At 39.6% G+C, this 57,671-nt stretch carries 43 protein-coding genes (2 of these 43 only partly in view); 35 read left to right on the forward strand and 8 right to left on the reverse strand.

Annotation, left to right across the window (positions count from 1 at the left end; translation table 11 throughout):
- The 3 genes in view from ACUN24_RS13580 to ACUN24_RS13590 are tightly spaced (at most 7 nt apart) and all read left to right on the forward strand, a layout consistent with a single transcriptional unit that may run on beyond the window.
- Positions 1-308 carry the end of a hypothetical protein gene (locus ACUN24_RS13580; RefSeq protein WP_445562965.1) on the forward strand. It extends 2,989 nt beyond the left edge of the window, so the window shows 308 of its 3,297 coding nt (coding positions 2,990-3,297); its start codon lies beyond the left edge, outside the window; the stop codon is at positions 306-308.
- Between the two features lie 7 nt (positions 309-315).
- Positions 316-3,858, forward strand: coding sequence for a DUF6443 domain-containing protein (locus ACUN24_RS13585; protein WP_445562966.1), 3,543 nt, complete (start codon positions 316-318; stop codon positions 3,856-3,858).
- A gap of 4 nt (positions 3,859-3,862) precedes the next feature.
- Complete coding sequence (locus ACUN24_RS13590; RefSeq protein WP_445562967.1) at positions 3,863-4,417, forward strand: hypothetical protein; 555 nt, start codon at positions 3,863-3,865, stop codon at positions 4,415-4,417.
- 195 nt (positions 4,418-4,612) lie between these two features.
- Here the strand turns inward: ACUN24_RS13590 and ACUN24_RS13595 are convergent, their stop codons facing one another.
- Positions 4,613-5,251: a hypothetical protein gene (locus ACUN24_RS13595; RefSeq protein ID WP_445562968.1), complete on the reverse strand. Its 639-nt coding sequence runs from the start codon at positions 5,249-5,251 to the stop codon at positions 4,613-4,615.
- 483 nt (positions 5,252-5,734) lie between these two features.
- On the opposite strand from ACUN24_RS13595, the gene ACUN24_RS13600 reads away from it, so the two are divergent.
- The 10 genes from ACUN24_RS13600 (at position 5,735) to ACUN24_RS13645 (ending at position 20,693) form a co-directional block, all read left to right on the forward strand.
- On the forward strand, positions 5,735-6,511 hold the full coding sequence (locus tag ACUN24_RS13600) for a hypothetical protein (protein WP_445562969.1): 777 nt from the start codon (positions 5,735-5,737) through the stop codon (positions 6,509-6,511).
- Between the two features lie 253 nt (positions 6,512-6,764).
- The gene (locus tag ACUN24_RS13605; protein WP_132402736.1) at positions 6,765-7,181 is read left to right on the forward strand and encodes a type IV pilin protein; all 417 of its coding nucleotides are present in this window, start codon (positions 6,765-6,767) and stop codon (positions 7,179-7,181) included.
- Positions 7,181-7,708, forward strand: a complete 528-nt coding sequence (locus ACUN24_RS13610; protein ID WP_445562970.1) for a hypothetical protein — start codon at positions 7,181-7,183, stop codon at positions 7,706-7,708. The genes ACUN24_RS13605 and ACUN24_RS13610 overlap by 1 nt, the downstream gene beginning before the upstream one ends.
- Entirely contained in the window at positions 7,698-9,122 is a 1,425-nt protein-coding gene (locus tag ACUN24_RS13615) for a GspE/PulE family protein (RefSeq protein WP_445562971.1), read from the forward strand. The genes ACUN24_RS13610 and ACUN24_RS13615 overlap by 11 nt, the downstream gene beginning before the upstream one ends.
- Entirely contained in the window at positions 9,123-11,069 is a 1,947-nt protein-coding gene (locus tag ACUN24_RS13620; protein WP_445562972.1) for a type II secretion system protein GspD, read from the forward strand.
- A gap of 3 nt (positions 11,070-11,072) precedes the next feature.
- Entirely contained in the window at positions 11,073-12,260 is a 1,188-nt protein-coding gene (locus ACUN24_RS13625; RefSeq protein ID WP_445562973.1) for a hypothetical protein, read from the forward strand.
- 1 nt (position 12,261) lies between these two features.
- Positions 12,262-12,807, forward strand: coding sequence for a hypothetical protein (locus tag ACUN24_RS13630; RefSeq protein ID WP_445562974.1), 546 nt, complete (start codon positions 12,262-12,264; stop codon positions 12,805-12,807).
- 191 nt (positions 12,808-12,998) lie between these two features.
- The gene (locus tag ACUN24_RS13635) at positions 12,999-16,655 is read left to right on the forward strand and encodes a hypothetical protein (RefSeq protein WP_445562975.1); all 3,657 of its coding nucleotides are present in this window, start codon (positions 12,999-13,001) and stop codon (positions 16,653-16,655) included.
- Positions 16,656-16,663: 8 nt separating this feature from the next.
- Complete coding sequence (locus ACUN24_RS13640; protein WP_445562976.1) at positions 16,664-20,101, forward strand: DUF6443 domain-containing protein; 3,438 nt, start codon at positions 16,664-16,666, stop codon at positions 20,099-20,101.
- Positions 20,082-20,693, forward strand: a complete 612-nt coding sequence (locus tag ACUN24_RS13645; RefSeq protein WP_445562977.1) for a hypothetical protein — start codon at positions 20,082-20,084, stop codon at positions 20,691-20,693. The genes ACUN24_RS13640 and ACUN24_RS13645 overlap by 20 nt, the downstream gene beginning before the upstream one ends.
- Before the next feature lie 224 nt (positions 20,694-20,917).
- Here ACUN24_RS13645 and ACUN24_RS13650 read toward each other — a convergent pair whose 3' ends face one another.
- Positions 20,918-21,124, reverse strand: coding sequence for a hypothetical protein (locus ACUN24_RS13650; protein WP_445562978.1), 207 nt, complete (start codon positions 21,122-21,124; stop codon positions 20,918-20,920).
- 329 nt (positions 21,125-21,453) lie between these two features.
- On the opposite strand from ACUN24_RS13650, the gene ACUN24_RS13655 reads away from it, so the two are divergent.
- The 6 genes from ACUN24_RS13655 to ACUN24_RS13680 all read left to right on the forward strand — a co-directional run bounded on the left by ACUN24_RS13655 (position 21,454) and on the right by ACUN24_RS13680 (position 27,340).
- The gene (locus ACUN24_RS13655) at positions 21,454-23,046 is read left to right on the forward strand and encodes an RHS repeat domain-containing protein (protein WP_445562979.1); all 1,593 of its coding nucleotides are present in this window, start codon (positions 21,454-21,456) and stop codon (positions 23,044-23,046) included.
- A gap of 11 nt (positions 23,047-23,057) precedes the next feature.
- Positions 23,058-23,447: a hypothetical protein gene (locus ACUN24_RS13660; RefSeq protein WP_088301552.1), complete on the forward strand. Its 390-nt coding sequence runs from the start codon at positions 23,058-23,060 to the stop codon at positions 23,445-23,447.
- Between the two features lie 375 nt (positions 23,448-23,822).
- Positions 23,823-23,999: an Imm26 family immunity protein gene (locus tag ACUN24_RS13665; RefSeq protein ID WP_445562980.1), complete on the forward strand. Its 177-nt coding sequence runs from the start codon at positions 23,823-23,825 to the stop codon at positions 23,997-23,999.
- Between the two features lie 630 nt (positions 24,000-24,629).
- Positions 24,630-25,484 (forward strand): hypothetical protein, encoded by an 855-nt coding sequence (locus tag ACUN24_RS13670; protein WP_445562981.1) that lies wholly within the window; start codon positions 24,630-24,632, stop codon positions 25,482-25,484.
- A gap of 7 nt (positions 25,485-25,491) precedes the next feature.
- Positions 25,492-26,235 (forward strand): hypothetical protein, encoded by a 744-nt coding sequence (locus ACUN24_RS13675; protein ID WP_445562982.1) that lies wholly within the window; start codon positions 25,492-25,494, stop codon positions 26,233-26,235.
- Between the two features lie 655 nt (positions 26,236-26,890).
- Positions 26,891-27,340, forward strand: coding sequence for a hypothetical protein (locus ACUN24_RS13680; protein ID WP_445562983.1), 450 nt, complete (start codon positions 26,891-26,893; stop codon positions 27,338-27,340).
- Positions 27,341-27,719: 379 nt separating this feature from the next.
- On the opposite strand, the gene ACUN24_RS13685 is transcribed toward ACUN24_RS13680, so the two are convergent.
- Positions 27,720-28,358 carry a hypothetical protein gene (locus ACUN24_RS13685; protein ID WP_445562984.1) on the reverse strand — a complete coding sequence of 213 codons (639 nt, stop codon included), beginning with the start codon at positions 28,356-28,358 and terminating at the stop codon, positions 27,720-27,722.
- Positions 28,359-29,148: 790 nt separating this feature from the next.
- Between ACUN24_RS13685 and ACUN24_RS13690 the strand changes: the two genes are divergently transcribed.
- The 5 genes from ACUN24_RS13690 (at position 29,149) to ACUN24_RS13710 (ending at position 37,818) form a co-directional block, all read left to right on the forward strand.
- On the forward strand, positions 29,149-32,343 hold the full coding sequence (locus ACUN24_RS13690; RefSeq protein ID WP_445562985.1) for a SusC/RagA family TonB-linked outer membrane protein: 3,195 nt from the start codon (positions 29,149-29,151) through the stop codon (positions 32,341-32,343).
- 11 nt (positions 32,344-32,354) lie between these two features.
- Entirely contained in the window at positions 32,355-34,124 is a 1,770-nt protein-coding gene (locus tag ACUN24_RS13695; RefSeq protein WP_445562986.1) for a RagB/SusD family nutrient uptake outer membrane protein, read from the forward strand.
- An 11-nt stretch (positions 34,125-34,135) separates the two neighbouring features.
- Positions 34,136-35,458, forward strand: a complete 1,323-nt coding sequence (locus ACUN24_RS13700; RefSeq protein ID WP_445562987.1) for a glycan-binding surface protein — start codon at positions 34,136-34,138, stop codon at positions 35,456-35,458.
- A gap of 550 nt (positions 35,459-36,008) precedes the next feature.
- Positions 36,009-36,407 (forward strand): nuclease A inhibitor family protein, encoded by a 399-nt coding sequence (locus ACUN24_RS13705; protein WP_445562988.1) that lies wholly within the window; start codon positions 36,009-36,011, stop codon positions 36,405-36,407.
- A 37-nt stretch (positions 36,408-36,444) separates the two neighbouring features.
- Positions 36,445-37,818, forward strand: a complete 1,374-nt coding sequence (locus tag ACUN24_RS13710) for a DNA/RNA non-specific endonuclease (RefSeq protein ID WP_445562989.1) — start codon at positions 36,445-36,447, stop codon at positions 37,816-37,818.
- 114 nt (positions 37,819-37,932) lie between these two features.
- On the opposite strand, the gene ACUN24_RS13715 is transcribed toward ACUN24_RS13710, so the two are convergent.
- The 3 genes from ACUN24_RS13715 to ACUN24_RS13725 form a co-directional block, all read right to left on the reverse strand.
- Entirely contained in the window at positions 37,933-39,087 is a 1,155-nt protein-coding gene (locus ACUN24_RS13715; protein ID WP_445562990.1) for a M23 family metallopeptidase, read from the reverse strand.
- A 65-nt stretch (positions 39,088-39,152) separates the two neighbouring features.
- Complete coding sequence (locus ACUN24_RS13720; protein WP_445562991.1) at positions 39,153-39,782, reverse strand: response regulator; 630 nt, start codon at positions 39,780-39,782, stop codon at positions 39,153-39,155.
- Positions 39,775-41,778 (reverse strand): tetratricopeptide repeat-containing sensor histidine kinase, encoded by a 2,004-nt coding sequence (locus tag ACUN24_RS13725; RefSeq protein WP_445562992.1) that lies wholly within the window; start codon positions 41,776-41,778, stop codon positions 39,775-39,777. Before ACUN24_RS13725 ends, ACUN24_RS13720 begins: the two co-directional genes overlap by 8 nt.
- A gap of 221 nt (positions 41,779-41,999) precedes the next feature.
- On the opposite strand from ACUN24_RS13725, the gene ACUN24_RS13730 reads away from it, so the two are divergent.
- From ACUN24_RS13730 to ACUN24_RS13780, 11 genes are all read left to right on the forward strand, one after another.
- Positions 42,000-42,590 carry a hypothetical protein gene (locus ACUN24_RS13730; RefSeq protein WP_445562993.1) on the forward strand — a complete coding sequence of 197 codons (591 nt, stop codon included), beginning with the start codon at positions 42,000-42,002 and terminating at the stop codon, positions 42,588-42,590.
- Entirely contained in the window at positions 42,568-43,221 is a 654-nt protein-coding gene (locus ACUN24_RS13735; RefSeq protein WP_445562994.1) for a carboxypeptidase-like regulatory domain-containing protein, read from the forward strand. Before ACUN24_RS13730 ends, ACUN24_RS13735 begins: the two co-directional genes overlap by 23 nt.
- A 25-nt stretch (positions 43,222-43,246) precedes the next feature.
- Positions 43,247-44,038 carry a hypothetical protein gene (locus tag ACUN24_RS13740; RefSeq protein ID WP_445562995.1) on the forward strand — a complete coding sequence of 264 codons (792 nt, stop codon included), beginning with the start codon at positions 43,247-43,249 and terminating at the stop codon, positions 44,036-44,038.
- Between the two features lie 118 nt (positions 44,039-44,156).
- Entirely contained in the window at positions 44,157-45,092 is a 936-nt protein-coding gene (locus ACUN24_RS13745) for a serine hydrolase domain-containing protein (protein WP_445562996.1), read from the forward strand.
- A gap of 289 nt (positions 45,093-45,381) precedes the next feature.
- Positions 45,382-46,533 (forward strand): serine hydrolase domain-containing protein, encoded by a 1,152-nt coding sequence (locus ACUN24_RS13750; protein WP_445562997.1) that lies wholly within the window; start codon positions 45,382-45,384, stop codon positions 46,531-46,533.
- A 23-nt stretch (positions 46,534-46,556) separates the two neighbouring features.
- Positions 46,557-47,063 (forward strand): RidA family protein, encoded by a 507-nt coding sequence (locus ACUN24_RS13755; RefSeq protein ID WP_445562998.1) that lies wholly within the window; start codon positions 46,557-46,559, stop codon positions 47,061-47,063.
- 187 nt (positions 47,064-47,250) lie between these two features.
- Positions 47,251-48,252 carry an alpha/beta hydrolase gene (locus tag ACUN24_RS13760; protein WP_445562999.1) on the forward strand — a complete coding sequence of 334 codons (1,002 nt, stop codon included), beginning with the start codon at positions 47,251-47,253 and terminating at the stop codon, positions 48,250-48,252.
- Between the two features lie 256 nt (positions 48,253-48,508).
- On the forward strand, positions 48,509-49,141 hold the full coding sequence (locus tag ACUN24_RS13765) for a TetR/AcrR family transcriptional regulator (RefSeq protein ID WP_445563000.1): 633 nt from the start codon (positions 48,509-48,511) through the stop codon (positions 49,139-49,141).
- Positions 49,142-49,610: 469 nt separating this feature from the next.
- Positions 49,611-51,140, forward strand: coding sequence for a reverse transcriptase family protein (locus ACUN24_RS13770; protein ID WP_445563001.1), 1,530 nt, complete (start codon positions 49,611-49,613; stop codon positions 51,138-51,140).
- An 11-nt stretch (positions 51,141-51,151) separates the two neighbouring features.
- Positions 51,152-54,493: a DUF7674 family protein gene (locus tag ACUN24_RS13775; protein ID WP_445563002.1), complete on the forward strand. Its 3,342-nt coding sequence runs from the start codon at positions 51,152-51,154 to the stop codon at positions 54,491-54,493.
- Positions 54,477-56,135 carry a hypothetical protein gene (locus tag ACUN24_RS13780; RefSeq protein ID WP_445563003.1) on the forward strand — a complete coding sequence of 553 codons (1,659 nt, stop codon included), beginning with the start codon at positions 54,477-54,479 and terminating at the stop codon, positions 56,133-56,135. Before ACUN24_RS13775 ends, ACUN24_RS13780 begins: the two co-directional genes overlap by 17 nt.
- A 427-nt stretch (positions 56,136-56,562) precedes the next feature.
- Here ACUN24_RS13780 and ACUN24_RS13785 read toward each other — a convergent pair whose 3' ends face one another.
- Both ACUN24_RS13785 and ACUN24_RS13790 read right to left on the reverse strand, forming a co-directional pair.
- Positions 56,563-57,465, reverse strand: a complete 903-nt coding sequence (locus ACUN24_RS13785; protein ID WP_445563004.1) for a DMT family transporter — start codon at positions 57,463-57,465, stop codon at positions 56,563-56,565.
- Positions 57,465-57,671, reverse strand: partial view of a GNAT family N-acetyltransferase gene (locus tag ACUN24_RS13790; RefSeq protein WP_445563005.1) — the final stretch only. The gene runs 339 nt beyond the window's last position; only the last 207 of its 546 coding nucleotides appear in the window; its start codon lies beyond the right edge, outside the window; the stop codon is at positions 57,465-57,467. The genes ACUN24_RS13785 and ACUN24_RS13790 overlap by 1 nt, the downstream gene beginning before the upstream one ends.

Raw genomic sequence — 57,671 nt, forward strand, 5'->3', positions numbered from 1 at the left:
TCAAGAATGTAAACTACCCAACTATTGAATCTCTGTTAGGAGCTCAAGTCATAGAAGCTTTTAGTAATAGGATATCACCTGAAAAAGCAGATGTCGATGCATTTCTTGCTCCTTTAAGATCATCAACTTTACTAAAAGAGTCTCAAATTACCAGCTATACTTATAAACCATTAATTGGCATGACGAGTATGACGGATGCTAAAGGCATGACCACCTTTTACGAATATGATGCCTTTCAGCGCTTAAAAATAGTTAAAGACCAGAACGGCAATATCCTGAAACAAACTGACTACCATTTCAAAAATTAACGCCTCTATGAAACAACATCTAAAGTATTTTTATGCTGCAGCATTTTTGCTGTTCTGCAGCCGCTCTTCTGCCCAAAAGGTAGTCTCGGTTTATAACGGCGAAAGCGAGATCAGTGCGCCATTGAGCGTAACACTGACCGATGGTTTCCATACCACTGGTCCTGTGCGCATTTTTACCACGGGCTTAAGCTACGTAAACTGCGTACCTTTTGTATCGGCGGCGAGCAGTAGCCAGAACTACATCAGTACAAGGGTATTCAAACAGCCCGGCATGGACCCGAACAATCTTTCGGGCCGCAGCATATGTGAGGTAAATGAAACGATCCAGTATTTTGATGGGCTCGGGAGGCCTTTGCAGACGGTACAGTTGCAGGGCAGCCCTTCCTTTAAGGATATCGTGCAGCCGGTTGCTTATGATGCCTTTGGCCGCGAACAATTTAAATACCAGCCTTATGTGGCGCAGACAGGAACCACGGGTAACTACCGTTCAGGTGCCCTTGCCGACCAGCTGGCATTTTACAACAGCCCTACGGCAGGGGTAAAAGCTACCGCCTATCCCTTTGCCGAAACGGTTTTCGAGGCCTCTCCGCTAAACCGTGTACTGCAGCAGGGCGCACCGGGTGAATCCTGGCAGATCAGTGGAGGGCATACCCTAAAAACCGATTATGGAACCAATATACAGAACGAAGTAAAACTGTGGACGATCAACAATAGCGAAAACGGAGCGTCGTCAGGGGTTTACCTGCCGGGCAAACTGTACAAGACGATCAGTAAGGATGAGAACTGGAAACTTACAGACATTAAAGCTGGTACTACCGAAGAATTCAAAGACTTTGAGGGACGTGTAGTATTGAAGCGTATCTGGGAAACCGATGGTAAAAGTTTATCCACTTACTATGTGTACGACGATCTGGGTAACCTGCGTTATGTATTGCCCCCGGCAGTGAATGGAAACGGGCAGGCTGCACTAAGCAGTTTCGACGAAACTCTAGCTGTTTTCGACCAGTTTATCTATGGCTACCGTTATGATGGCCGCAAAAGACTGGTGGAGAAAAAGATCCCTGGCAAGGGCTGGGAGTTTATGGTATATAATAAGCTCGACCAGGTGGTGCTGAGCCAGGATGCGAACCAACGCAACAAAACTCCGCAGGAATGGCTGTACAGTAAATACGATGCCTTCGGCAGGGTAGTGGCTACCGGTTTATACCCACAGGCGGGTACTTCGGCCGACAATGCTACAATTCCCCTGCGGACATCAAAAAATGCCCTCCAGACAACATTGGATAACCAGGCCCAGCTAATCGCCGATGGTGATGTTTCCATCTCGTTATGGGAAAGCCGTCCTGGCGCGGATTATGACGGGAAGTCCTTTCCTCAGACTGGCGGTAATGTGCTGACGGTAAACTATTACGATAATTATGATTTTACAGGCAATAGCTTTGGTCCACCTACAGGCAGCCAGGCACCTGCAACACGTACCAAAAGCCTGCTTACCGGTACAAAGGTGAAGAACCTGGGGAACGGAACGATGCTGCTTACGGTAAACTATTACGACCTTGAAGGACGTGTGGTGCAGCGCAAGAGCGATCACCACCTGAACGGTACCGATGTAGTAGACAATACCTATAACTTTAGCGGTGAGCTTACCGCGAGTACGCGTACACATACGGCAGGTAGTTCAACTACAACGATAGCCAACCGTTTCGAATACGACCACATGGGCCGTAAAATTGCCAGTTTTGAGAACATCAACAACCAGGGCGAGGTGGCATTGAACCACCCGGAATATAACGAGATCGGGCAACTGGCCAAAAAGAACCTGCATAACGATACCCAGGCTACCACCTTTGCCTATAACGAGCGTGGCTGGATGAAGAACAGCATATCCGATCAGTTCAGCATGAAGCTTGATTATGAAGACGGTGCTGCACAGGGTTATAATGGCAACATCACCAAACAGTACTGGGACTGGGGCAATACAGCTAATCCAACGGCAAACATCTTCAACTATGGTTATGATAAACTGAACCGATTGGGATCGGCTGCTACCACAGCAGGTGTTTCGATGAGCGAAGCATTAACCTATGATATAATGGGCAATATTGCGAGCCTCAGCCGTGATGGTGCGGTAGCCAAAGTATATAACTATTACAATTCGGGGAACAGCAACAGGTTGCAGGGCGTAAGTGGGCTAACTACACAAAACTATGAATACGATGCCAATGGCAATGCTATAAAAGATGGATTGAGCGGGATCAGTTTGACCTATAACTACCTTAACCTCCCGGCAACCGCGGTGCGTACCACAGGTGCAGCTGTTAACCTGTCATACACTTATGATGCTACAGGTAAAAAACTGGCCAGGAACAGCAGTGGTACGGTAAGGAATTATGTTAACGGGATAGAATACAAGCCAGATGGTACCACTATTGATATCATCCATACCGAAGAAGGCATTGCTAGGAATAGTGGCGGTACATACAGTTATGAATATAACCTTAGCGACCATCTGGGCAATGTAAGGGCTACTTTTAAGCTAAGTCCTTTGCCACCATATGGACTGGAAGTAATTCAACGTGATGATTACTATGCCTTTGGGTTAAGGAAAACAGGATCTCCAAATTCGAATACAAATAAGTATCTTTACAATGGCAAGGAGTTGCAGGAAGAGTTAGGTCAGTACGATTACGGCGCAAGGTTTTATGATCCGGTTATAGCTAGGTGGAATAGGATAGATAATAAAGCAGAAGCTTATGAAGCTGTAAGTCCATATGTTTATGCAGTTAATGATCCCATAAATGCAATTGATCCTGATGGAAATCTTGTGATTTTTGTAAATGGATTTATACCACTGCATTGGTATAAGCAAGATAATGACAGATATTTCTTAGGGGGTATACCTAATTGGAATTATACTCCATACCCCCCCTCAAGAGATTTAACACAGGGATATCCTTATTTAACATATAAAAACAAAAATAGACCTTATGATTATTGGGGTAATGTAGATAACGCATTTATGCAAGGATATAAGGATAATAATTCCATGTATATAAATGCGTCATCAGATAATACTTCTGATGCAAAAGATCGTTTCACTGAAGGTATTGCCTCTGCAAATAATCTAATTTCTCAACTTGAGAATGGAGACATATCTCTTTCAAAAGGAGAAACAATCAAAATAGTTGGGCATAGTCAGGGGGGGGCTTTTGCAGCAGGTATGGCGTCAGTTTTTTCTAAAAATAAAAAATATGCTTCAATACTCCAAGAAGTGGTATATCTGGAACCCCATCAACCTGCTGATTTTAATCATCCGTCAAACATTAATGGAACTCAGATATCTTCATCAGAAGATAGAGTAGCTTCTGTATGGAATTTTTTATCTCCTTTAAAGGGAAAAACAAGTTTTTCACGTATCCAAGGTGTAAGACAATTTATATCAAATGGTACTCATGATGATGATAGCTTAAAAGGGCATTCAGTTGGAACAAACTTGGATGAGATAATTTCATACTTTAGAGGGAAGGGTGTAACTGTTAACGTAAGATAATAAAATGAAAAAGATTAAATTTATCAGGAACTTTGTTATCGTCTATATCGTGATCTCATTTGGCTGTACCGGTGTTGTTGTCAACAAAATGGCATGTAATGACATAAATCAAATAAGTATTCAGAAAGAAAAAATGTATGAAAGGATATTAAAGTCAGCTTCGGCGGTATTGATCAATTTAAAGAACAAAGACGGTAAGATACCCTATGCGGACAGTTCATTCATTTCTTCATCTAAAATTGATAGTGTGATATTTTTTAATGAAAAAAAGAACAAATGTTTATTACTTCTTTTGCAACAAACAGTAGCCAATTTGAAAACTGATCAGGTACGAATAATACAAGGAACTTTGAAGAATGGCTCATGGCATTTTTCTTATGATCGTATGCCAGAAGTTCCTGAAATTATTTTTTCTGTTGACAAACAAATTCAAGGCAACATCAATATTAATAACTCTTTTCATTTTCTATCCATTTCAGGACAAAAATTTGTCCTAACTGCAGGCACTACTTTTGATAAAGATTGTAAAATTGACATGAAATATTGGTTTGGTGATTAAGGGCATAAATTAAGCTGTATAACCCTTCTAACTGGTCTTAACATCTTGCTAAGACCAAAATTTAACAAAAAAAGCAAAGCACCGCAGTTGAAATGCTGCGCTTTGCTTTTTCTAATAATTCTTAATTCTTATTAAAGGTATTGCAAAGGTTAGCCCTTACCATCTGCAAGGGCTTAAATTTAGTTTACCCGTTTATCACTCAAAAATCCCTTTCCCATCAACACTATAACTGTAAATCACCATGTATTCGATTCCATTTTTTTCAAAATGCCCGATAGGAATATCACCTTTTTCGAAATAGGCCCTTTTGCTTTCGTTGGGAATGCCACAAAGAATAATATTGGGTTCTATATGATGATAAACAACATCATTTCTGCTGCTTGCAATAGCCATTAATGCTGATAAACTTTTGCTCGATCCTTTTTGGCTATACTTTGGATGGTGCGGGTGTTGATTGGCTGATACCCATAAGCCAGGCACCATCGGTTTATAAAATTTGCCCAAAGGGATATCGAACCTGCGGGGCAAAAAACAAGAGGTTATTGTTCCATTGGCGGTAATGGTTCCGGTTTCTATAAAGAAATGGGTAATTTGAATCCAATGCCGGGTGAGCTGATACACGTATTCTCTAATAGCGTTTTGCCCGTCCTCTAAAAACTCTGCCCATCCAGTGTAGCGTGGCATGGTCATCATGATTTCAGAAACAGTGCCATCAATATGATGTAAGGTGGCCTTAACCGCGCAAATGGCAGGTAATACATTCGTGTAATTGGCTTCAGCTGCAACCTGAACAGGGAGCTGTGTGTTTGGATTTTTACTTTTGGTACTTCGCATGACCTAAAAAATTAAATATCCCGGCCGCTGCGAAGTACCAAATAACTCTTTTCAGAGACATAGGAAATGAGGGGCTACCTCTCGACCGGGAATATCGTTAAAAATAATTTACTGAATTTTGTGTCTCCTGATTTAAATGAAAAATATATTATTTGTACTTCGCATAGGCAATTTAGAAATAAAATTTCAAATCACAAATAAATCTTGATTATTAAATTAAGGCATCTTAATTAATAGCATAAATCAGAGTGATTTAGATATTGTGCCGGAGACAACCTTCTTACCCTTAATTCGATATTTCAGTAGTCTTGAGCACTTAGATTGAGGTAGGGAGACTACGGATTAATTAATTGGTGTGCAAATTTTGCCTTCGCCCCACATAAATACTGGAATCTTTTCATGTAGACAGCAATAATTTTAATTTTGCTGCTTTTATGATCAAAGTAATTATATTTGAAAATCTATTTATTTAACGCTCATTTTATGAACACAAATCCAATAAAATTAAAGCTTCTTTTTTTACTGATTTTAGCAGTGTCTACCAAATCTGTTACGGCACAAAATATTTTTCCGGAAAATGGAAATGCAGGTATCGGTACAACTACCCCGCAATACCGCTTGCAAATACTCGGAAATCATGACGCAACTCAGTTTAACATGCGTTTTAACCACCATGAGCCTGCGCAACGTGCAGATCTAACCTTATGGGCAAGTGAGCCCCAATTGACCTGGACAGGTGTCGGAATTGGCAATAATGTAATCAATACTGTGGGTATCACTCGTATTATAGATACTAAAGGCGGTTCATACATCAGGTTATTGGATTCAGAAATTAAATTAAATGTTGTTCAGCAAAATGGGGTAGATATTTCAGCTTTATCCGTAAATGCTGAAGGTAATATAGGGATTGGCACCTCTACACCAAAGGAGAAACTTTCCGTAAATGGCAAAATCCGTGCACAGGAGGTGAAAGTAGAAACAGCTAACTGGCCCGATTATGTTTTTGAAGAAAATTACGAATTAACTTCTCTTCCCTCGCTTGAAAAGTTTATCAAGGCAAATAAACATCTTCCAGAAGTACCTTCTGCTTTAGAGATTCAAAAAAGTGGTTTGGATTTAGGAAAAACCCAAACGCTGTTTTTAAAAAAGCTGGAAGAACTTACGCTGATCCTCATCGAAAAAGACAAGCAACTGCAAAAACAACAGCAAGAGTTAGATGAAGTAAAGCAACAACTTAAGGAACTGGTAAATAAGAAATAGGATAAGTTTTGATCATTTATCCTTGCTTGTTCGATTCTTTTTTAACCGAATGTGAGTGTTTAATTCAGTCCTGAATTGATGCTGATTTTATATTCAGTTGGAAATATCCATTTATGTTCGTCACTGCAAAATTTAAGAATATCACCCGAAAAACATTGTTCGTCAAAAATATTGGGAAATTTATTAATTTCTTTGCATTTTACGGACTGATTACATTTTAATCAAAAATGTACCAAACAAATTAACGTGTGCAATGAAAATTAATACTTCAAAAAAGCTTAACGCTTACACCCTTACCGAGATTCTGATTGTTCTGGCCATTATTGGCATATTGATCCTTTTAGCGCTACCTAACCTGATGCCTTTAATTACGAAAGCAAAAACAACAGAGGCAAAAATGCAGTTGGAACACGTAGCCAAATTGGAGCAAAGTTATTTTTATGAGCATTCTAAATATTCAACAGATCCGCTCGAAATAGGATTTATCCAGGAAAAATTAACATCTGATGCAAAAGATGGTAAAGCAAATTACAAAATAGAAATTACAGCAGCCACTAACAATACTTTTACAGCGAAAGCCACAGCCGTTGCCGATTTTGATGGCGATGGAACCTACAATGTATGGCAGATTGACCAGGATAAAAACTTAAAAGAGATAGTTGCCGACTAATGTTTTTTTTGCAGGGGGGGATTCTTATCGTGTTAGCAGGGATGGTTTATCAGGATTTAAAATATAGGGGGATTTACTGGTGGATGTTTCCGGTACTTTTGCTGCTTTTGGCCATTGGTACAATACAGGTACTTGGTTTTTCTGTGATGATGGCACAAGTAGCTAAAAGTTTGATTTTTTTGGGATTGCAGTTTCTGGTTTTAACAGCCTACATTTCAGTCAGGCAAAAAAAGCTGACCAATATATTCGAAGGCTTTTTTGGCCTGGGCGATCTTTTGTTCCTTGTGGCGATATCTTTCGGTTTTTCATTCTTAAACTATGTGTTATTTTATCTCTTGAGCCTGATGTTGGTCGTGATTTTCTCGGCAATATTTGGTGTAGATTCTAAATTACATGGAAAAAAAATCCCTTTGGCGGGTTATCAGGCATTCTTGTTAATACTTCTTACAGCGGGTAGTTGGTATACACCTGTAATCAATTTACTTTCAGATGAAAATTTAATCAATCTAATTATTTATGGAAGTTAAACCAGAAATTCTTGGATTGATCTCGAAAGAGTTTGCCATGGAATACAGGGTATTCCCAAAAGAACGGGGAGCTAATGGCGACCTGGTTCTCTGCTGGGATGGTATTGGCGATCAACACCAACTTACTGATGAATTACAGGTAATGCTCGGCTGCGGCATCTCATTGTTGCCATTAGAACAGCAGGAAATCAGCAGGTTGCTTTCCAAATATTACCTTGGCGACGTATCTAGAGGGAGTGAAGAAAAAGAAGTTTCGGTAATTACAGCCGGAGATGATTTTTTAAATGTACTGATAGAAGAAGCCAGGCGATTAAAAAGTAGTGATATCCACATCGAAACTTTCGAAAAAAGATCGAGAGTAAGGGTAAGGATAGATGGAATGATGATTGAACGTTACCAGATCGAAAAAAAAGACTATCCGGCTTTGATCAATAAGATTAAGATCATGGCCAACCTGGACATTGCCGAAAAACGCTTGCCACAAGACGGCCGGATCCAGTTCAGTTCTGCCCGTTTTACTTCTTTTGACATCAGGGTATCGGTTTTGCCAACCCTATATGGAGAAAAGATTGTACTCAGGTTATTAAACAACAGCAGTACCGATATCGATCTCAGTACATTGGGCTTATCAGAAGAAGATATGCGCAATTATATGGAGGGCGTGCAAAGACCTAACGGGATCATTTTAATCAGTGGGCCAACCGGATCGGGAAAAACCACAACACTTTATGCTACCTTAAAGCTTCTGAATAAAAGTACAAGGAATATCCTTACCATAGAAGATCCGATAGAATATACATTGGAAGGTGTAAACCAGGTGCAGTTGAGGGAAAACATCGGATTAGGTTTTGCTGCCACTTTGCGTACCTTTTTAAGGCAGGATCCGGATGTGATCATGGTAGGGGAGATTCGCGACCCTGAAACGGCAAATATGGCCATCAGGGCAGCGCTTACCGGTCACCTGGTATTATCAACCATCCACACTAATTCTGCCTGGGGAACCGTGTCGCGTTTGATGGATATGGGCATTCCCGGCTTTTTAGTAGCTAACACGTTAAATACCACGGTTGCCCAACGTTTGGTTAGGTTACTTTGCCCTAAATGCAAGAAAGAAGAAACCGTTACCGAAGGACTTTATCCGAGACAGTTTAAACCATCCAAAAAAGTTAATGCACATTTTATTGCCGCAGGATGTTCGCACTGTTACTATACCGGTTACAGTGGGCGTAAAGCTGTTTACGAAGTAATTCCTATAGATGCCGATCTCTCGCAGGAAATCAGAAAAGGCAATATGGCTATTGAAACTATGCTTGAAGAAAAGGGGATCAGTACGCTCTCCAAAAATGCCTTTGCTTTATTTGCCGATGGATTAACCTCCATGGAAGAAATTTACCCATTATTACTCTCTATCTAAATGAAGAATAAAAATATATTGAAAGTGCTGATCACGATGGCCATTTTGGTCTTTAACCTGTTTGTTTTAACAGTGTCGGCTCAGTCTACCACCAGTCAGGATCGTTTAAAAGCTATTGAAGAACGCTTGCGGAACTTAGCGGTAACCGTACCTGGATTAAATCAGCCGGTTCAACTGTCTATGTCAGGCGCTTCTGCACAGGAATTTTTAAGGGCTTTGGCACAATCCAACAACCTGAATATTAATATCGATCCACAACTGAACTTTAAGGTTTATACCAATTTCCGTAACGAAACCGCCATGAACGTAATTTTGTTCATCGCTAAGGAATACGATCTGGATATTAACCTCATCGGTTCGATTATGTCGGTTACCAAAGTACAGGCACCAAAACCTGCAGTGTTGCCAAAAGATTTCCGCATAAATTACAATGCCTCAAACGAATACCTGGGTTTCGAACTCAATAACGATACGCTGAGCCAGGTAGCCAAAAAAATCAGTCAGCTTTCACAAAAAAATGTGGTGGTTCCCGTAGCATTAATGGGCAAAAAAGTAAGTGGTTTTATCGCAGCAGCACCTTTTGAGGTGGCTTTAGAAAAACTTGCCTATGCAAATGAGCTTAAAATGAACAAAACCAATGATGGGGTATTCATTTTTCAATCGTTAGGTGAAGGGGAAGAACTTTATGTAAATGGCGATAATGCAACTGCTGTAAAACGTGGGAACAGGAGTGCTGCGCAAAGCGGTCCATCAAGCTTTAGCTTAAACGGGAAAAAAGATAACCAGGGCAACCGTACCGTAAGTGTTGATGCTTTGAATACGCCTATATTAGACCTGATTAAATCAGCCTCGAGCGAGGTTGGTGCCAATTATTTTATTTATTCAGACATTAAAGGTACGGTAAGTACAAGATTAAGCGGCATCGGCTATGATACATTTCTTACGGCATTACTTCAGGGAACTGAATATACCTATAAAAAGGATGGTGGCGTTTACCTGATCGGCGACCGTAAGCTGGAAGGCCTGCGGGCAAATCGGATTGTGCAGTTGCAACACCGCTCGCTGGATACGATCCAGATGATGATTCCGAATGAGTGGAAGAGGGGAGTAGAGATTAAAGAATTCCGCGAACAGAATACCTTGTTGCTTTCCGGATCTTCCCCTCAGGTAAATGAAATCGAGAATTACATTAAACAGATTGATCGGGTAGTGCCTATGGTGCTGATCGAGGTAACATTGGTGGATGTTAGAAAAGGTAAATCTGTTAAAACTGGTATTTCTGCCGGGGTTTCGGATAGCGCCCAGACTGGAGGTAAGATATTGCCAGGCATCGACTATACTTTTGGGGCAAATTCCATCAACAATTTTCTTTCCAGGCTAGGTAGAAATGGTGCTGTAAACCTGGGAAGGGTAACACCAAATTTTTATGTGAAGCTGAGTGCACTCGAAGAGAATAACAATGTAGATATCCGCTCGGTTCCGAAACTTTCTACCCTTAATGGCCACTCTGCCAATTTAAGTATCGGAAGTTCAAGGTATTACAGCCAGAGAACACAAAATGTAATTCCTTCACTTAATGCGCAAACGGTGGTAACAGAGCAGTTTACGGAGGTGAATGCCAACCTGGAAATTGATATCAGGCCGGTGGTTTCAGGCGATGACCAGGTTACGCTTAACATCAAGGTAAACATATCTGATTTTATAGGCAACCCGCCGCTAAATGCACCACCGCCTAAATCTACCAGTAAGTTCAGTTCCATCATCAGGGCTAAAAACGAAGATATGATTGTACTGGGCGGCTTAGAGCGTACCGAGAGCAGTGAGAATGGTTCAGGTGTACCCATCTTATCCAGAATTCCTTTATTGAAGTGGCTCTTCAGCAGCCGTGAAAAATCAAATAACAAAGTGGTGACCCTGGTATTTATTAAACCCACAATTTTGTATTAAGCCATGTTCGAAACTTTTGAACATATATTAGGGATAGAGCTGACGCTATTGCAGAATGAAACGTATCGTTGCAGCTATGCGGTAGTTACCCGGAAAGGCGATAATATAGATGCGGCTGATCACCACACTGTAGAAGGCAATCTGGTTAAGGTACTGGAGCGTATTCCACGAAAATATCCCGTGGCCCTATCAATTGGTGGAAAAGGCATTATACACAAACAGCTTAAAGGTCTCGGAACAGAGAAAAAAGACTTGTTTAGGGCAGCTTTTTCATCAGTTGAAAGAAAAGATTTTTATGCACAGGAAACGCTACTTGGCGACCAGGCCTGGGTAAGTATTGTCAGGCAAACATGGATTGATGATATCGTTGGGAAACTGCAATCATCCGGATTAAATATTTATATGCTGAGCCTTGGTGCATTACCTGTTATTTCGATTTGGGAATTACTGAGCGGAACCGGCGAAGGGTTTTCGGCCAATGGACATCAATTTGAGGCCTCTGCAGAAGGGGAAATAGTGGGATACTGTTACCAGGAAGGAACAGAAGATAAAGGGAACCTGAAATTGGGTAATACCAAACTTAAATCTACGCTTTTGGTGCCTTATGCATTGGCTTTTCAGCTTTTTCTGCATGACAAACTTTCTTTAATTAAAATAGAGAATGAGCAGATTGATCACCGTTTTAAAGATTTTCTTGAATTTTCAAAACTTAAAAAAACAGCTGGGATTTTTGTATTTGCTTTATTAGGATTGTTAGTGGTCAGTTTTTTTGCACTTACGCATTACAATGCAGAAAATGCAAAACTAAACCAGCAGGTAGGGGCAATTACCGCTACGGCAGATCAAAGCGACCTGTTGAAAAAGGAAATTGCCAATCAAAAAATATTATTGGAAAAACTCGGTTGGAATGGTGGTTATAGTCATGCCTTTTTGCTCAACGAGATCGGTAGCAGCAAACCACGGGCCCTTACGTTAAACGAAATACAATTCGACCGCTTAAAAGAATCTGCAGAAAATAAGGATGCGCTCGCTTCGATAAAAATTACTGGCGAAACCTCCAATTTATCGGCTGTGAACAACTGGATATTTTTGCTGAAAGAAAAAAAGTGGGCTAAAGAAGTAAGGTTGTTACGCTACCAGCAGGATACCGAATCTGAAAGTTTTGCTTTTAACCTATTGATCCAATATTAAGATGATAGAGAAACTTAGCCAGAAAAATAAAAAAGCCATTATGATCTTCTTAATGATCGTGGTGGTTTATCTTGCCTATGTTTTTTCATTCGAAAAGGCAATTTCGGCATTTGCACTTAACAGGCAGTTAAAGCAAACTGAGCGCCCCGGCGAAGAGCCCGATGTGGCTTTTCCTCAGCTCGAAAAAAAACATGCCTTTTACCAGGCTGTATTAAAAGGTTATAAGGTGCGCCGCGAAGACCGCGAAAACCGTTTGTGGCAATCAATATCGGCGATGGCCATCGCTAAAAATGTTGACATCAACTTCAGTCCGAATTTAGGCAATGTAGAAAAAGATACCAGCGAAACCGCTAAAGGAATCGTAGCGCAAAAATTCATTTTTAAAGGCAGCTACTTTAATATGGTCAAATTGCTTGATACTTTAGAAAAAGCACAAGGTATAGGCCGTATTGCTGATGCCAAGCTGCTAAAAAAGAAAGCAAACAGCAGCGAAGAAAAATCTGATAAACTCACACTAGAACTGCAGATTGTAGGGAAGCAAAATTGATTTTCAGATGTAAATTTTCATCCTTATTTGGTAGTTTTAATAAATGGCATAAAACTCATCACTCCTAAACGCACGCTCGTCACTCGATATTGCACGTTCGTCAAAAAGATTCTGTTTTTAGTTCTTTTATCATTAGCTTTAATCAACATGTTGAAATTTTAGTGAAATGAAATAATCTTATCAGAATTTATATGAAAAAAATCTATTTTATTGTTCTCTTCTTTATTGCCGGGCGGGTATTTGGTCAGTCCTTAAACCTAATTCCTCCTCCTCCTACTGCTTCAGCACTTGGGAGATACGGAGAGGTACCTGTAAGTACATACAGTGGATTGCCGCAGATATCCGTACCACTGTATGAAATGAGTGGAAAAACCCTAAAACTGCCTATTTCACTTTCTTATCATGCCGGGGGTATCAGAACTGAAGAAAATTCTTCCTGGGTTGGTTTAGGGTGGTCTTTAAATGCCGGAGGGGTAATCACCAAAACAATAAGGGGAATTGATGATGATAATTTTGGAGGCTATTCCTTGAGTACGTTTCCATCAGGTGCGCTTACTTTAGATAGCTATTTTGATGAAGTCTTAAAGTCAAGAAAGGATACAGAACCCGATATTTATTTCTATAACTTTAATGGCTATTCTGGAAAATTTATCCTCGATCCTGCCGATAAACCCAATAGCAATACAATAAGGGCGTTTCTAATTCCAAAAAGCGATATTGAAATTACTTTTTCTTATACCGATCATTCTTTTACAGCAAAAACCCCTGACGGGATAAAATATGTATTTGGTGTTACGGAATATAACAATGTAACCTCTATCGTTTGTCAGGATGCAAAAAATAATCCCGGTATGCTAGATGCACAGATGGGAGGTGGATTTAACACTTCTTGGTTTATGAGCAGCATGGAAGCGCCAAATGGAAATGAAAAAATAACTTTTTCATATAGTGATGAAAATTATAAATATCAGACGCCAAAAAGTGGTAGATCTGGTTACAGAACTGATGGCAGTTTATATTCACTCTCATACTCATATTCTATTAATAATATAAGTGGAAAAGTGCTTAGTGAGATTAATTTTCCGGCTACCGGACAGCAATTAGTTTTTAATGCTAATAAAGTAAGGGAAGATCTGGGTGTTATTTATACTGCCGGAGCAAAGGCCCTGGAAGAAATTCTCGTGAAAAACATGACCAATAATAACATTCTAAAAAAAATAATCTTTAACACGGACTATTTTAATACAGGATCAATGCGGTTCGATGTAAATCAGGTATCAGCAGCGGAAAAATATCAATATAAAAGGCTAAGGCTGTTAAGTGTAAGGGAGGTGTCTGGTACTGAAGCAGTAAGTAAACCACCATATCTTTTCGAATATAACACTACTAATTTACCTCCAAAAAACTCAGAATTTCAAGATCATTGGGGGTTTATCAATCAGATATCAGACGAGAGGTACAATTACTATTCTGATAATTACCTGATCCCTGGTTTTATAGGTGAAATGGACCGTTCAAATGAATACTTCGGGGTTCAATGCAATGATTATTCAAATTTTGTGCCTTTTAGGACCACAGCTATTGGATATCTGAATAAAATTGGTGTAGATAGGGAACCAAACGAAGAGGCAACCAAGGCGGGTATATTGCGTAAAATAACTTATCCTACCGGGGGATACACCGAGTTTGAATTTGAATCCAATAAATATGCTTTCATAAACCAACAGGAACACTACGAGCCGAAATACGTATCGGAAACACTCACCGCCTTTACCGAAAGACCTGGTAACAATTTTCCCGGAGCGATAGAGAATGAAGAGAAAATTACCACATTTACTGTGGAAGAAAACAAAGCGTATGAAGTTGCTTTTGATCTTGAGAACTCATCAGGCCAATCTGGTATCAACTTTACCGATAATGAAATTTCATTGACCGGAACAGTTAATGGGATCGAAACTAATGTATTAAAATTGTATTACGACTGGTCGCCATATTATGATCCTTACAGAATAATATATTTTGATGAGGCTGCCAACCAACTTGCCAATGTACCCTTAAATATTTCTGGAGCAAACTATACTGCATATGATGATACCGCTGTGCCGACTAATGAAGGCATATCAAGAAAGGTTATTCATGGAACCCGTTCAGTTAGGCTCAAGCCAGGAGTAGTTTATAAACTGAAAGCGAAAAGAAGTTACAATGCCTATCAGAATTGTAGTAACCCCGGGCAGGCAGGATGCTTAATAAACAATAATTTTGCGAATATAGAAATGATTACTCCTGTTCTTAAAGAAATACCAAGAGATGCTACTACTTTGGTAGAGAATCTGGGAGCGGGATTAAGAATTAAACAAATCACCGATAAGAGCAATGATTCATCACCAGCACTAACAACCGAATATGAATACAGACTGTATGATGAGACAGGGCACAGCAAGTTAGTTTCTAGTGGAGTACTCCTCAGTAAGCCAGTTCATCATTATAATCAGCTTTATCACTACGAATCTAGTACGTATGGTTGCAACGATTGTGACGTTGTAACAATCAATAATGGATGCATGCAATATACCCATTCTGTTTTTAATGTATTTACTTTAGCTTCAAATTTACAGGTACCACTATCGACTACACAAGGAAATTACGTTGGATACCGCGAGGTGAAAGTTTCTAAGAAAAATAATGGATTTTCTATTAATAGATTTACCTCGCCTTATGAGTTTCCGGATATATTACCTGATAGATATAACTCATACAAATATTTATCAAATGGTGTTGGCTGGGCAGAATTTAATATGGTAGTAGAATATAACAATCTTGAATATGCCAGGTTATTTATACCTACCAGATCGAATGATTGGAAGAGGGGGTTGGTGGATAGTGTTTCTGTTTTTGATGAAGGATATCAGAAGATCTCAGGGGAGAGAAATATTTATAATTTTAATAACGTTGGATCTGAAATCCGTTCCCTTAATATGTTTTTTAATTCGATTAAACTTTCTCCTTCCGGATCAATTGCAGAAAGACAGGCCGATTATGTGGAGTACAAGGAAACTTCAGGATGGCCGTCATTGATGCGGCAGATATCAAGTAAAGATTATGCAGATAAACATGTCTTTAATTATACTGATTATGAATACGCAAGCTTAAGTCACATTAAGCCGACACTTATCCGATCTAGGGGAAGTGATGGTGGCAATGTCTCGCAAACATTTATTCTGGCGGCTGATAAGCCCTCGAATGTTTCTACACCCCAGGCAGTCTTAAATGAAATGGTCGACAACAGGCATATGCTGTATTCTGTACTCAAAGAAGAAACCATTAAGAACAATATTTCCATTAGTGGTAAAAAAAACGCTTATAAATTTGAAAATGGAAATATACTATTATCAAATACCGAAATCTCATTAACAGGTAACTACGAACCGCGCATAAGTTATGATAATTATGACGTTTTGGGCAATTTGCTAAGTTATACTAATGATGGGAAAAAAAATGTTTACTTGTGGAGTTATAATGGCCAATATCCAATTGTTGAAATTAAAAATGCCGAATATTCGGTAGTAGAATCCATTATGGGCGGATCTACGGCTGTAAGTAATTTACGTAATTCTTACCCTACAGATCTACAGGTTAATACGCTTATTGCTGCGCTTAGAGATTCACCCGAACTCAAAAATAGCGAGATTCTGGGGTTTACCTACAGGCCTTTGGTTGGTATAAATACAATATCCGATGCAAAAAGGATGACTACTTATTATGAGTACGATTCCTTTCAGCGTTTGAAATCTGTTAAAGACCAGAACGGCAATATCCTGAAACAAACCGACTACCACTATAAAAATTAAGGCTCTCCATGAAACAACATCTAAAATATTTTTGTGCGGCAGCATTATTGTTGCTCTGCGGCCGCACTTCTGCCCAAAAGGTGGTCTCTGTTTATAACGGCGAAAGCGAAATCAGTGCTCCCTTGAGTGTAACGCTGACCGATGGTTTCCATACCACTGGCCCTGTGCGGATTTTTACCACGGGCTTAAGTTATAGAAACTGCGTACCTTTTGTATCGGCGGCGAGCAGTAGCCAGAACTACATCAGTACGAGGGTATTCAAACAGCCGGGTATAGACCCGAACAATCTTTCGGGCCGCAGCATTTGTGAGGTAAACGAAACGATCCAGTATTTTGATGGCCTCGGGAGGCCTTTGCAGACCGTTCAGGTGCAGGGCAGTCCTGGTTTTAAGGATCTTGTACAGCCTATTGCCTATGATGCCTTTGGCCGTGAACAATTTAAATACCAGCCTTATGCTGCACAAACAGGAACTACGGGTAATTACCGTTCAGGTGCCCTTGCCGATCAGCTGGCGTTTTACAACAGCCCTACAGCAGGGGTAAAGGCTACAGCCTATCCCTTTGCAGAAACGGTTTTCGAGGCCTCACCATTAAACCGGGTACAACAACAGGGGGCACCGGGCGAATCCTGGCAGATCAGTGGTGGGCATACCCTAAAAACCGATTATGGTACCAATGCCCAGGATGAAGTAAAGCTTTGGACGATCAATAATAGTGACAACGGAGCGTCATCAACTGTTTACCTGCCAGGCAAACTTTACAAGACGATCAGTAAGGATGAGAACTGGAAGTTCGCTGATGCAAAAGCGGGTACGACAGAAGAATTCAAAGATTTTGAGGGGCGTGTAGTATTGAAGCGTATCTGGGAAACCGATGGTAAAAGTTTATCCACTTACTATGTGTACGACGATCTGGGTAACCTGCGTTATGTATTGCCCCCGGCAGTGAATGGAAACGGGCAGGCTGCACTAAGCAGTTTCGACGAAACTCTAGCTGTTTTCGACCAGTTTATCTATGGCTACCGTTATGATGGCCGCAAAAGACTGGTGGAGAAAAAGATCCCTGGCAAGGGCTGGGAATTTATGGTCTACAATAAGCTTGATCAGGTGGTGCTGAGCCAGGATGCCAACCAGCGGAACAAAAGCCCACAGGAATGGAATTTTACTAAATATGATGCCTTCGGCAGGGTGGTAATAAGTGGACGTTACATCGATGATTTGCATAATGGACAGTCAGTCACCAATTATAGATCCGCTTTTCAGGGGATCGCAGATGTAGCTGCTGCCTACGAAAAGCGCGATGCTTCAAATACACAGACCGGTTATAGCAACGATGCCATTCCGCAGGGCAGTATCGGTGATTATTATGTGCTGAACTATTACGATAATTACGATTTTACAGGCAATAGCTTTGGCCCGCCTACAGGTAGCCAGGCACATGCTGCACGCACCAAAAGCCTGCTTACGGGTACAAAAGTGAAGAACCTGGGGAACGGAACGATGCTGCTTACGGTAAACTATTACGACCTGGAAGGACGTGTAGTGCAGAGCAAGAGCAATCACCACCTGAATGGTACGGATGTGGTGGACAATACCTATAACTTTAGCGGTGAGCTTACTGCGAGTACGCGTACACATACAGCAGGTAGTTCGATTACAACGATTGCCAACCGTTTCGAATACGACCATATTGGGCGTAAAATTGCCAGTTTTGAGAACATTAACAACCAGGGTGAGGTGGCATTAAACCATCTGGAATACAACGAGATCGGGCAACTGACCAAAAAGAACCTGCACAACGATACCCAGGCTACCACTTTTGCCTATAACGAGCGTGGCTGGATGAAGAACAGTATATCCGATCAGTTCAGTATGAAGCTTGATTATGAAGACGGTGCTGCACAGGGCTATAATGGCAACATTACCAAACAATACTGGGCCTGGAGCAATACGGCCAGCCCAACTGCAAACATTTTCAACTATGGTTATGACAAACTGAATAGGCTGGGATCGGCTGCTACCACAGCAGGTGTTTCGATGAGCGAAGCATTAACCTATGATGTGATGGGCAATATTGCCAGCCTTAACCGTGATGGTGCCGGGGCGAAAGTATATAACTATTACAATTCAGGGAACAGTAACAGGTTGCAGAGCGTAAGCGGTTTAACCACACAAAACTATGAATACGATGCCAACGGTAATGCAACCAAGGATGGCCTGAGCGGAATCAGTTTGACTTATAATTACCTTAACCTCCCTGCAACGGCAGTGCGTACCACAGGTACAGCTGTTAACCTATCGTACACTTACGATGCTACCGGTAACAAACTGGCCAAAAACAGCAGTGGTACGTTAAGGAACTATGTTGATGGGATAGAATACAAGCCAGATGGTACTACTATTGATATTATCCATACCGAAGAAGGCATTGCGAGGAATAGTGGCGGTACATACAGTTATGAATATAACTTAAGCGATCATCTGGGCAATGTACGCTCAACATTTTATAAAAACCCCATAACCAATCAATTGGAGGTTTTACAGCAGGATAACTATTATGCTTTTGGACTTCGAAAAGAACCTGTTGTAAAAGCAGGAACAAATAAATATCTTTACAATGGCAAGGAGTTGCAAGAGGAGTTAGGAGCTTATGATTATGGTGCAAGGTTTTATGATCCGGTAATTGGCAGGTGGAATGTGGTTGATCCCATGGCAGAAAAATATTATGGAATTTCATCCTACACTTATTCTTTAAATCTTCCTTCTTCGCTTATAGATCCCGACGGACGAGATGTTGATATAAGTAATCTAACTGATGACGAACATAAAAAAGCATTACTTGAATTATTGAAAACAAAAAACGGTTTAGCTTTTATTGCTAGCTACCTTAAAAAAGGCCAATCTTTAAATATTACTATTGGAAAAAAAAGCCATGTGTTTTTAGCGAAAAAAGACGGTGAGTTTTCAAATGATATCCTTGGTTTAGGCTCTTCAGATAACTTAGGTACTGGAGGCGGAGCAAGGATATTAGGAGTAACAAAAACCACTAAACCAGATGGTATTGAACTGGATCAAGATGGATATGGGGGGAGTGAAAACAAATATGATATTAGAAAGCCTCTTGTAGAACAGGTCTGGCTCAAAAAAGGTCAGGGAATTGATAAATCAATTACGACATTCGGACATGAGTTTTTTGTTCATGCTTTTCCCGACCAAAATAGAATTAGAGAATTACGCCAAGAGCTAAATAAGGGAACGATTCAACCAGGAACCAAAGAATACGGACAAAAACTAGAAGCGATCACAAATAGTGCACAAATTGATCACGGAAATTTATCAAATGGTAAATCCGGCGCTTTCTTGAATTTTAGTTTGCAGATGGATTTAATAAATAATACTACGAAATTTATAAGATCATATAATCAAGATGTTAAAGAAAATAAATGATTTGAGAATAAGATTTTATCTGTTATTCCTGCTCATATGTTCATCTGGGGGTATCTTGTCATGTCATAACAGAGAATCAAGATTTATTTATATAATCTCCAAAGAGGATAGTATATATAAAACTTTGCATACCAGGCCAGACGGAGTAGTTTTATTGCCACCGGATGTTCGATTTGGTCAATATAATTTTATAATTGATTCGGTAAATAATGTATATTTTTATTCTTTTCAGGAACCTATTTCGACAGCAGGAGTCTTCGACGGAAAGGAAGATGAATTTGCTTATTTGATGCCTAATCATCTATTTATGATACCAAAATCTCTGGAAATTGATTTTTTTAAAAAAAATGTAGTTCTACAGAATAGTTCGGAAAAAATAAAAATCATAAATGTGGCTTCTTTTAGCGATACAATTAAAACCGATTTCATCAAATTTTTGAAAGAATTCCAGTCTCACGATTCTATGAAATATGCCTTAAAAATCAGACGTGCACTTCCAGAGGAAAGAAAAGTAATTAAGTTTAAGCTTGAAGGGAGACGCTATAATCCAACTTACGCTAAGAAGGATTCCATTCATAGGCATACGCAATAGTTTTAACTATCTAATCTTAGCCTCTCGCTAAGGCTAATCGAATATTTACCCATCTGGTCTTAGCGTCTCGCTAAGACCGACATGTAACTTACATAACAAAGCCCCGGTAGTATTAAAATTGCTGGGCTTTGTTATTTCTGTAGAAACCCTAATTTGATAAGTCTAGCTTTAATGGCTCCGTAGGTACGAGAATGTAGTTTGGCGAGTTGGGTAATCTTGGTTCCTTAGTTAAAGCGTTCTGCAAGCAATTCATCTTCTTCTTCACCCCATGGTAAACCCTGGTTTCCTTTTTCGGCTAGGGCTTCGAGTTGGTTAATGGCGAAGAAAAGCGGCCTGATGATTTCGGGCTGGTTGTATCGGCTATCAGCAGGGAATATTTCTCCTGTTATGGGGTCGGTGCCATCTACTGGCAGCCAGGCCCCCTGCAGCACGTACCAAAAGTCTGTTTACCGGCACAAAGGTGAAGAACCTGGGCAGCGGAACGATGCTGCTTACGGTAAACTATTACAATCTGGGATTCCGTAAACTTGATTCTTTTCATATTACCAATTAAATTAATAGTTTTTCTAATAGCCTCGCTGCGCTCGGTCTAGAATTCTACTTTAAATGGTCTGAATTTGGGGAAGGGCACATGAGAACATCAACAACCAGGGTGAAGTGGTATTGAACCACCTGGTACAACGAGATCGGGCAACTGGCCAAAAAGAACCTGCATAACGATACCCAGGCTACTACTTTTGCCTATAACGAGCGTGGCTGGATGAAAAACAGTATATCCGATCAGTTCAGCATGAAGCTTGATTATGAAGACGGTGCTGCACAGGGTTATAATGGCAACATTACCAAACAGTACTGGGACTGGGGCAATACAGCTAATCCAACGGCGAACATCTTCAACTATGGTTACGATAAACTGAACCGCTTGGGAACAGCGGCCACGGTGGCTGGGGTATCTATGAGTGAAGCACTGAATTATGATGTAATGGGCAATATTGCGAGTCTTAACCGTGATGGTGCTGGTGCCAAGGTATATAATTACTACAATTCGGGCAGTAGCAACAGGTTGCAGAGCGTAAGCGGGTTGACTACACAAAACTATGAATACGATGCCAATGGCAATGCTACAAAATATGGATTGAGCGGAATCAGTTTAACTTATAATTACCTTAACCTCCCGGCAACGGCAGTGCGTACCACAAGTACAGCTGTTACTCTATCCTACACTTACGATGCTACAGGTAACAAATTGGTAAAGAACAGCAGTGGTACGGTGAGGAACTATGTTAACGGGGTAGAATACAAGCCAGATGGTACCACTATTGATATTATCCATACTGAAGAAGGCATTGCAAGGAATAGTGGCGGTACATACAGTTATGAATATAATTTAAGCGACCATTTGGGCAATGTAAGGGCTACTTTTAAGCTAAGTCCTTTGCCACCATATGGACTGGAAGTAATTCAGCGAGATGATTACTATGCCTTTGGATTAAGGAAAACAGGATCTCCAAATTCGAATACAAATAAGTATCTTTACAATGGCAAGGAGTTGCAGGAAGAGTTGGGAGCTTATGATTACGGAGCAAGGTTCTATGATCCGGTAATAGGTAGGTGGAATGTTATAGATCCGTTGGCGGAGAAGATGCGTAGGCATTCTCCTTACAATTATGCTTTCAACAATCCTATTAGGTTCATTGACCCCGATGGGATGATGGCAAAACCCTTTGACGAGTGGCTTATCGATGGAGAAACTGGCAAGAAGCTGCAGAAGCAGAGTGGTTTAGGAGGTAAAGATATAGATTACCTTCACCATATTGGGGGAAAAAATGATGGGCAAACAGAAATAGTTAATAATAAAACAGGTGATAATACTTTTACGAAGGCTGGAGAATTTATTCGTGGATATAGCCACAGGTCATCAGATGTTCGATATACAACAATAGCAAATGAGTTTTTCAGTGGTACAGGGCCTAATAAAAGTTTGATAGAGGGAGCTGACCACAGAATGAACCAAGACATAATGAGATCACCCCAGTTTGCGAAAGCTGCATCCGAGTTTATGAAAAATGGAACCGATAAGAATTATATGTTTAAAGGCGAATTTGGAGTACTTGGAGCTCTGAAAGCTGACAACAATATGACAGCACAAATGATTGGGAAAGCAAATATCAGCTTTTATCCTGTCGGTGATCAACTTGTAATTATGGTGGTTGATAGTAAGTCAAAAACATCATGGTCAGTGAACCCTTTTGCAAAAGGAGAACAAAATAACATAACCCGAGGAGAATTTGGAACAGGAGGTCCTCAAAGTACAACGCATCAAACTTACATTTGGAATCTCCCAATTAGATAATATATGTATTTATGAAAGCTAAAGTCTATTATTTTTTATTTATTGCCTTGTGTTGTTGTTCGTGTAACGTGACAGTCAAAGATATCGTCGGAACCTACGTTTCGAACTTTAGAGTAAACAATCTTGATACTCTTAAGGTAAATACGGACGGCACATATGAAAAGCATGTGTATAGAATATCTGACAATAGGCTTATATATCAAAACAAAGGAAGCTGGGAATTAAGAGATGGAAGAATAATATTCAAAGACTTTTTCGAGAGCGATCAGGCTTTTTCTAAAGAATTTAAGGGCTATTCAGATATTTTGATTACCACTTCTTTAGATGTAAATAACAGTTTTGGAAAGGTTTCATTTGATTTTTCGGAAGAAAAGAATGATTATCTGTATAGAAAGTTATAACCCACGCTGGTGCGAGCGTGCCGCTCGTACCTTGAAATAAAATTATAAGCCCAACCCTAAAAAGTTGGGCTTTTTTATGCGTAGGCCTTTCTGACACCAATCTGGTCTTAGCGTCTCGCTAAGACCTAAAATGTTGCAAAGTCCATTAGCTTAAAAATTGCCGGGTTTTGTTATTTTCTTAGCTACGAGAATGCAATTTAGCATCCTGCATGATATGGGCTACAGCCATTTTTACCTGCTAACTAACATAAATGGAAATGGTGAGGTAATCCTTATATCTAAGATGCAAACGGCAATAAATTAAAAAGAGCTGGTATATCATCAAAATGTTAATATTGCATTCGGAGAGTTAAATAGATATATAGGAAAATAACTATGTCGAAACAAAAAGATATTTTAGGTGCTGTTTTCAAAGTGCAAGTAGATGAGAATTATTATACATATGGAAGAATCATTGCAAACTATGTGTACGCATTTTATGATTTTAGAACAAACCAAGAGCAAACTGATCTTTCATTAATAGAACGATCAAAATTATCTTTAAAATTTTAGTTAACCATAAAGCCATAAAAAGTGGCGCATGGAAAATCATAGGGATCAGCGAGCTACCTACAGACCTAAAAGAAACAGTTCCGTTTTTTATTCAAGAGATAGGTGACTTAACGACTTGTTGGATAGATTGGAATGGTACCAGTGAAAGAGTAGAATTCCAGGAGTGCATAGGATTAGAGCGCTTGGCTGTTTGGGATCAGATTCATGTTGAAAAAAGGATTTCAGATTATTATAATGGTATTCCAAATAAATATCTACAAGGATTAAGATTAAAAACTCCTTAATTAATCCCCCATCTAGTCTTAGTGTCTCGCTAAGACCCAACTTAAAATTGATATACTCCCATTTGGCACAAGTCTTCCTAGCTAGGATGATGGGATTGGAGACTTTTGTCTCTGCCTAAGGTTCTAGTCATGCTAAAAATTCAAAATATAAATCATTTCATCACGCCAAAACCCCATAATATCACTCGAAAAGCATCGTTCGTCAAAAATATTTTTCTTTTTGGAGGAGATGTGGTAGCTTGATCACAATTTATTGATTGATCATAAACCGAGGTAGATTTTTCCCCTCCTTCCTGTTTATGATTGCACGAATATTTTAATTAAATAATCTAAAATAACCAACAAAATGAAACACCTCAAGTTTTTATGCTCGCTGTTACCGTTCCTGGTAACGTATCAATTCAGTTATGCGCAAACTCCACAATTTTATTTCAATGGTGCTGCCGATGTTATTTTTCGCTTCCCCGATCGGGGTACAGGAGGTAGGGCATTGGTACATGATACCGACAATGTATTCAGCTTAAACTATGGGGGCGATTTTACGGGTGGTACACGTATAGGAAATGGATTTCGTGTTGCAAATAATGGGAGTTTTAGTGCCTTGGATAGATTGTTTCTTTCTGCTGAGGGTAATCTTGGAATCGGAACATCTAATCCTGAAGTGCCATTAACGGTTTATGGAAAGTCGCATTTTTATCCAAGCAGATTGGGTACGGGCGATGCAAGAGTATTATCCATAGATAATGATTTTACTATCATGAATTTTATGAACAATGATTACCCTATCGTTTTTAAAACAGGAGGTGGTAACCAGCCCATTATTCTGAATGCGGCAAGAGTAGGTATAGGAACAGTCAACCCACAAGAAACGCTTTCTGTTAATGGTAATATACGCGCAAAAGAAATCAAAGTAGAAGGCGCCAATTGGCCTGATTATGTTTTTGAAGAGGGGTACAATGTTGAAACGTTGAAAGAATTGGAGCGTTACATTAAAGCAAATAAACATCTGCCTGAAATACCAAGTGTGGCTCAGGTCGAAAAAGAAGGCATTCAGCTGGGAGAGATGAATAAATTATTATTGAAAAAAATAGAAGAACTGACCATGCATCTGATTGACAAGGAAAATCAGTTAGAAACCCAAGGCAAATTGCTTTTGAAAATTGAAGAAAGGTTAAAAAAACTCGAAACTAAACTAAACTAAAACAAAAATGAAGAAGATAACGCTTGTACTAATATTAATGATAACCATAAAACTTGGTTTCGCACAAGACAATAATACGTTCCCGACCCAAGGTAACGTAGGCATGGGAACCCTGAATCCACAGGCAAAATTGGATATTAAAGGTAATATTCAGTTTTCTAGCGCTGAAATTCCATTTGGACTTAATACTGAAGTGGGAGGAACAACACCTCTTTTTAATATGAGTGTTAATTTCAGAGAAGCAAATAAAAATAATGCTTATGTAGGAGCGGCATTTAGAATTGATACAAGGATATCTGAATTGCCTTTATTTCAGTGGCTGAAAAGAGATGCAGGTACTGATCTTGAAAGTGTAATAATGAACCTAAACAAAAACGGAAATCTTGGTATTGGTGTTCCCAATGCTGCGGAAAGACTTTCCGTTAATGGAAACATCCGTGCAAAAGAGGTTAAGGTAGAGGCTACCAACTGGCCTGATTATGTTTTTGAGAAAAAATACATTCTGCCTACTCTTAAAGAAACAATGAGCTACATCGAACAATACGGTCACCTTCCTGATATGCCGTCTGCTGATGTTGTTGCGAAAGAAGGTCAAAACCTGGGAGAAATCCAGGCTAAACTTTTAAAAAAAGTAGAAGAACTTACCCTACATCTCATCCGTCTGGAAGAATCGGATATAAAACAGAAAAAACGTATTGATGAGCAGGATAAAATAATAAATAACTTAAAAAAAAAATCAGTTAAAAAATAAATCTTTTTAATATTAGCGCCTGTTTAAATTTTTATAGCAAATATTACATAGCCTTCTGTTGTCACCCTGAGCGTAATAGATTGCTTTTATTAATGCGAAATGGTCTTCGACTACGCTCAGACTGACATACGAATTAATTTTATATAATTTTTAAACAGGCTCTTTAAAGTATTTACCCTCTAATGAAAATCAACATAAAAACCAGCAAATAACTTAGTGGTTGTTTTACTTTTATTTAATGTGAAAACGCCCCTGTCCGTAGTCTTGTGTGATTTGCATTGTGTGTGGGCTGACTACGGATAAATGAATAAGACCGACTATTTTTTTTAACCTGCCGACACAAATTACATTTAAACTCAGTACACTGTAGTGGGAAACAAGTTAAAGAAAATAAATACTTTCGGAACAGAGAATCTGCATCTGGTGTTATCTTGCATATTGGGAAGTGGTATAAGACCGTTAGAAACATTTGCTTGTCGGGATCTGAAACTTGTTTTAGTATTGTAATCTTGATAATCCCAAGGCTAATTCATAGAACTTTGAGCCCAGAAGTGTTATAGAAAAGATTGTTAGTCAGGTAGATAAGAGACAGACTGATGAATTGATATAATCGTTGAAAAACGCACAGAAATTCCTAAAAGTAGATTGTTCGCCCATGAAAAAATTAATTAAATTAATGGTGTTATTTCTTTTCTGTACTCAGATTGCAAATGCACAGGATAAAATCAATGTACTGGAAAAAATCAAGGCCAATAAAATTCCAGATCCGTACTATGTTTTAGAAACAGATAGTATAATTCATTTCAAAGGGAAAAGATATTTGATGGAATTTCGTGAATTTTTTAATGGAAATCAATTTGATAAAATTGCAATATGGAAACCAATTGGTTATTTGGAATTCTCTAATGTTGAAATTGCAAAATCCAAGAAGTTTATGCAACTCTTTAATACTAAACCAATAATTCAAGCCAGCATTACTGACGCTTACCACATCAATATTAATGGAAAAATATTCTTAATGATTTCGCGGAATGTGAAATTGAAAGAGATATATTATTTTAATAGAAAATTTCCGAAGGAGCTATATATTTTAAAATACAAATAATAAATCTCCACTCCTTGGACGGGATATAAATCCCATCCATTTGTAAAAACCCTTCCGAATAGATGAAAAAAATAGGACTCTATATAATAATGATCCCCTAACTGGTCTTAGCATCTCGCTAAGACCATAGTTAACTTATATAACAAATCTTCTACTTTTCTTATCGTATCGCTAGTATTCCGACAGTGGTCGATGCCCTAAAACCCAAAAAATAATTTTTAGCATGAAGAGATATTTATTGTAATGTTTTGCATTCCTTCTAATTTTAAAGCGATAGCCGTTCCTAATCACACGCCAGAGCGCTTAAAGTACAGTGTTGGAAAGGTTAGCCCTCACCATCCGCAAGGGCTAAAATTTAAATTATCAATTTCATTTTACCTCACTCAACACTTCCTTTCCCATCAGCAACATAACTGTAAATAACCAGATATTCAATTCCGTTCTTTTGGAAATGCCCGATCGGAATATCGCCTTTTTCAAAGTAGGCTGATTTGCTTTCGAAAGGAATGCCGCAAAGCATGGTATTAGGTCCTGTTTGATGATAAACAACATCATTTCTAGTGCCTGCAATAGCCATCAATGCTGATAAATTTTTGCTTGATCCTTTTTGGTGATATTTTGGATGGTGCGGGTGTTGATCGGCTAATACCCAGGAACCGGGCACCATTGGTTTATAAAATTTGCCTAAAGGGATATCGAACCTGCGTGGTAAAAAGCAAGAGGCTATTGTACCATTAGCGGTGATGGTTCCGGTTTCTATAAAGAAATGAGTAATTTGAATCCAATGCCGGGTGAGCTGATACACATATTCCCGAATGGAATTTTGTCCATCCTCTAAAAATTCTGCCCATCCGGTGTAGCGTGGCAAAGTCATCATGATTTCAGAAATATTACAATCAATATGATGTAAGGTAGCCTTTACAGCACAAATTGCAGGTAATACATTCATTTGGTTTGTTTCAGCTGCAACCTGAGCAGGGAGCTGTGTGTTTTGATTTTTAAAATTGTTGTTTCGCATAACATTGTTAAAAAGATCCTGGGTGCTGCGAAACAACAATAAACTCTTTTCAGAGAAAATTTAGATACGGTGCCAAACCGCTCACCCAGGAATATTGTTAAAATTGATTTGCTTACTTAATTGCTTCTCTGTCTAAGTTGAAAATTCTGTTTATTATTATTTCGCATTGGCAATTTAGAAAAAATAGCTCAAAACACAAAGAAAAGTTTAATTATTTAAGAGCCTGTTTAAATTTTTATAACAAATATTAATGGCCTTTTGCTGTCACACTGAGCGTAGTCGATTGCTTTATTAATGTGTTGAAATGGTCTTCGACTACGCTCAGACTGACATACGAATAAATTTTATTTAATTTTAAACAGGCTTAAAATTGATTCCAAAACATAGGCCTTGCAGATAGCATAACTCAAGAGATGTTAACCAAATCTCTCCGAGAACTGGTCTTGGATTTCCAGCCAAAACAATACTGCAAAGAGGCGGGAAGCAATTATAGTAAATAGAAATTTCGTTTATAATAACAGCAGGAAATATGATATATGTTCATCAGTTGAACATTTGTATTGTAATATTACTCAATTGTCGAAGCTTAGACAGTTGTGTGTTTCTACTTTTGAGGCAATAAAAGACAAGAAAAAAATGCTACCGTCAGTATTTGCTTTCTTGCGCTCTAATAACCAAATAGTTCGTCTGCCAAGTATGTCGTTGATAAGTATCCCCAAATTATAGTGCTGAATTTGGACAGCGTATTCGCAACCTGGTAGTTGATTTAAAACCAAATTTAATAATGAGAATGACTAAAATTTTTACTAAAATCCCCATTAGTATCCTTATCCTGCTATCCTCTTTGTCTGTAGCAGCGCAGGACATTACGGTTTCAGGCCGTGTAACAGACAAAGCCGGGGGAGCATTACCGGGAGTTTCCGTATCGCAGTTAAGCACTTCAAAAGGTGCCACCACCAATCAGGATGGGGTGTATAAAATATCGGTTCCGCCAGGGGCTATCTTAAAATTTTCTTCTTTAGGCTTTATTGCACAATTGATAACCGTAAATAATAAAAAGGTAATTGATGTAAAGTTAATAGCAGACGTAAAGAACCTGGACGAAGTAGTGGTACAGGTGGGGTATTCTACGATGCGTAAAAGCGATTTAACCGGTGCTGTATCCTCTATCGGATCAGATGTGTTTGCTAATTCGGTTGTGACTACGTTGGACCAGGCCTTACAAGGGCGGATAGCGGGACTGCAAAGTACAATGAATTCGGGTGTACCCGGTGGCGGAAGTTCTGTTCAGATTCGTGGGGTCAATTCCATTAACAGCACCAATGAGCCCATTTATGTGATTGATGGGGTGATCATCAGCGGCCAAACAGGAAACAACGACGTTAACCCTTTGGCCAGCATCAACTCAAACGATATCGCAAGTGTTGAAGTTTTAAAAGATGCTTCGGCCACTGCTATATATGGATCTCAGGGTGCTAATGGGGTAGTGTTGATTACCATGAAAAAAGGAAAAAACGCCAGCCCTGTTTTAAGTTTTAATGCACGGTACGGGCTTGAAAAACTGCCGAAGCGCATCAATATGATGAACCTTAGCGAATACGCGCAACACCATAATGATTTTTCGGATGTGCTTGGTTATGGCCGGAGAGCAGATTTTAGTTTTCCGGAGTATCTTGGCGAAGGCACTAACTGGCAGAAAGAATTGTTTAAGACTGCACCTATGCAATCATACGATTTATCTGTCCGTGGTGGTAATAAAGCATCCACCTATAGTGTTTCAGGAGGTTATTTGAACCAGGATGCCATTGTGCTCGGTGCTAATTATAAAAGATTTGTTTTCCGGGTAAATATGGATAACGAAATTCAGCCCTGGGCCAAAATAGGCGCTACGGTCAATGTTACCCAGGATAAGCAAAGCACAGCAATCTCCACATTCGGAGCTGTAGGTAATGCACTGTTTCAAAGTCCGGCAGTTCCGATTCGTAATGCCGATGGTTCATTTGCCGGTCCAACTTCAGACCTTGATGCCAATACCCTTGGTTTTTCAAATCCGGTTGCGTTAGCCATGTTAAATACCCGTACCAGGGAGCGTTTTGATACCCGGGGTAATTTGTATCTGCAATTGCTTCCGGCAAAGGGAATCAGTTTCAGGTCCGAGGTGAATGTTGATGCCAATACAGATAATTACCTGCAGTTTTTGCCGGCCTACCAGTTCGGCGCATCAATCAAGGCCAATACAGAAAACAAGCACGATAAAACGTATAATTTTTACCTGGGATGGAAGAATATCCTGAACATAGATAAATCGTTTGGTACAAATCATCGTACAAGTTTAATGCTTGGGCAGGAGATGATCAGCAGGAGAGGCGATTACCTGACCGGGAGCCGTCAGTATGGCTCTAACGTGCTAACTGGACTAGACGCGGGCGATGCTAATTACGCCACAAACAATGGAAGCGGATATAACTCCAGGCTGATGTCATTTTTTGGTCGCGCTACTTATAATTACAAAGAAAGGTATTTGTTTACCGGAACGATGCGTTGGGATGGCTCGTCAAATTTTGCTCCAGGTCATCAGTGGGGTGCTTTTCCATCGGCAGCGATAGCATGGCGTCTTTCTGAAGAGCCTTTTTTCAAGTCGCTTAAGGGAAGCATCAGCAATGCCAAATTAAGGCTTAGCTACGGTATCGTGGGTAACTCTAATGTAGCCGCTTTTGCCTACGACAGCAACCTGTCCAACATCCGTACAAATAGCCAGGGTACCGGTTTACAAACCGCAAATATTTCAAATCCTAACCTGACCTGGGAAACTACAAAATCATGGAATGCGGGTATGGACCTGACGATATTAAATAACCGGGTTGAGTTGGTATTTGATTCATACATTAAGAAAACCGACGACTTGCTTCTTCGGTTAAGCCTGCCTGCCTTTACCGGTACATCAGACATTCCAGGATCTGCACAAGCACCCTGGTACAACATTGGTGCCCTTCAAAATAAGGGTTTCGAATTTACTGTAAATACAAAGAATATTACCAGGGATAACTTCACATGGAAAACTACGGCCATTTTTACCTATAACCGGAACATGGTTACCCGGATGAATACTGCTACAGCGAGCATTCCAATGTACGATACATCGAACGGAAAAAATATCATTACCTCCACAAGCGCAGGAAGCGCCGTGAGCCAGTTTTATGCTTATCAAATGATCGGGCGTATTAACTCCGCCGCTGACTTTCTGAAAGATAATGGCAATGGTACAAGCACAGTAATTACCCCAACTTTTAAATATAAAACCGGTACCATAATCAATAACACCGATGCAACGCTGATTACCTCAACTTACATAGGAGATTTGCTGTTTGCGGATGTTAACCATGATGGTATTGTTAATGAGAGAGATATTACCAATGTGGGTAGCCCTTTTCCAAGTTTTACTTTTGGCCTTACCAACAGCTTTTCTTACAAGAATTTTGATTTCAGCTTTTTCTTTAACGGATCTATTGGTGGCAAGGTATTCAATATCCTTAGAAGCCGGACTGACGATCCCAGAAGTCTTTCCAATGTTCGTGAAATTGTAACCAACTATGCCAAGTTAGGTTATAAGGACAGCAATTCTGCAAATACCAATATCTGGAATGTGTACGTATTGCCGGGAGCAGATCCCAGTTTAGGCAGAATGTCTGTTCAAAACACGAATAATAGCATTTTTAGCGATAGTTATGTAGAGGATGCTTCTTATTTACGACTTCAAAACGTTTCACTGGGCTACAAGTTCCCTACCAAGCTTTTGGAAAAAATGTTTATTAAAAGCGTACGTGTTTATACTAACCTGCAAAATGTCATCACATTCAGTAAATACAGTGGGTATGACCCGGAAGTGGGTTCCCTTAACGGCCAAAATATGCTCACTTATGGTGTAGATGGCGGTAGAATACCCTCATCCCGTTTCTACACATTTGGTTTGGATATGAACTTTTAACCCTTATTATCATGAAAAATAAAAATATACTTATTACACTTCTATGTACACTGGGGCTAACCTTTTTCTCCGGATGTAAAAAATACCTTGAAGTGCATTCTGATACACAAAAGCAGGTAAGCAACTCTTTCAAAACAATTGAAGACCTTCGGGCAACCACTGCTTTCCTGTACGCAACGCCATGGAATAAATTTAATGATTATGCGCGAACCATTACAGAGGGGCGAGCCAATAATGTTTATGTTGATGGGGTTACAGGCACAATTTCAGCTTTAGCCTTATTTGCCGAAAATTCTAACTTTAACGAATTATTTCAAACCTGGGGATCGTTATATGTAGCAGTAACTCAAGCAGACTACATTATAAATGATTATGTACCGCTGAGTATAACCAACGGTGTAGATGCAACACGGGCCAAAGGTTGTGAGGGAGAAGCCCGCTTTATCAGGGGCTATTCTTATTGGTATCTGGCGATGTTATGGCATGATGTGCCGATTATCGATGATCCAAGACAATATGTACTGAATACATTGGTGCCGCCTAATTCATTTGAAGATGTGCTGCAATATGCCATCAACGATCTGACGATTGCCGCTCAAACCCTGCCGGCTACAGATAGCAAAGGACGGGTAACCAAATACAGTGCTGAGGCTATGCTTGCCAGGGTACTGCTTACCGGTGCAGATTACGCTATGGGAGGCCGGTTTTCAAGCGACTATTTAAAGAGAAATGGTGCAAGCAGCAATGCGGAAATGGCACAGAAATATTTTGATTTGGCGAAGCAGGCTTGTCTGGACGTAATTAACCTGTCATCTTACAGAATGCTTGATAATTATGAAGATATATGGAAAGTACAAACCAATAATAATGCAGAAGTGCTTTTCGGCTATCAATTTTTACCAGGTGCTGCAGATTACGGCTTGGGAAATGTATTAAATAATCTTTCTTTTAACGGCGATGTAACCGGTAACCTTACCGGCGGAAGCAATGTATTTATTTCTTATGACCTGCTCCGGTTGCTGGTTCAGGACGGTGCGCAGTCGCGATTGCGCGGTAACGTTTTTATACCAGGGCAAAACTATGCCTACCTGGGTACACAGCTGGCAGCAGGCAGTTTTACAGTGCCGTCTAATTCCAAAACAAAATGTAACATCAAAAAATTTGTTGTAGGAAGTAACAAAGATACCGATGGTGCAGCAGTAGCAGGAAACAGCGGTTTGGTATCACCCGCTTTACGGATGTCGGAAGTTTACCTGATGTATGCGGAAGCCATTATGGGCACTGGAACACAAACTTCAGATGCAACAGCGCTGGAAAATTTCAATAAGGTTAGAAAACGTGCTTTTTACCTCAATCCAACAGCCTATCAAGCTTATACGTTAGTTACAAGAAATGATTTACTATTAGAACGCCGTAAAGAGCTGTTTTATGAAATGACCTACTGGCCTGATTTGGTGAGGCGCTCGTTTTACGATATGGACTGGACACTTAACTTTTTAAACAACAAATTGAAAGACAGTGATCCAACAACCAATTTTACAAACTACGCTTCTTATTCGTATACCTATGATCCGCCAAGATTCCCTAATACAGCAGGCTGGGACAATTCTCCGCGGGTTCAGGCCGGCTATATTTCACAGCAGGTGGTGCATAACCTCCCGGCGGGTTCTTATGTACATGCTATTGGGTCCAAGTCGAACATCTGGGCATTACCTTATCCTGCCGCTGAAATTAACAGCGATCCCAATTTGAACGGCGCACCTGTTCCTTACAAATTTTAAACTTTATAATTATGAAAAGAGCTATCGATATAAAATATTTTATTTGGGGGATGGGCATCATATTGCTTTCCTGTATTGCGCTGTCATCCTGTAAAAAACAAAACACAGCTGACATAAAGATTGACGGGGTATGGACTAATCAGTACCCGAATCCTACTGTGCAGATCAATATTTCTAACCTGGGCGCATGGGTGCGTTTGCAAGGGCATGGTTTTTCGGGGTTGCGCGCAATTTATTGCAATGGCGTTGCTACCTCTTTCTCTGCGGCAAATGTTACCGATAACAACATTATATTCGCTATACCGGCTGTCCTTCCAACCGGGGGAGATATTGCCGATACCACTGTACGGAACACCATCCGTATCGTTACGATAAACGGAGAAGCGGTTTATAATCATTTTGTATTTCGCGATATCAATCGTATTCCTGCCATTAATGGCGTTTCGGCTACTATGCCGTTTCCCGGGGATATGGTGATTGTAAGTGGAAAAAATCTCAAGAACACCACTAAGGTAGAGATGCCGGGCAGTCTGGCCGTTTCAATAGCAGCGAAAACCGATACCACCATTGCCTTTACTGTGCCTGCCGGTATTGATATGAATAAAAGTGGCGCGATTAGCCTGACAATTGATGGGACTGTATATTCTACTCCTCCATACATGTATTACAGGGAAGGGATATTTATGGAAACAACAACCGATGCACAGGTACCTCAAACAGGAGGAACTGGTTATACCACACTATCAGGTGCCAATGTTGCGGCGGCTACCAAACTGGCCAATAATCCGCAAAATGTTATTGCTATTCCGTTAGCAGCTAAAGATATAGCGGTTGGTACAGGCAACGATGACAAGAACAATACAGGTTTTTTACGTTTCCAGATGGTTAAGGCCTTGCAAAAGGTGATTGATAATTCGGCAAATCAGATAGCGGCCACAACGCAAATGAACAACCTGGGGATCCAGTTTGAGTTGTACATGAATCAACCCTGGACTTCGGGTGTAATTTCCTACCGGATGAATATTTCCAACGGGGGTGCTAACTCCTTCACTACCAATAATTTTGGCTGGTGGGCTGGTTTATCAACCGCTTCTTATAATTTTAACAACCAATGGCAAACCGTAACAATACCTTTAAGCTATTTTAAGGCTACCTCGGGGGGGCTCCCTTTAGGTACTTTGCAAAGCTATATTACAGATAATGCGAGTGTAAATTCGGGTGTGGCATTTGTAAATTATTATCAAAATTTCCCTTCGAAAGCATTGTCGAAATTTCAACTCTTTGTGGCCAACTTGCGGATTGTACCGATGGTTACAAATATTAATAGTAATTGATGATTTCCGGCTGATCAGGCTGTATCATTAATATCATTCGGGGTTGCTTCCGGCAATCCCGAATGATGGTTTGACATCCAATTGCGCCCATAATTAGATTTGACTTAAAGCTGATATTTACTTTATAAATTTCATTCCCTTAGTTTGATTTATTTATTGTAAATATATACTTGTGATTCTTTTACTATTTTAACTCCTCATCGATCAGATTCATGGTCGATTTTTTGAAGGGTTGCTTGTTAAAAAGCAGCCCTTTTTTTTGATTATCAGCAGGTTATCTTGGAAGGCGCTGTCCGGGTATTTTGTTCTAAATGAACTTTAAATTCGACATTTAAATATAACAAATTGCTTTCTTTTTGATATGAAGATACTTGTAATTATGTACCTTATAGGATCTTAATCAGCCTTATTCCGAACTCACGATAAATAGATTCATTTTTAGTTAAATGCATATAAAAATTAACACTATGATAATCTGTTATTAGCATAGTTTGCATGCATATTTAATAATTTAGGAGCTGTAAATAGTAAACATCCCTATTCCATTTGCATGTATAACAATATCCTGGATACAATTACCGAGCTTCTTTCGGGGGTATTGTATTTTACTGAATCAGAAAATCCATTTAAAGTAGTCAATTGGGGAAAGATTTCGCCTGATGGTATATTGAATAAAATTGCCGTTCAATATCAAGCTGATCTTTCTAATTTAAAACAACTGGATGCTGATGCATTTTTTCATCACCTTGTTTCCAAAGTAGACCCATCAGATGCGCCAATGGTAGAAAATGCCCGAAAAATTAAGGCCATCCAGCTGTTTTTAAATCAAAACCTATCTCATTTACAGGTTATTCGCATAGAAGGTGCAAGCAGGATCCCTGTCCTGATTATTGGCTATCTATCCGATGGCAGCTGCCTGGCCATAGAAACCTTCGCTATAGAAACTTAGCAATAAAATCTAATTACATAACAAACCAAATTTAAGCATGAAAGCATTAAAAAAATTAAGCTTACTGGCCATATTGTGCCTAGGCCTTGCTGCCTGTAAAAAAGAAAATCAAACCGAACTAGGAGCAAGTGTCTTTGAGCAAAAACTAAACACCAAAGCAGCTATAGCAAGCGAGCAAGCTGTAGTTTCAGGTTTTCCGGAGTCTTTCGAATCAGGTACAAAAAGCAGTTATACTACTGCATCCGTAACATTAAGCAGCGGAAGCTGGACCATGAACGATGCTTTAATTGGAAATCTGGCTGCTGATGCCAAAAACGGGAGTCAGTCTGTAAGGATCCGCAATACCGGGATACTGGGCATGGACTTCGACGTAAGCGGCGCTGATGTTGTTACCATTGCACACGCCAAATATGGTACTGACGGCAATAGTACCTGGCAATTGTGGTATTCAACCAACGGAGGGTCGAGCTGGCAGCAAACCGGAAACACCATCACCAGTAGTGCAGCCAGTTTATCAACTGTCACTTTTAATACGGCAATTTCCGGAAATGTGCGTTTTCAGGTTCGCAAAATCAGTGGCGGTACTAACCGTATCAATATCGATGATTTCAGCATTTCAACAGGTGGCGGAACTACAACACCTCCAACTACCACTCCGGGAGATAACAATAACCTTTTACTGGGTAACCCAAGTAATGCAGTTGCAAACATTTCTTATCCTGAAAATTATTTGATGGAGCGTACCTATTATACAAGTTCATATAGCAAAAGCAGGGCTACACCTAACTGGGTAAGCTGGCATATCTCGTCTTCAGATCTGGGTTCAGCCTCTCGTCAGGACGATTTCCGGGCTGATAATACTTTGCCTTCCGGCTGGTATCAGGTATCTAACAGCAGTTACTCTGGCTCTGGTTTCGATCGTGGCCACAATTGTCCTTCTGCTGATAGAACAGCATCAGTAGCCGCCAACTCTTCTACTTTTTTAATGAGTAACATGATGCCACAGGCACCAAATAATAACCAGGGGCCATGGGCTGACCTTGAGAATTATGCCCGTTCACTGGTTACATCAGGAAATGAAGTTTACATCATCTGCGGTTCTTATGGTTCTGGCGGCACGGGTAGTAACGGAGGGATTACCTATACCATTGATAACGGTCGGGTTAATGTTCCATCCAATACCTGGAAAGTAATTGTGGTATTGGCAAACGGTAATGACGATTTAAACCGGATTACTTCATCTACCCGTGTTATTTCGGTAAACATGCCTAATACAAACGGCTTAAATATCAACTGGAAAACATACCGTACAAGTGTTGATGCTATAGAATCAGCAACTGGTTATAATCTTCTATCTAACATTCCTACTGCAATACAAAACACATTGGAATCGAAAACAGATAATTTATAAAATACTTCTTTCATTTAAAGGTAATGAACGGCAACCCAGTGAATGGGTTGCCGTTTTTGTTTTGAACCCGAATGTTTTATTATTCTTGCAAAATCAATATTATCTTCCTGGGTTTTATTTAATAAAAGCAACAATTTCTTTCTCTTTAGGCAATTCGTTTTTATGAATGTCATTAAAACCTTGTTGAAAACCTAAGCGGTAATGATCAATTAAATAAGGCAATCCTTCTCCTTTAAGTAACATAGGGGAAGTTGTAACTTCGAAATGCAAATGTGGCTCACGCGCATCCCCTGAATTGCCAATTTTGCCTAGTATGTCTCCTTTACGGACATGATCTCCTGCTTTAACACGTACACTGCCGGGTTGTAGGTGCATATAATGCGCATATTGACCGTTACCGAGATCAATCACTATTTTATTACCGGCAAGTTGCTCGAATGTCAGTGGTACAGCAGGATGAAATTCTTTTCCATGCCCCGGAATATTATCAGGTAAGCCGTCATTTGCAGCAATTACTTTTCCGTCAGCAACCGCAAAAACCTGGTCGCCGTAACAAAAATAGGAATGTACATCGCGCGGATTGCCGGAAAAGGACAGGCTATCTTTGACCTTTTTCCAGTCAATTGCAAATCTTCTAGAATTAACCGCCCGCCCGTTAAGGATAATAACGCCTCTTCTATGATGATTATCAACGCTGTTGCCAGGGCCATCGGCGGCGATCCAATCGGTACCTTTTACGGGAGGACTAAGTGTTTTAAGGTTTGTTTTATGGGTAACCATTACTGCCCCGTCTAAAGAGTCATTCCCTGTGATTATCCGGTGTGTTATTTTCTCAGGAAAAGAAAGGGAACTGTTTAACCTGGCCTCAATAAATACAATGGCGCTCTGACCACCTCCAATAGTTAGATTATCCTTTGAGTCCTCTACACCTAAAATTTTTACCATGTTATGCAGTTCTAGCGCATCAAAAGATACGATAGGGCTGCTGTTTTCGTTATTTGTATCCCTTAATTCAATACCTAGCAAACTTATAGCTGATGTACTGAAATTGGTTAAGTATAGCTCGTATATCAAAAAAGATTTTTGTCCACTTGGAAAAGAAGTCGGATCGAAAAGTACATGCATTTCCATCTGTGGTGGAAATGAGAAAGGTTTTTTAGCTGCAGCCTTATTGGAAGGAAGACTTTGTGCTGCCGATGGTGCACAAGATAAAAAAATGAGGATTATACATATTAAGAAAGAAAATGTTTGATTGATAATTTTCATCATAAATCCAGGTGTTAAAAAAGAACAAAAGAAGAGCTGATACCATATCAATTTGCCCGGCCGGAAGTTTATAACAATTGCTGCTGGTGGGCAGCTGCTATCAGTTCGGCGACATTTTTGACTTCAAACTTCTGTATCAGGTTCCTCCGATGGGTATCTACAGTCAGCGGACTTAAAAAGAACTCCTGGGCAATATTCTGACTGGTCTTTCCCTGCGCCAGGAGCGATAGGATTTGCTTTTCCCTTCTGGTGAGCTGTGGCGTATTGCGCAACTGGTTTTTAGTTGGGCGGCTGATAATTTCTACTACTTCCTTACTGTAACAGATATCTCCTTTTACGGCCGCTGCAATACACTGCCTAAGTTCGTCAAGTGAACTGTTCTTGAGAAGATAGCCACTGGCACCGTTCTGTATGGTTTGCATAATAATGCTTCGCTCGGTATGGTTGCTGAGGATGAGTATAGTGGTAGCAGAGAATTGCTCTTTAATCATCTGGCAAAGTTCCATCCCACCAATATCCGGCAGGGTAACATCCAGCAGGACAAGATCTACAGGGTTTCTGCTTAAATAAGAAAGGAGCTGTGCCCCATTTGAAAAGCCGCCTACAATTTCCAGATTGTCTTCATTTTTAAGTAGCGTTTTAAGCCCTTCAATAACAATTGGATGGTCATCTACGATAACAGTAAGCAGTTTATTCATCGATATTGGTTTTAAGTTCTATATCTATACTTGTTCCTTCGCCAGGAGCAGAATGCACTTCAAATTTCCCTTGCAGAAAGGCGATGCGGTTCTTGAGATTATCAAGGCCCATTCCTTTTTTATCAGAAAGGGTGTCCATATCAAAGCCCTGGCCATTATCTTCAAAAGTAATAAAAATAGTATTTTCGTTTTGGCTGCATTGCAGTATAAGATTGTCTGCATGGGCATGCTTGATTGCATTTGATATGAGTTCTTGCACGATTCGGTAGATGTTAAGCTGCACATTCATCGCTATATTTTTCTGAATGCCGAACATTTCTGAAGTGATACGCAAACCATCACGCATATAAAATTCGCAGAGGTCTTTTAAAGCGATTTCAAGACCAAACTTCAGTAAAGTCTCAGGTACCATGTTACGGGCAATACGGCGCAGTTCCGTAACCGAGGTGTCCAGCTGTCCGATAATGCGGTGGAGGTCTTTATCTCCGGACATGCCGGGCTGTGTATCTGTCCAGCCGGAAAGCCCTATCTTAACTCCTGACAGCATGCCGCCAAGTCCATCGTGAAGATCCCTTGCAACACGTTCCCTTTCAAGCTCTTCACCTTCAAGCATGGCTTTTGTAATCTTGAGCTGTTGCTTTTTTTCCATTTCGCTAAGCTGTTGCTTGTAATTAATCTCTTTTTGCTGGGCAAGTTTGCGCCGGCTCCGGGCTGTGAGCAGAACGAAAAAGAGTAAAAGGAGCAGGAAAAGACATCCTAAACCAAATATAAGCCTGTACAAACGGTCATTACGTGCATTAAGCTGTGCCTGCCTGTTTTCTGATTGCAGCGCCTGTATTTTCTGCTGGTTTCTTGCAGTTCTGTATTTTGTCTCCAGCTCATTGATTTTTACTTTTGTCTGGTCGTTGTTGATGCTGTCATTGGTCTGCCTGTATTTGTTCAGCCAGTGGTATGCCTCTTTATAATCCCTTAACTTTTCGCTCATTTTCGCCAGTTCCGAATAAATCTCTGCCCTGTCATTCATTTTGGCGGTCAAAGTTCCTTCCTTAACAATATCCAGTAATATCTGTCGGGCCTCGGCATATTTTTTCTGCTGCTGATAGATATCATATCTGCGAAAAAAAAACTGTTGGTAGATTTGCTTTTGGTTATACTTTTTAGCTAGCGGAATCCCCTTGTCTATACTCGCAAGTGCCTTATCGTATAACGTTTTGGTTGAGTAGTAAAGCGCCTCATTATAATAGTATATCGGATAGTTTAAAGAGGAGGGGTATGGCTTCAGCAGCCGTTGTGCTTTTTCCAGAAGTACCTGGGCTTTGTCGGCTTTGTTGTCGTAACAATAGATGCTTACCCCTGAAAGATAGGAAAACAACAGATCAGTAGAACCAGGGTTTTTGGTTTCCAGTAAGGCGATGGCTTTTTCATTATAGGCTGTCGCTTTTGAAAACTGGGAGTTGTTCATCAGAATAGTGGCGAGCTGCGTATAATAGTAAGCGATGCGTGCCGGATCGCCCGTTTTTTCTATAATAGGAATAGCTTTTTCCAGGGTTATTTTAGTCATAAAACCATAGCCCATTTTGTCTACATTCATCAAGGCATAATTAAACCATGATGCAGCCCGCTTTGCATAGGCGATTTTAGTGTTGAATGGAGAAAGAGCTTCTGCAGCTTTTTTAAAAGCATCGGATGCCTTCGCTTTGTTCCAGTTGAAATAATACTGCCCTTTAGAGAAAAGTGCCAGTGCATTTAAAAATTTATCGTTTTTAGCGGCAGCTGTACCTGCCTCCAGGTAGGCTTTACTCTTTAAGGTGTCTTTGTATTTCCAGTATTCTACCAATAGAAAATTGGTGCTCGCTCTTGAGCTATCTGTAATTTTTTTCTGTAGAATGTGCTGCAGGCTGTCAAGATAATGCTGCTCATTAAGGGGAACCTGCTGTTGGCCAACAGATTTAAATGAAACCAAAATACATATCAGGAATAGAAAAAATTTTGTCATGGTTAAAAAAGAAGTTTATTCATTGGCCGTAGCTCAGGTTACCTTTTATGTAAGAAAATTTACATCTAAATATCAGACATAATTCCCAACTCATTGTTATTTCATCCATTTGTTATGGGAAAATACCTAAAAACCAGTAGAAAAAAAACGGTAAAAACTGGTATTTCTTTTAGTGGCCACATCCAATAGCTTTGCTCTTATACCAAAATTAGCATGAAACTATGAAAACATTACCCTTGAAAGAAGCTTTTTTAGCTAAAGCTACCATTGTCCGGCAGCACTTAAACAGTGCTTTGGTTATACTATGTTTTATAATCGTCTCCATGTGCCTTCCGGCATGCTCAAAAGATGATAATGGCGGGGGTGAACCCACAGGTGATTATTATTTCCGTGCAAAGATTGGCGGAAAAGCCGTAAACTTCCATAGTGTGAATTTTCAGGGAGGTGGTGATGATAACCGGTTCGAACATATTGTTATTGGTGGTGTAGAGACTTCTTATCCCGCATCAGGACCTGTTCCACCATCGCTGGATTTTGAGATCTGGAGGCTTGGCGGCAATATTACCGCAGGAACGTATGCCACACCTGTAGAAAAAGAAATGATCGCCCGTTACGCGATACAAAAAACTGAAGGTACGCTGATCTACAATACTTCTTATAGCGATGATGTATTTACCGTAAAAATTGAAGCGATCAGCAAAACGGGTATCAAAGGAACCTTTTCCGGAACGGTGAGAAACAGCGCAGGAGAGGCAATTGACATTACCGATGGTACGTTTAATCTTCCTTATGAAACCACTATTAATCCATAAAATGAAGATCATGAAGCTGAAAAAATATGTCCTTACACTTTTTTATGTGGTATCAGCAACAGCTGTAGTTTCTGCACAGTATAAAGAACCAGAAAAAAAAGACAAAGTGGAGATCTTCCGTCCGGAGATGGCATTCGACTCCCTGCAGGCAAAAAAAATGCTGGCAAAAGGTACAGGTACGATAAAGGGAGTTGCTTTTACCAAAGCTAAAAACAATATGGGCTTTAAAGCCGGTCAACGGATTTATGCCAATAAAATTAAAGTAACCCTTTTTCCCGTTACCCCTTATTTTGAGGCCTGGTACCAAATAAGAAAAGACAAGGAAAGCCTTAGAAGGAGGCGCTATGTTTATCTTTCCGACCAAGCCTACAGATATAGGCTCGAAGCAATTACCAATAGTGATGGAGAATTCACTTTTCCTGAGATGAAGCCGGGAAAATATTTTCTACAGGGGGTTCTTGGCTATACTCATTATGGTACATATAACCAATATACAGGCAGTGGCTACAATGGCTATGGACAGACAGATTATTATCAACAGAAGAACTATTCGGTTGACCATGAAGACAGGATCGAAGAGTTTGTGGAGGTAAAAGAAAACGGCGAAATCGTTAAGGTCAAACTGCATTAATTTTACAAAACAATAAGTCTATACCATGAGAACAGATAAAAAAATTACCGGCGTGCTGCTCACATTAATGTTGATTTCCGGAATTGAGGCGCATGCCCAGATCGGCGGATTGCTTGACAAAGCAAAAGAGAAAGCCGCCAAAGCCATTGAAAAAAAGATTGACAAAAATAGCACTTCAGAAAAATCAGGAGCTACCATTAACGCGGGCAACAGCAATATCATGACTGGTGATTCGCTGGTTTTTACTGAAGATTTTTCGGCATTTCAACCGGGAGCCAGTGCCACAAGTTTCAAAACCAATGGAGCGGCTAATGTTGTTACAGCAAGTGGCCAGAAAGGAAAATGGCTGGATTTAAGGGATAAGGCAATCTACAAATTTTCCCGCCAGCTCAACTATCCGGGGCGGTTTACCTTATCTTTTGATATCATTGCGAAGGCAGACCAGATTAAAGACATTGCTCCACTGTCATTTGGTTTTGCAAGTGATAACAGCGTCAGGCAGTACGCAAGCAATATTGGTACTTACGTACAGCTGCACTATTACGATGCCAACCAGGTTAACATAGGCAGCGATAAGCCCGAAAAATTTGTAAATACGACCTTTGATCTTGAACCATGGATTAACCGTCCGCTTCATATTGTCCTCTCGGTTGACGGGGAACGGATGGCTGTATATCTCAACAATATCAAACTTGCAGATACTATTTTGTTCAGTCCTGCTGCGGCTAAAAACTTTTATATAACGGCACCCTGGGAATATGCTAATGATGCGGGTGTGCTGGTGAGTAACTTTAAGGTTTCAGGATTTAGCAAGTAGAATTAAAATATAGCTCCAGTCCGGGCAATTCATCAATCTATTGATGTTTTATTGACAGGGAAGGCGTATCGTTGTAACCTCCATTTTCGTTTCTGCGTCTTAATCATAAATATCTATTATGATAAAATGTAAGTATTCCTTTTGCCGGATGGTTTTTCTGTTTTTTCTGATTAGCTGTGCGTTATCCTTACGCGCACAGCACCTTGTAAAGGGGATTGACAGTTTGATTCTAAAGGATTTTAAGGATCCAAACGGGCCAGGAGGTGTATTTATGGTTTCCAGAAAGGGAAAGCCAATCTATCAAAAAGCTGTTGGTAAGGCGAACCTGGAACTGGGCGATAATCTGAGCCCTGAAAATGTTTTCGAACTGGGATCTATGACCAAACAGTTTACAGCAGTAGCTATTCTCATGCTGGAACAAGCGGGCAAACTTAAAGTGGAAGATCCTATTCTAAAGTACATTCCGGATTATCCCTATGGAGAGAAAATAACCATACACCATCTTTTAACACACACTTCGGGAATAAAGGATTTCACGAAAATGAAAGCCTTATCGGATATTGCGCAAAAGGAAATGACGCCTAAAATGATGGTAGATTTTTTCAAAAACGAACCTGCCGATTTTGCGCCAGGAGAAAAGTTTGAATACAATAATTCAGGATATGTACTATTAGGTTATCTGATCGAAATCATTTCCGGAGTTCGTTATGAAGATTTTATCAAAAATCAAATTTTCGATAAAGTTGGAATGAGCAGGTCATCTTATGCAAGCGACAGGAAAGTCATCGATCAAAGGGCGTACGGGTATCAAAAAAAAGAATCCGGATATGTCAACAAAACCATGATCAGTTTTAGTGTACCCTTTTCATCGGGTTCACTAATGTCGACAGCAAGTGATATGTTGAAATGGCAAATGGCATTAAACGATAATCTCCTCCTTAATACGAAAGAAACAAATAAGGCGTTCAGCAAATACAAACTAAACAATGGAACGGAATATACTTATGGTTACGGCTGGCATATCCGCGATATAAACGGAACCCCCAACCCGTGAACATGGAGGCAGCATTTTTGGCTTTAAAACAATGGCAGTGTACATTCCGGGCGAGGATATTTATGTAATAGGACTGAGCAATTGCGACTGTAATTCTCCAACAAAGTTAGTAGGAGATATCGCTGGATTTGTATTAAAGGGTGTTAAAGAAAGGCACTGGTAATTAAATAGGCCACGCACCATAAAAAAGTATTGGATGGATAAGACCGATCATAAAATTCTTAATTTAACATGAAATATAATTTTTATGAATAATTACAAGCGAATACTGCTGTTTTGCATTGGAATAATGGTTCGCACTATACCTGTTTACGCACAAAACAATGCCGGAAGCACAAACATTGACAGCATTATCAGTAAAAAGATGTCTGAAAGTGGAATTGTCGGACTCGGTGCGGCCATTATTGTTGATAAAAAAGTTGTCTGGAAAAAAGGGTATGGATTTTCCGATCAGCAAACCGGTGCAGCTTTCACCACATCAACTTTGATGAATATTGCATCGGTTTCCAAAACGGTAACGGGTGCTTGTCTCATGAAAGCGGTAGAGCAGGGGGGAATTTCCCTGGATGAGGATATTAACAAGTACCTCCCTTTCAAAATTCATAATCCTTATTTTCCGGAAGAAAAAATAAGCCTTCGAAACTTATCCACGCATACTTCAGGACTTACCGACAGGTATCCCTTTTATACCGATAGCCTTTACTTTAATGGTAAAGACTCGCCGGAAGCATTGGGTGATTTCCTAAAGAACTATTTTATTCCTGGTGGGAAGTATTATTCGAAAGAAAACTTCCTCAACCATAAACCAGGAACATTCCGTGAATATTCCAATATCGGAGCAGCACTCGCGGGTTATATCGTCGAAGTAAGGACAGGTCAAAAATTGAATGAATACAGTAAAAAGTACCTGTTCGATCCCTTGAAGATGGACGATACCGGATGGTTTATGGCTGAAGTAAACCTGAAAAAGCATACAAAACTTTACGAGAAACAAGATGATAAAGTCAGGGAAATACCCTTGTATGGCTGTACCACTTATCCGGATGGAGGCGTACGCACATCTGTAGATGATCTAAGCAATTTTTTTATCTGTTTGTTAAACAACGGGAAGTTTAAAAACAGGCAGGTATTAAAAGCTGAGAGCGTAAAGGAAATGCTCAGGTTCCAGTTTAATGAGGCTAACAAACCCGAAAATGTAAAACCGCAATCACTCAATTCGGGTATTTTCTGGGCGACTAAGATGGGCGGTACCAGGATCGGGCACAATGGATCGGATCCCGGGGTAAGGGTTTTTATGCTTTCTGATTTAAAAAAGGAAGTTGGCGTCATCCTGTTCGTCAATACATCGTTGAGTGAAAAGGAAGAGCATAAATTCTTTGAAATCTATGAAGATCTTTATCAATACGGCGTTAAACTTAAAAATAAAGCTATACTAAAATAATGATAACTGAAATTTGTACAATCATGATGAAACAAACATATAAACAGTTGATTAATTATGCTCTATTGCTGTTTATGCTGGCCATTAGCAGTTGCAAAAACAGTGAGCGTGAAAATATTGCTTTAGGTAAACGGGAAAAGAAGCCGCTAACAATAGCTAAGGAAAAATGGCATTGGAACAGTGGTAAAGATCAAGATACAATGGCTGGATATGCCCAGGTTGTTAAATCGGGTAAGGTAATTTACATATCTGGCGTTCCTACAAATGACCTGAGTCCAAAAGGGATCAGCGGGGTTTATGAAAGGCTTAATCAATGCCTCAAAGCCTTTGGTGCTACCTCAAAGAACGTTGTTAAAGAGACACTTTACACTACCGATATTGAAGCGATGAAAAAGTATAATGGTGCAAGAAAAGCGTTCTATAAAGACGACTTCCCTGCTGCAAGCTGGGTACAGGTAAGCAGGCTTTATGAGCCCGATGCAACGTTGGAAATCGAACTAATTGCCCATCTTGAAGGTGTGGAGGAATAAGCTTAAATAATGGTCATTCCTTTGCAATGGCTTCAAAGTTTATTATCAGTTGCCGCCATCTGCAGCATGCTAAAACGCAAGCTTAAAAATCGCAACATTGCTTATCCAATATAATGAAGAAAATGGAAAATCCGATTGTATCAGAAAAATCCCCGCTAAAACAAATACCATCTGTAATAAAAAAAATATGAAGACTTTCCTAAAATGGACCAAACGAATAGGCCTGGGCTTAGTTACTTTGCTAATATTGTTACTCCTGATCGGATTTATTTTTGAAAGAGTGTCAAGGAATACTGCTGAAAAAATTAAACCTGATGGCCAGTTGGTAGAAGTTGACGATCATCGTCTTCATTATTACAAAAAAGGGAACTGCGGACCAACCGTTGTATTTGAAACGGCATTTGATCCTGCCGGACATCTGCAATGGTACAACATTCAACAAGAATTACCAGCCTCTTATACAAGCATCTCTTATGACAGGGCCGGAATTTTATGGAGTGAACGAGGCAAAAATCCAAAATCAGGTGAGGAAATGGCTAAAGAATTACATCTTTTGCTGGAAAAAGCCAGAACCCCAAAGCCGTATATTCTTGTAGGCCATTCCTTTGGAGGAACACTAGTCCGGTTTTTTATCAACAAATATCCTGAAGATGTTGCAGGTGTAATATTTGTAGATAGTCAATGCCCTGATGATGAAAGATATTTATCTCCTGAACTGTTTAAAAAGGTCAATCAGGGGCTGCCAGGTGGCTTTCTAAAATTCGCCAACACTTTTGGACTTGTCAGACTGATGTTTAAAGGTATGTTTCCTAATAACAAAAAATATGAATATCAAAACACGATAATGCCGACTTTGCTTTACAAAAGCGCTGATGCAGTGCTGGAAGAGCAGGATCAGATGAGTTCCATTAAAAAAGAAGCATCAAAAATAAAATCTTTTGGCAATATCCCACTTTATGTATTGACCGCGGCAGATGAAAAGCGCTTTGATTCTTCCATTAAGGATCGAAAACTAAAGACAGAAATGCTGACTGCATGGAATAAAATGCAGAAAGATTTTCTGCTACTTTCCAAAAAAAGCAAACAGATTCTGGTACCGAACAGTGGCCATTATATTAACCAGGAACAACCACAAGTGATCGAAACTGCCATCAATGATATGGTGAATAAAATAGTATCGCAAAAATAAGTAGTGATTCAGAACAAAAAGTCATCATGGATAAGGCTAATGAAGTAGACATCTTTCATTTTATACCATATAATACAGAAATCATTTGCAGGTTGCGATAAGGTTATCTATTGAAAATGGTTTACCTGGCAGTCAATACACTTCTATAACGGCGGTATTCTGTATTGGATATGCGAAAGGCTCAGCTGTTGCGCTTATCCGGCAAAATCTTTGATCATGGCGTAAAAAAATGCAAATTGCATTAAATTTGAATCGAATGGCAAGAAAAGTTACGGATGGACCAGTTAGGAACAAGCAGCGAACCAAGGCCAACATAATTGCCGCACTGGGAAAAATCCTGAAAAAGAATGGCTTTTCCGGACTCAGTATCAGCAGGGTTGCTGGTCAGGCAAAGGTAGACAGGCGGCTGATCTATGATTATTTTGGCAGCCTTGAAGGATTGGTAAAGGAATATCTCGATGCCAATGATTACTGGAAAATCAATCCGGAAAATGTCGGGGCTATTGTAGAGGCGAGCAGGGCAGATTCCGGGAAAGCGCTTGCCTACAACGTGCTGGAGGACCAGTTTGAAAGTCTGATCAAAAACGAGGAAATGCGCCGCATTATTACCTGGGGGCTTAGCGAAAAGCTGTCTTCACTGAAGGAACTGGACCTGAAGCGGGAAAACATCGGCGATCAGGTTCTGGGTGAGGTGTTTGATGGCCATTTTGACGATACCGATAAAAACTTCAGGGCAATGTATGCCATATTGATGGGGGGAGTATATTACCTTACCCTCCATGCCAAAATGCAGGAGAATCCTTTCTGCGGGATAGATTTGCAGCAGCCTTCAGGTCAGGAAGAGATCAAAAAGGCACTCAAACAGTTTATCGAGCTGGCCTATACCTAATTTATTCCTTTCACAGCCCAACAGGCTCTTTTGTTTGTACATTATGTGAATTTTGGAAGAATTAATCCGGATGCAACTGTACTGGATCAATTCACTTTTTTCTTTTAAAATGCCTTAAAATATTGGCAAAAATAAATTTAAAGATAACTTATAAATTAGTTTCAAATTCGGGATATTTATTTCTATATTGCCCGTGGATTTAAAAAATACCTTGCTTTTTCTGAATAAGAAAATGGTGATGTTTCGTCATCGATGAAGTAATATTTGACACTCGGCACTACCTGCAATCTTTATGGGGAGAACACGTACCATACGTACGGTTTCGGTTCCATACTCCGCGAGTTTAACCGTACGTATGGTACGTGTTCTCTGGAGTTGATTGATATAGTCCTATGAAAATACGAAGGATTTTAAATTCAGGCCCTGTTTTATAAAAAAGACAGGGCTTTTTAACTAAATCAAGCTCCAAATGTCAGAAAAACTGAGCCGACAACAAATCTACGACCGTATTAGGGCTACCTCTAAAGAAAGTTACATCCTTGAAGAAATGCAGCGTCTTGGTTTTTGGGAATCTTCTGATACACCAGGTTTACCGGAAGTTTTAATTAAACGGGAACTTGTTGCAAACCAAGAATTAAACAATCTTTTGGCGCAGGACCGTAAATACCAGAACCAAGAAGCGATGCTGAAGGAAATGCGTAAAGCACGCATGAAACTGGCAAAGGATAAACGAGCGTTAACCAAGCAAAAAAATAAACAAAAGAAAGATGATAAGGCTGCAAACTGGACGAATATTCAGCAACAGCAGATTATTTATTTGGGGGATGGCGTTTCGGGTGGCTTAAATCAAACGGAATCTGATCTGGAAACTTTGCAGAAATTTAATCTACCGGTTTTTAACCAAATTGTTGATTTAGCATCGTCCATTGGCGCAGACTTATCCACTTTAAGATATTTACTTTATCAAAGAAAAGTTTCCCGAATAAATCACTACCATACTTTCGAAATTCCTAAAAAAACAGGTGGAAAGAGGCTCATATCGGCACCAAAATCAAGGCTGAAAGCTTTACAAACCTGGGTATTGGAAAACGTTTTGAACCGTATTGAAATTAATGACAATGTTCATGGTTTTATCAAAGAACGCTCCATCATCAGCAATGCACAACCTCACCTCGAAAAAGATATTGTTATTAATGTCGACTTAAAGGATTTCTTTCCAAGTATCAGTTACAAACGCGTTAAAGGTTTGTTTAATAAATTGGGCTACTCAGAGCAACTTGCCACAGTGTTTGCGTTAATTTGTACCTACGCAGAAACAGAACATGTAGAAATGGATGGCGTACCTTATTACGTGCAAAAGGGAGATCGTGTACTACCGCAAGGTTCTCCCGCCAGTCCGGCCATTAGCAATTTAATAGCATTTAAACTTGATAAGAAAATTAAAGGATTAGCATCAAAATTCAACTTTATTTTTACCCGGTATGCCGATGATTTAAGTTTTTCTACATCGAAAGAAAATGAAAAAAATATTGCAGGTTTATTGTTTTTTCTCAAAAAGATCATAGAATCAGAAGGTTTTACCATGCACCCTGCGAAAACGCATATTATGCGAAAAGGTAATCTGCAAAAAGTTACCGGCATTGTTGTAAACGAAAAATTAAATGTTCAGCGGGATCAATTGCGCAAATTTAGAGCGCTTTTGCACAATATAGAATCCAATGGGTGGAAAGACCAAAAATGGGGTAGTGCTAAAACCCTGATTAATGCTGTAGAGGGTTACATCAACTTTGTAAAAATGGTAAATAAGAGTAAGGCTGCCGCTTTTAAAATTCAGCTCGAAAAAATTGTTGCCAAGCATGGTTATCCAACTATTGAGAAAACAATTGTGGAAGTTAAAATCGAAACCATTGTAGCAGAAGTAGCACCCGAAGTTAAATTAGAAACTCCCATAAAACCATCAAATGATGCCAAACAGTACGATTGGTGGAACATTCTTTAAACGTTTTGTATATGAAACTCATTAAACAAAGTAAATTATTTTTTAAAGAAGGGAAATCTGATAAGGTATATGAGATTGATCTTTGCGAGCTTTCTGCAAACGAATTTCTGGTGAACTTTAGATACGGTAGAAGAGGAAGTGCACTTAAAGAAGGAACCAAAACACCTGCTGTATTACCTTTGGCCAATGCTGAAGTGCTTTTTGCAGAATTGGAAAACGAAAAACGCAAAAAAGGTTATCAAACCGAAACGGAAGTATTTATGGAACTCCCGTCCTTAGATACCGTTGAACCTGATACTTTAAATGGTGCAATTTTGCAGCGCTTACAAGATGCCATAGTTGGTAGAAACAGTTTCAGAACCGAATGGAAAACCAGTCGTGTAATTTGGAAAGCCGGCATGTTAAACGTGCAAGAGGCTATTCCGTTTATGATCAAGCTGGCAACAAGAGGGAACGAAATGCAAACTTACGCAGCCTTATATGCGTTAACAAAATTAAATGCGGTTGCAGCCGAGCCGCTGTTTACGGCCTTGGCTAATAATATTAAACAAAAAAGTTATATCATAAACCTGGCTTTTGAGGGGCTTTTAACCATTGCTAACGAGATTGAACAGGAAAAGATTAGCAATCAATTACTGGGAAAGTTACCTGCGGAAATAAGATATGCTGTAGAAATAAACGATTTTGATTTGCTTAAGGCTACTTTAGATCAAAATATAAAAGATAAAGAGGTAGATTATTTTACCACACTTTATTTATTAGGCAAAGTGCAATCAACGTTATTACCTATCCTTAATAATGTATTGAAAACCTGCCCTTATAAACCACCATTTTTTAAACATCTCCGGGCAATTTACAAGCTGGCGCAATTAAGAAACGATGTAACAACTTTGGCTATTTTATTTTATGGCTTCGAGAAACAACCCGCTATGTTTAGGCGAACATATTCACTTGATTCTAATTATAGACAATATTTAACCGCTATTGACCTCACCGTTAGGGTAGGTGCAGAGCTTAAAAATAAAGATAGTAAGCTGGCATTTTCGCAATACACTAAAACCTATTTTCAGAAAAATGCTGTCGAATTTCTTAAAAATACCGGAGCAACCAAAGATGCTTCAGCTTATTTAAAACTAGCAGTTAATACTTTATTGCAGTATAAGGAAAATGATTATTCTATTGCCGAAGAAAAGCCATTGAGCGAATATGGACGGTATGATTATAAGACTAAACAATATTCCTATTTAATTGTCAATTATCCCGAATGTTCGGAATCGTTGCTGCTTTCTACCATCCTTTTTGGCAATGATCCGAAACGCCAATTGCAAGCTAATTTAAGGTTTATAATCGATAGCAGAGCAGTAACCAGTCCTGATTACTATTACAATGCGGCCAATGTTAGAGCGGTTGCTGCCACACCAAGTACCGGTTTTAATAGTGATAACGGTGTTTCAGTAATTGATGCTGCTAAAAATATTTTTAAAAGCTTATTTGGTAAGAAAAATATAACACCACCAGCTCTGCCCGTGGTTGAGCAAAATACTGCTCCTAAAACAGTAGTAAACAGTACATTTCGTTTGGAGTTGTATCCTGAACTTTGGGATGCCATGCCCCAGGCTTACATTCAATTGTTAATGCAGGCTGAGATGAATCGCATCCATCTTTTTGCCTACGAAAGGTTAACGGCTCATCCACAATATAACGAAATTATTCAGCGTTTTGATGAGCGTTCGATTTTGCAATTGCTAAATAGCAAGTTCGATTTACCAAATCAGTTCGGTTTCGAAATACTGAAAAATGAAGAAAGCAAGCTGGCTCAAAACCCTGTTTTTGTTGCCGAAATATTGGCTTGCAATAGTAGAAACGCCAGGCTTTGGGCGCAAGACCTGGTTAGCCGGGATATCGAATTGTATTTTAGTGATCTTGAATTTTTGTTGATTGTGCTATTCAATGCTGAAGAGGATAGCAAAAATTGGATTAATGAAACCTTGCAGAAATATCTGTTTTCTGAGGATAGGATACAAGCCATTTTAGGTAAAGCCATTACCGAACTACTTCATTTTGAAAATACAGACGATAACAATCTTAAAGCTAAAAATGCTATCGATCGTTTAGGTTTGTTTGCTGCAACGCAAATGGAAAAATTGAGCTGGAATATTGTAGAGCAGTTAATAACATCGGAATTGAATGCTAATAAAATTTTGGCGACAAAAATATTACTGAATAAGGTTAAAAAGGTTTCTCCAACGGAAATTCCGGTCTCTTTAACAAAAATGTTATTGCTTAGCGAATTTCCTGAAGTTCGCGATGGTGGTATTGAGCTATTAAATCAATATCCTGACCATTTTGTTATTGAAAATGTCCAAGTATTAATCAGCCTGATTGATAGTGGCGATGAGAAAGTTTTGGATGCTGTATTTAAAATTATCGGGAAGCTATTTGCTCATCAACCCGAAATTGGGAATGCTATTGTGCCACATTTTGTTTATGCTTTGATGCGTAAAGAGAAGTTTGAAGGTGCACACACGAGGTTAAGCGAATTTTTACTGCAAAATCTAAAGCCATACTGGAGTAGTGGCTTACAACCAAAAGATATTACGAAACTAATTCACGCACAATACCGGATTAGTCAGTTGGCGGGCTATGAAATTTTGAAAGCTTATGCTAACCCAGATCGTTTTTCTGTGCGACAAATTATATCTTTTGGTAGTCATGAAATCCTTGCCATCCGCCAATGGAGCTGGAATTATTTTAAGCAACATGTATCACGAATTCGGGAAGAAAGAAATCAATCTCTCTACCTGTTGGATTCGAAATGGGACGATACCAGAGCTTATGCTTTTCATTTTTTCAAAACGGAGTTTACTGAAGCAGACTGGGATCCGGATACCTTAATAGGAATTGTAGATTCGATCAGACCAGATGTTGAAAGTTTTGGAAAGGAAATGATTACCCGGTTTTTCAATGCAGAACATGCCTTAGATTATTTAATGAAATTAAGTGAGCACCCAAGTGTAAATGTTCAGGCTTTTGTAAGTAGCTACCTGTCAATGTACGCCAAAGATAAACCTGATTTGCTGCAAAAGTTAACATTTTACTTCCGTTCGTCGCTTACCCGGGTTAACAAAGGCAGGGTGGCCAAGGATAGGATTTTTAACTTCTTATCCGAAGAATCAATAAAGAGCCTGGAAACTGCAATTTGGGCAGCAAGCATTCTGGATGATGTTTCAGCACAATCTACCATTCAGGATAAAGCTGTATGCATCGATATTTTAACAAAAATTAAAACGCAATATCCTGATTTGGATATGCACCTGATCATCAAAAACGAAGCGCATGTTATTCAATTATAAATATAGCGGAAGTACTTCCATCAGTAATGCTGCGAATGAAACAGCAATGAGTTTCGTGCCTGATGCACTGCGTGATCCAACTTTTTTTGTTGGGAAATTAAATAAGAAAATTGCCTTTCGTGAAGCAATTTCTGCATTGCATGATGTAGTTGTTTCTGATCTTCGCTACAAACCGAAAGATAAAGCCGAATATAAAGCCTGGGCGGAAGAACAGGAAAAACTCTGGTTAGGCGAATACATGGCTGGTTTCCAGATTGAGCAGGTAAAAAACCGTATTGAAGAAATTAGAAACGATTTAAAGCAGATTTACAGTGAAAAAGATCGCTTACTTGGGCCATTTAACAAAGCAAAAAGCAGGTACTTTGATTACTTGTATAAAAATGATCGTGATGCATGGATTGTTCTAGACCCGGTGATTACTGTTCATCCGGATGAGTTGTTTTTTGAATGTTTTAGCCAGGATGAATCCTCATACGGGAAGTTAAGTTGTAACTACAATGTATTTACAGAAATTAATGAATTTAAATGCGGTACAACAAACATTGATTATTCGGCAGAATTGTACGGCGAATTCCAAAAAATAAGAGGCTATAAGGATACATCATTTAAAATTGATCCATCGGGATTTGAGGCAAAAACCACTAATGAGGAAGTTTATAAAGAAGTTAAAATAGATTTGCCTGACTCGTGGGTGAGAGGTTTTTTGCAGGTTAGTGCAGCAATGACTTTGCCGGCGACTGCATTCGAATTGCATCCGATGGATGTTTTTAGCCTATGCCAATATTTGCGCCGCTTTAAGGAAACTGTGGGCCCACGGGCTTTGCGGTTTATTTTAGAACCAGGCAAACCGGTGCGTCTGGTTATTGAACCCTGGTATGAAACTTTAACTTTCCATCGATCCATTTATACTGGTTCGGAGGAAAAAACAATCAGAATCTGGGGCAGAAGAAGGTTAATGATTTTGGAACGTTTAATTCCGATTACGAAAAGCTTTAAAGTAGTTTTATTGGGATCGGGCTTGCCTTCTTTTTTTATGGCCGATTTGGGCGATATGACCTTTACGCTTGGACTGTCAGGATGGACAAATAACGACTGGAGCCGGGCTGGTAATTTCGATTTAATGGCACCTCGCGGACATGTAGATATACTAACCAAACAACAGGTTTTTAACACTTTAAAAGAAACCTGGTTTGCATCGACAGCAGAAATAACACAAAAGACTGGTCTAAGTGCTCCTGTAGTTTCGTCTGCATTAACAGCTTACACACAGGCTGGGCGCGTAATTTACGACTTGAAACAAGGTGTTTATCGTGTAAGGGAGTTAAGCCAGGAACCGCTCGATTTTACCGCTTTACGTTTTGGTAGCGAACAAGAAAGGATAGCGAACGAATTTATAGCGAAAGATCATGTGAAAATTTCTACCAATATAGAAGACGATGTACTTGAAATAAAAGGCAAGGTGAAAACAAAAAATGAAACTTTTAGTACCCAGGCATTTATTGATAAAGACCAGCGTTTAATTGAAGGTACCTGCGAATGTGCTTTTTATTTAAGCAACAAGCTTAAAAAAGGGCCTTGTGAACACATTTTGGCAACCAGAATGATGTTGCAGAACAATGCCGTTAAAGTTGCAGCTAATTAAAGAACAATTTTGCTTAAGGATTTCGATAAGCTGTCAATCCGGGATTCTTGAAATCAGGCACAACTCCCGCATACCCAGTGTTGTTTACATTTAGCGTTTTTTAACCACAGATGCACACAGATAAACACGGATTTTCATATCTGTGTGCATCCTTTCTATCTGTGGTCAATTTATTTTTGTTTGTGCCAAATGCCGATCTTAAACACTGTGTTTATACCAACGTCATTGCCAGCTTGACTGGCAATCGTAATGCAGTAGAAAGTCTAATGAGCAGTTGTAAAGCTTTAAGATTAGCGTTACTAAGCAATCGTGTTTTTTAACCACAGATGCACACAGATAACCACAGATTTTCATATCTGTGTGCATCCTATCTATCTGTGGTTAGATTATTTTTGCTTGTGCCGAATGCCGAACTTAATACATAAATTTAATATTTTTTCTCCTTCGATACCTTAAGCAATACAAATGGATCTGGCATTCTCCACTTAAGTTCAGAAATCAGTGTGGCTAAAAATATCATTCCGCCACCAATTAATAACCTTGATGTAATTGCTTCACCCAAAATAAAATGTGCGGCAAAGGCGCCGAAAATGGGTTCGAAAAGATAGATGATAGACACCCTTTCGGCGCTAATGTACTTTTGAGAAATATTCGATATGGTGTACATATATGCCGTTGAAAATAATGCACAAAAGACAATCCCAATCCAAAATGTTTCTTGTTGAGGAATCCAGGTGGCGTTTCCCTGAATAAACGTTAATATAAAAGTTAATAGGGCACAAGTAGCAAACATAGGTACAATGGTAGGCACAATATCGTCGGCCTTCGATTCCTTTTCAATCTGGATTAAATATATGGCGAAACAAAAAGCACCGATAATGGTGTATAAATCTCCGGTTCCGATACTGAATTTATCAGTAATAGAGATTACAAAAAGACCAATCAGCGCGGTGCATGCGGCGATCCATATTTTGAGTGCAGCAGCTTTTCTGTAAATAATAAGTTTAATTACCGGAATCATTACAACGGTTATTCCGGCAACAAATGAACATTGCGAAGCTGAAGTATGCGTAATACCCAGTGTTTGCAAATAAATGCCCAGTACCAGCGAAATAGCCAAACCGGCGCCTCTTTTTATAGTGGTGACATTGAGGTTTTTTACCTGTTTCCAAAAAATAACCGATAATACCATTGTGGCGAGTAAAAAACGGTAGAACAAAAACAGAACAGGCTGATGCTGCCCGATAGCAAGTTTGGTAACAGAAAATGAAATTCCCCAGAATGCGGTACCTAGGATCAGCAAAATCAAAAAGAGGTTTCTTTTTTCCATTAGGATGCTTTTTGTTCGTTCGTGTTAGCCAATTCTTTTTTCATCAACAGGTCTGTTTGCTCGTCACCACCAAGCCAAAACTTATGTTTGCCAAAAGGGCTAAAGCCATTTTTTTCGTAAAATCTTAAAGCCCTGTAATTTTCTTCCCATACCCCAAGCCATACATAACTGGCTTGCATTTCAAGCGCAATATCAATGGCTTTTTG

This window comes from Pedobacter sp. WC2501 (assembly GCF_052682415.1).

Excerpts from the sequence above, each read along its gene's own strand:
- ACUN24_RS13600 (WP_445562969.1), top strand. The coding sequence starts at position 5,735 with ATGAACACAAATCCAATAAAATTAAAGCTTCTTTTTTTACTGATTTTA.
- ACUN24_RS13775 (WP_445563002.1), top strand. The coding sequence starts at position 51,152 with ATGAAACTCATTAAACAAAGTAAATTATTTTTTAAAGAAGGGAAATCT.
- ACUN24_RS13785 (WP_445563004.1), bottom strand. The coding sequence starts at position 57,465 with ATGGAAAAAAGAAACCTCTTTTTGATTTTGCTGATCCTAGGTACCGCA.
- ACUN24_RS13660 (WP_088301552.1), top strand. The coding sequence starts at position 23,058 with ATGAAAGCTAAAGTCTATTATTTTTTATTTATTGCCTTGTGTTGTTGT.
- ACUN24_RS13685 (WP_445562984.1), bottom strand. The coding sequence starts at position 28,358 with ATGCGAAACAACAATTTTAAAAATCAAAACACACAGCTCCCTGCTCAG.
- ACUN24_RS13680 (WP_445562983.1), top strand. The coding sequence starts at position 26,891 with ATGAAAAAATTAATTAAATTAATGGTGTTATTTCTTTTCTGTACTCAG.
- ACUN24_RS13620 (WP_445562972.1), top strand. The coding sequence starts at position 9,123 with ATGAAGAATAAAAATATATTGAAAGTGCTGATCACGATGGCCATTTTG.
- ACUN24_RS13770 (WP_445563001.1), top strand. The coding sequence starts at position 49,611 with ATGTCAGAAAAACTGAGCCGACAACAAATCTACGACCGTATTAGGGCT.
- ACUN24_RS13740 (WP_445562995.1), top strand. The coding sequence starts at position 43,247 with ATGAGAACAGATAAAAAAATTACCGGCGTGCTGCTCACATTAATGTTG.
- ACUN24_RS13730 (WP_445562993.1), top strand. The coding sequence starts at position 42,000 with ATGAAAACATTACCCTTGAAAGAAGCTTTTTTAGCTAAAGCTACCATT.
- ACUN24_RS13665 (WP_445562980.1), top strand. The coding sequence starts at position 23,823 with ATGTCGAAACAAAAAGATATTTTAGGTGCTGTTTTCAAAGTGCAAGTA.
- ACUN24_RS13735 (WP_445562994.1), top strand. The coding sequence starts at position 42,568 with ATGAAACCACTATTAATCCATAAAATGAAGATCATGAAGCTGAAAAAA.
- ACUN24_RS13700 (WP_445562987.1), top strand. The coding sequence starts at position 34,136 with ATGAAAAGAGCTATCGATATAAAATATTTTATTTGGGGGATGGGCATC.
- ACUN24_RS13765 (WP_445563000.1), top strand. The coding sequence starts at position 48,509 with ATGGCAAGAAAAGTTACGGATGGACCAGTTAGGAACAAGCAGCGAACC.
- ACUN24_RS13695 (WP_445562986.1), top strand. The coding sequence starts at position 32,355 with ATGAAAAATAAAAATATACTTATTACACTTCTATGTACACTGGGGCTA.
- ACUN24_RS13710 (WP_445562989.1), top strand. The coding sequence starts at position 36,445 with ATGAAAGCATTAAAAAAATTAAGCTTACTGGCCATATTGTGCCTAGGC.
- ACUN24_RS13635 (WP_445562975.1), top strand. The coding sequence starts at position 12,999 with ATGAAAAAAATCTATTTTATTGTTCTCTTCTTTATTGCCGGGCGGGTA.
- ACUN24_RS13670 (WP_445562981.1), top strand. The coding sequence starts at position 24,630 with ATGAAACACCTCAAGTTTTTATGCTCGCTGTTACCGTTCCTGGTAACG.
- ACUN24_RS13655 (WP_445562979.1), top strand. The coding sequence starts at position 21,454 with ATGAAAAACAGTATATCCGATCAGTTCAGCATGAAGCTTGATTATGAA.
- ACUN24_RS13750 (WP_445562997.1), top strand. The coding sequence starts at position 45,382 with ATGGTTCGCACTATACCTGTTTACGCACAAAACAATGCCGGAAGCACA.
- ACUN24_RS13630 (WP_445562974.1), top strand. The coding sequence starts at position 12,262 with ATGATAGAGAAACTTAGCCAGAAAAATAAAAAAGCCATTATGATCTTC.
- ACUN24_RS13715 (WP_445562990.1), bottom strand. The coding sequence starts at position 39,087 with ATGATGAAAATTATCAATCAAACATTTTCTTTCTTAATATGTATAATC.
- ACUN24_RS13755 (WP_445562998.1), top strand. The coding sequence starts at position 46,557 with ATGATGAAACAAACATATAAACAGTTGATTAATTATGCTCTATTGCTG.
- ACUN24_RS13590 (WP_445562967.1), top strand. The coding sequence starts at position 3,863 with ATGAAAAAGATTAAATTTATCAGGAACTTTGTTATCGTCTATATCGTG.
- ACUN24_RS13640 (WP_445562976.1), top strand. The coding sequence starts at position 16,664 with ATGAAACAACATCTAAAATATTTTTGTGCGGCAGCATTATTGTTGCTC.
- ACUN24_RS13615 (WP_445562971.1), top strand. The coding sequence starts at position 7,698 with ATGGAAGTTAAACCAGAAATTCTTGGATTGATCTCGAAAGAGTTTGCC.
- ACUN24_RS13705 (WP_445562988.1), top strand. The coding sequence starts at position 36,009 with ATGTATAACAATATCCTGGATACAATTACCGAGCTTCTTTCGGGGGTA.
- ACUN24_RS13760 (WP_445562999.1), top strand. The coding sequence starts at position 47,251 with ATGAAGACTTTCCTAAAATGGACCAAACGAATAGGCCTGGGCTTAGTT.
- ACUN24_RS13675 (WP_445562982.1), top strand. The coding sequence starts at position 25,492 with ATGAAGAAGATAACGCTTGTACTAATATTAATGATAACCATAAAACTT.
- ACUN24_RS13585 (WP_445562966.1), top strand. The coding sequence starts at position 316 with ATGAAACAACATCTAAAGTATTTTTATGCTGCAGCATTTTTGCTGTTC.
- ACUN24_RS13605 (WP_132402736.1), top strand. The coding sequence starts at position 6,765 with ATGAAAATTAATACTTCAAAAAAGCTTAACGCTTACACCCTTACCGAG.
- ACUN24_RS13645 (WP_445562977.1), top strand. The coding sequence starts at position 20,082 with ATGTTAAAGAAAATAAATGATTTGAGAATAAGATTTTATCTGTTATTC.
- ACUN24_RS13690 (WP_445562985.1), top strand. The coding sequence starts at position 29,149 with ATGACTAAAATTTTTACTAAAATCCCCATTAGTATCCTTATCCTGCTA.
- ACUN24_RS13745 (WP_445562996.1), top strand. The coding sequence starts at position 44,157 with ATGATAAAATGTAAGTATTCCTTTTGCCGGATGGTTTTTCTGTTTTTT.
- ACUN24_RS13780 (WP_445563003.1), top strand. The coding sequence starts at position 54,477 with ATGTTATTCAATTATAAATATAGCGGAAGTACTTCCATCAGTAATGCT.
- ACUN24_RS13610 (WP_445562970.1), top strand. The coding sequence starts at position 7,181 with ATGTTTTTTTTGCAGGGGGGGATTCTTATCGTGTTAGCAGGGATGGTT.
- ACUN24_RS13725 (WP_445562992.1), bottom strand. The coding sequence starts at position 41,778 with ATGACAAAATTTTTTCTATTCCTGATATGTATTTTGGTTTCATTTAAA.
- ACUN24_RS13625 (WP_445562973.1), top strand. The coding sequence starts at position 11,073 with ATGTTCGAAACTTTTGAACATATATTAGGGATAGAGCTGACGCTATTG.
- ACUN24_RS13720 (WP_445562991.1), bottom strand. The coding sequence starts at position 39,782 with ATGAATAAACTGCTTACTGTTATCGTAGATGACCATCCAATTGTTATT.
- ACUN24_RS13595 (WP_445562968.1), bottom strand. The coding sequence starts at position 5,251 with ATGCGAAGTACCAAAAGTAAAAATCCAAACACACAGCTCCCTGTTCAG.